This is a genomic window from Mesorhizobium sp. M0227, assembly GCF_040321855.1.
GTDB lineage: Bacteria > Pseudomonadota > Alphaproteobacteria > Rhizobiales > Rhizobiaceae > Mesorhizobium.
The window spans coordinates 56,582-113,022 of record NZ_JAMYSJ010000016.1 but is presented as its reverse complement, the minus strand read 5'-3'; the positions used below and the strand labels follow the sequence as shown (position 1 = coordinate 113,022).

At 62.4% G+C, this 56,441-nt stretch carries 53 protein-coding genes (1 of these 53 cut by a window edge); 26 read left to right on the top strand and 27 right to left on the bottom strand.

Annotated features, from left to right (window positions below; all coding sequences use genetic code 11):
* Window positions 1-176: 176 nt before the first annotated feature.
* The 3 genes from NKJ00_RS21495 (at window position 177) to NKJ00_RS21485 (ending at window position 3,418) form a co-directional block, all read left to right on the top strand.
* Window positions 177-1,100, top strand: a complete 924-nt coding sequence (locus NKJ00_RS21495) for a sulfite exporter TauE/SafE family protein (RefSeq protein ID WP_023811359.1) — start codon at window positions 177-179, stop codon at window positions 1,098-1,100.
* Complete coding sequence (locus tag NKJ00_RS21490) at window positions 1,100-1,891, top strand: TIGR02186 family protein (protein ID WP_027161734.1); 792 nt, start codon at window positions 1,100-1,102, stop codon at window positions 1,889-1,891. The genes NKJ00_RS21495 and NKJ00_RS21490 overlap by 1 nt, the downstream gene beginning before the upstream one ends.
* Before the next feature lie 270 nt (window positions 1,892-2,161).
* Window positions 2,162-3,418 (top strand): Hsp70 family protein, encoded by a 1,257-nt coding sequence (locus tag NKJ00_RS21485; protein WP_352610738.1) that lies wholly within the window; start codon window positions 2,162-2,164, stop codon window positions 3,416-3,418.
* Window positions 3,419-3,562: 144 nt separating this feature from the next.
* On the opposite strand, the gene NKJ00_RS21480 is transcribed toward NKJ00_RS21485, so the two are convergent.
* A complete protein-coding gene (locus tag NKJ00_RS21480) occupies window positions 3,563-4,465 on the bottom strand; it encodes a LysR substrate-binding domain-containing protein (RefSeq protein WP_128304351.1) in 903 nt (300 codons plus the stop codon).
* A gap of 278 nt (window positions 4,466-4,743) precedes the next feature.
* Here NKJ00_RS21480 and NKJ00_RS21475 point away from each other — a divergent pair, with 278 nt between their 5' ends.
* Genes NKJ00_RS21475 through NKJ00_RS21465 form a run of 3 tightly spaced genes read left to right on the top strand, consistent with a single transcriptional unit; the run spans window position 4,744 to window position 9,344 of the window.
* The gene (locus tag NKJ00_RS21475; RefSeq protein ID WP_164892953.1) at window positions 4,744-7,674 is read left to right on the top strand and encodes a molybdopterin oxidoreductase family protein; all 2,931 of its coding nucleotides are present in this window, start codon (window positions 4,744-4,746) and stop codon (window positions 7,672-7,674) included.
* Window positions 7,671-8,405 (top strand): 4Fe-4S dicluster domain-containing protein, encoded by a 735-nt coding sequence (locus NKJ00_RS21470; protein ID WP_352631067.1) that lies wholly within the window; start codon window positions 7,671-7,673, stop codon window positions 8,403-8,405. The genes NKJ00_RS21475 and NKJ00_RS21470 overlap by 4 nt, the downstream gene beginning before the upstream one ends.
* A gap of 3 nt (window positions 8,406-8,408) precedes the next feature.
* A complete protein-coding gene (locus NKJ00_RS21465) occupies window positions 8,409-9,344 on the top strand; it encodes a dimethyl sulfoxide reductase anchor subunit family protein (RefSeq protein WP_128304350.1) in 936 nt (311 codons plus the stop codon).
* Window positions 9,345-9,350: 6 nt separating this feature from the next.
* Here the strand turns inward: NKJ00_RS21465 and pdeM are convergent, their stop codons facing one another.
* The 5 genes from pdeM to NKJ00_RS21440 form a co-directional block, all read right to left on the bottom strand.
* Window positions 9,351-10,067, bottom strand: coding sequence for a ligase-associated DNA damage response endonuclease PdeM (pdeM, locus tag NKJ00_RS21460; protein ID WP_352554706.1), 717 nt, complete (start codon window positions 10,065-10,067; stop codon window positions 9,351-9,353).
* Window positions 10,064-12,613 (bottom strand): ligase-associated DNA damage response DEXH box helicase, encoded by a 2,550-nt coding sequence (locus NKJ00_RS21455; RefSeq protein WP_352631065.1) that lies wholly within the window; start codon window positions 12,611-12,613, stop codon window positions 10,064-10,066. The genes pdeM and NKJ00_RS21455 overlap by 4 nt, the downstream gene beginning before the upstream one ends.
* 67 nt (window positions 12,614-12,680) lie before the next feature.
* A complete protein-coding gene (locus NKJ00_RS21450; protein WP_352631063.1) occupies window positions 12,681-13,541 on the bottom strand; it encodes a C40 family peptidase in 861 nt (286 codons plus the stop codon).
* A 30-nt stretch (window positions 13,542-13,571) separates the two neighbouring features.
* On the bottom strand, window positions 13,572-13,922 hold the full coding sequence (locus NKJ00_RS21445) for a MarR family winged helix-turn-helix transcriptional regulator (protein WP_013533675.1): 351 nt from the start codon (window positions 13,920-13,922) through the stop codon (window positions 13,572-13,574).
* Window positions 13,923-13,994: 72 nt separating this feature from the next.
* Window positions 13,995-15,359, bottom strand: a complete 1,365-nt coding sequence (locus NKJ00_RS21440; RefSeq protein ID WP_352631061.1) for a leucyl aminopeptidase family protein — start codon at window positions 15,357-15,359, stop codon at window positions 13,995-13,997.
* Between the two features lie 116 nt (window positions 15,360-15,475).
* Here NKJ00_RS21440 and NKJ00_RS21435 point away from each other — a divergent pair, with 116 nt between their 5' ends.
* Window positions 15,476-16,297, top strand: coding sequence for a tetratricopeptide repeat protein (locus NKJ00_RS21435; RefSeq protein ID WP_352631082.1), 822 nt, complete (start codon window positions 15,476-15,478; stop codon window positions 16,295-16,297).
* 84 nt (window positions 16,298-16,381) lie between these two features.
* On the opposite strand, the gene NKJ00_RS21430 is transcribed toward NKJ00_RS21435, so the two are convergent.
* From NKJ00_RS21430 to NKJ00_RS21390, 9 genes are all read right to left on the bottom strand, one after another.
* On the bottom strand, window positions 16,382-17,404 hold the full coding sequence (locus NKJ00_RS21430; protein WP_023811371.1) for a type II secretion system F family protein: 1,023 nt from the start codon (window positions 17,402-17,404) through the stop codon (window positions 16,382-16,384).
* 9 nt (window positions 17,405-17,413) lie between these two features.
* Window positions 17,414-18,427 (bottom strand): type II secretion system F family protein, encoded by a 1,014-nt coding sequence (locus NKJ00_RS21425; RefSeq protein WP_128304345.1) that lies wholly within the window; start codon window positions 18,425-18,427, stop codon window positions 17,414-17,416.
* A gap of 29 nt (window positions 18,428-18,456) precedes the next feature.
* Window positions 18,457-19,959 carry a TadA family conjugal transfer-associated ATPase gene (locus NKJ00_RS21420; RefSeq protein ID WP_352439645.1) on the bottom strand — a complete coding sequence of 501 codons (1,503 nt, stop codon included), beginning with the start codon at window positions 19,957-19,959 and terminating at the stop codon, window positions 18,457-18,459.
* A 29-nt stretch (window positions 19,960-19,988) separates the two neighbouring features.
* Window positions 19,989-21,278 (bottom strand): CpaE/TadZ family protein, encoded by a 1,290-nt coding sequence (locus NKJ00_RS21415; RefSeq protein WP_352631059.1) that lies wholly within the window; start codon window positions 21,276-21,278, stop codon window positions 19,989-19,991.
* A gap of 38 nt (window positions 21,279-21,316) precedes the next feature.
* Window positions 21,317-22,054 carry a CpaD family pilus assembly protein gene (locus NKJ00_RS21410; protein WP_352439646.1) on the bottom strand — a complete coding sequence of 246 codons (738 nt, stop codon included), beginning with the start codon at window positions 22,052-22,054 and terminating at the stop codon, window positions 21,317-21,319.
* A 14-nt stretch (window positions 22,055-22,068) separates the two neighbouring features.
* Window positions 22,069-23,601: a type II and III secretion system protein family protein gene (locus NKJ00_RS21405; protein ID WP_128304342.1), complete on the bottom strand. Its 1,533-nt coding sequence runs from the start codon at window positions 23,599-23,601 to the stop codon at window positions 22,069-22,071.
* The gene (gene cpaB, locus NKJ00_RS21400) at window positions 23,598-24,410 is read right to left on the bottom strand and encodes a Flp pilus assembly protein CpaB (RefSeq protein WP_352610745.1); all 813 of its coding nucleotides are present in this window, start codon (window positions 24,408-24,410) and stop codon (window positions 23,598-23,600) included. Before cpaB ends, NKJ00_RS21405 begins: the two co-directional genes overlap by 4 nt.
* Before the next feature lie 214 nt (window positions 24,411-24,624).
* Window positions 24,625-25,143 carry an A24 family peptidase gene (locus NKJ00_RS21395; protein WP_127327694.1) on the bottom strand — a complete coding sequence of 173 codons (519 nt, stop codon included), beginning with the start codon at window positions 25,141-25,143 and terminating at the stop codon, window positions 24,625-24,627.
* Window positions 25,144-25,313: 170 nt separating this feature from the next.
* Window positions 25,314-25,490, bottom strand: a complete 177-nt coding sequence (locus tag NKJ00_RS21390; protein WP_127327695.1) for a Flp family type IVb pilin — start codon at window positions 25,488-25,490, stop codon at window positions 25,314-25,316.
* 323 nt (window positions 25,491-25,813) lie between these two features.
* Between NKJ00_RS21390 and NKJ00_RS21385 the strand changes: the two genes are divergently transcribed.
* The 3 genes from NKJ00_RS21385 (at window position 25,814) to NKJ00_RS21375 (ending at window position 27,610) form a co-directional block, all read left to right on the top strand.
* Entirely contained in the window at window positions 25,814-26,236 is a 423-nt protein-coding gene (locus NKJ00_RS21385) for a pilus assembly protein N-terminal domain-containing protein (protein WP_013533687.1), read from the top strand.
* A 137-nt stretch (window positions 26,237-26,373) separates the two neighbouring features.
* Window positions 26,374-26,955, top strand: a complete 582-nt coding sequence (locus NKJ00_RS21380; protein WP_127295250.1) for a TadE/TadG family type IV pilus assembly protein — start codon at window positions 26,374-26,376, stop codon at window positions 26,953-26,955.
* Window positions 26,956-26,992: 37 nt separating this feature from the next.
* The gene (locus NKJ00_RS21375) at window positions 26,993-27,610 is read left to right on the top strand and encodes a TadE/TadG family type IV pilus assembly protein (protein WP_023811381.1); all 618 of its coding nucleotides are present in this window, start codon (window positions 26,993-26,995) and stop codon (window positions 27,608-27,610) included.
* A 30-nt stretch (window positions 27,611-27,640) separates the two neighbouring features.
* On the opposite strand, the gene NKJ00_RS21370 is transcribed toward NKJ00_RS21375, so the two are convergent.
* A complete protein-coding gene (locus tag NKJ00_RS21370; protein ID WP_352610747.1) occupies window positions 27,641-28,570 on the bottom strand; it encodes a phosphate/phosphite/phosphonate ABC transporter substrate-binding protein in 930 nt (309 codons plus the stop codon).
* Window positions 28,571-28,744: 174 nt separating this feature from the next.
* Here NKJ00_RS21370 and NKJ00_RS21365 point away from each other — a divergent pair, with 174 nt between their 5' ends.
* The 9 genes from NKJ00_RS21365 (at window position 28,745) to NKJ00_RS21325 (ending at window position 38,659) form a co-directional block, all read left to right on the top strand.
* The gene (locus NKJ00_RS21365; RefSeq protein ID WP_352610749.1) at window positions 28,745-29,986 is read left to right on the top strand and encodes a phosphopentomutase; all 1,242 of its coding nucleotides are present in this window, start codon (window positions 28,745-28,747) and stop codon (window positions 29,984-29,986) included.
* Window positions 29,979-30,869 (top strand): bifunctional DNA-formamidopyrimidine glycosylase/DNA-(apurinic or apyrimidinic site) lyase, encoded by an 891-nt coding sequence (mutM, locus tag NKJ00_RS21360; protein WP_023811384.1) that lies wholly within the window; start codon window positions 29,979-29,981, stop codon window positions 30,867-30,869. Before NKJ00_RS21365 ends, mutM begins: the two co-directional genes overlap by 8 nt.
* A gap of 134 nt (window positions 30,870-31,003) precedes the next feature.
* Window positions 31,004-31,777 carry an enoyl-CoA hydratase gene (locus tag NKJ00_RS21355; protein ID WP_023811385.1) on the top strand — a complete coding sequence of 258 codons (774 nt, stop codon included), beginning with the start codon at window positions 31,004-31,006 and terminating at the stop codon, window positions 31,775-31,777.
* A gap of 182 nt (window positions 31,778-31,959) precedes the next feature.
* Window positions 31,960-32,226 carry a 30S ribosomal protein S20 gene (rpsT, locus tag NKJ00_RS21350; RefSeq protein ID WP_013533694.1) on the top strand — a complete coding sequence of 89 codons (267 nt, stop codon included), beginning with the start codon at window positions 31,960-31,962 and terminating at the stop codon, window positions 32,224-32,226.
* A 924-nt stretch (window positions 32,227-33,150) separates the two neighbouring features.
* Window positions 33,151-34,626: a chromosomal replication initiator protein DnaA gene (gene dnaA / locus NKJ00_RS21345; RefSeq protein WP_023811386.1), complete on the top strand. Its 1,476-nt coding sequence runs from the start codon at window positions 33,151-33,153 to the stop codon at window positions 34,624-34,626.
* Window positions 34,627-34,930: 304 nt separating this feature from the next.
* On the top strand, window positions 34,931-36,049 hold the full coding sequence (gene dnaN, locus NKJ00_RS21340) for a DNA polymerase III subunit beta (RefSeq protein WP_023811387.1): 1,119 nt from the start codon (window positions 34,931-34,933) through the stop codon (window positions 36,047-36,049).
* Between the two features lie 184 nt (window positions 36,050-36,233).
* Window positions 36,234-37,379 (top strand): DNA replication/repair protein RecF, encoded by a 1,146-nt coding sequence (recF, locus tag NKJ00_RS21335; RefSeq protein ID WP_023811388.1) that lies wholly within the window; start codon window positions 36,234-36,236, stop codon window positions 37,377-37,379.
* Between the two features lie 31 nt (window positions 37,380-37,410).
* Window positions 37,411-38,166 (top strand): molybdopterin-synthase adenylyltransferase MoeB, encoded by a 756-nt coding sequence (locus NKJ00_RS21330; RefSeq protein WP_023811389.1) that lies wholly within the window; start codon window positions 37,411-37,413, stop codon window positions 38,164-38,166.
* A gap of 4 nt (window positions 38,167-38,170) precedes the next feature.
* Window positions 38,171-38,659, top strand: a complete 489-nt coding sequence (locus NKJ00_RS21325; protein ID WP_023811390.1) for a GNAT family N-acetyltransferase — start codon at window positions 38,171-38,173, stop codon at window positions 38,657-38,659.
* Between the two features lie 33 nt (window positions 38,660-38,692).
* Here NKJ00_RS21325 and NKJ00_RS21320 read toward each other — a convergent pair whose 3' ends face one another.
* Window positions 38,693-39,694 (bottom strand): 2-hydroxyacid dehydrogenase, encoded by a 1,002-nt coding sequence (locus NKJ00_RS21320; protein ID WP_023811391.1) that lies wholly within the window; start codon window positions 39,692-39,694, stop codon window positions 38,693-38,695.
* Window positions 39,695-39,913: 219 nt separating this feature from the next.
* Here NKJ00_RS21320 and NKJ00_RS21315 point away from each other — a divergent pair, with 219 nt between their 5' ends.
* Entirely contained in the window at window positions 39,914-40,474 is a 561-nt protein-coding gene (locus NKJ00_RS21315; RefSeq protein ID WP_023811392.1) for an SH3 domain-containing protein, read from the top strand.
* Window positions 40,475-40,585: 111 nt separating this feature from the next.
* Here the strand turns inward: NKJ00_RS21315 and NKJ00_RS21310 are convergent, their stop codons facing one another.
* Complete coding sequence (locus NKJ00_RS21310; protein WP_352554688.1) at window positions 40,586-41,443, bottom strand: LysR family transcriptional regulator; 858 nt, start codon at window positions 41,441-41,443, stop codon at window positions 40,586-40,588.
* 116 nt (window positions 41,444-41,559) lie between these two features.
* Here NKJ00_RS21310 and NKJ00_RS21305 point away from each other — a divergent pair, with 116 nt between their 5' ends.
* Both NKJ00_RS21305 and NKJ00_RS21300 read left to right on the top strand, forming a co-directional pair.
* Complete coding sequence (locus NKJ00_RS21305; RefSeq protein WP_023811394.1) at window positions 41,560-42,099, top strand: carboxymuconolactone decarboxylase family protein; 540 nt, start codon at window positions 41,560-41,562, stop codon at window positions 42,097-42,099.
* Window positions 42,100-42,124: 25 nt separating this feature from the next.
* Window positions 42,125-42,541 carry a DUF302 domain-containing protein gene (locus NKJ00_RS21300; protein ID WP_164892952.1) on the top strand — a complete coding sequence of 139 codons (417 nt, stop codon included), beginning with the start codon at window positions 42,125-42,127 and terminating at the stop codon, window positions 42,539-42,541.
* Window positions 42,542-42,570: 29 nt separating this feature from the next.
* On the opposite strand, the gene NKJ00_RS21295 is transcribed toward NKJ00_RS21300, so the two are convergent.
* Both NKJ00_RS21295 and irrA read right to left on the bottom strand, forming a co-directional pair.
* The gene (locus NKJ00_RS21295) at window positions 42,571-42,699 is read right to left on the bottom strand and encodes a DUF4260 family protein (protein ID WP_245486205.1); all 129 of its coding nucleotides are present in this window, start codon (window positions 42,697-42,699) and stop codon (window positions 42,571-42,573) included.
* Window positions 42,700-42,758: 59 nt separating this feature from the next.
* Window positions 42,759-43,190, bottom strand: a complete 432-nt coding sequence (irrA, locus tag NKJ00_RS21290) for an iron response transcriptional regulator IrrA (protein WP_024503471.1) — start codon at window positions 43,188-43,190, stop codon at window positions 42,759-42,761.
* Between the two features lie 242 nt (window positions 43,191-43,432).
* On the opposite strand from irrA, the gene fabA reads away from it, so the two are divergent.
* From fabA to NKJ00_RS21270, 4 genes are all read left to right on the top strand, one after another.
* A complete protein-coding gene (gene fabA, locus NKJ00_RS21285) occupies window positions 43,433-43,948 on the top strand; it encodes a 3-hydroxyacyl-[acyl-carrier-protein] dehydratase FabA (protein WP_013527885.1) in 516 nt (171 codons plus the stop codon).
* 50 nt (window positions 43,949-43,998) lie between these two features.
* Window positions 43,999-45,219 carry a beta-ketoacyl-ACP synthase I gene (gene fabB, locus NKJ00_RS21280; protein WP_352631055.1) on the top strand — a complete coding sequence of 407 codons (1,221 nt, stop codon included), beginning with the start codon at window positions 43,999-44,001 and terminating at the stop codon, window positions 45,217-45,219.
* 13 nt (window positions 45,220-45,232) lie between these two features.
* Window positions 45,233-46,045, top strand: a complete 813-nt coding sequence (fabI, locus tag NKJ00_RS21275) for an enoyl-ACP reductase FabI (RefSeq protein ID WP_023811399.1) — start codon at window positions 45,233-45,235, stop codon at window positions 46,043-46,045.
* 205 nt (window positions 46,046-46,250) lie between these two features.
* Window positions 46,251-47,795 (top strand): putative bifunctional diguanylate cyclase/phosphodiesterase, encoded by a 1,545-nt coding sequence (locus tag NKJ00_RS21270; protein ID WP_352610750.1) that lies wholly within the window; start codon window positions 46,251-46,253, stop codon window positions 47,793-47,795.
* A 74-nt stretch (window positions 47,796-47,869) separates the two neighbouring features.
* Here the strand turns inward: NKJ00_RS21270 and NKJ00_RS21265 are convergent, their stop codons facing one another.
* From NKJ00_RS21265 to infB, 7 genes are all read right to left on the bottom strand, one after another.
* On the bottom strand, window positions 47,870-48,883 hold the full coding sequence (locus NKJ00_RS21265) for a class I SAM-dependent methyltransferase (protein WP_352610751.1): 1,014 nt from the start codon (window positions 48,881-48,883) through the stop codon (window positions 47,870-47,872).
* A gap of 105 nt (window positions 48,884-48,988) precedes the next feature.
* Window positions 48,989-51,136 (bottom strand): polyribonucleotide nucleotidyltransferase, encoded by a 2,148-nt coding sequence (gene pnp / locus NKJ00_RS21260; RefSeq protein ID WP_023811402.1) that lies wholly within the window; start codon window positions 51,134-51,136, stop codon window positions 48,989-48,991.
* Between the two features lie 276 nt (window positions 51,137-51,412).
* Entirely contained in the window at window positions 51,413-51,724 is a 312-nt protein-coding gene (rpsO, locus tag NKJ00_RS21255; protein WP_269470859.1) for a 30S ribosomal protein S15, read from the bottom strand.
* Window positions 51,725-51,864: 140 nt separating this feature from the next.
* The gene (gene corA / locus NKJ00_RS21250; protein ID WP_352631053.1) at window positions 51,865-52,959 is read right to left on the bottom strand and encodes a magnesium/cobalt transporter CorA; all 1,095 of its coding nucleotides are present in this window, start codon (window positions 52,957-52,959) and stop codon (window positions 51,865-51,867) included.
* 44 nt (window positions 52,960-53,003) lie between these two features.
* Complete coding sequence (gene truB / locus NKJ00_RS21245) at window positions 53,004-54,011, bottom strand: tRNA pseudouridine(55) synthase TruB (protein ID WP_023811404.1); 1,008 nt, start codon at window positions 54,009-54,011, stop codon at window positions 53,004-53,006.
* Window positions 54,011-54,451: a 30S ribosome-binding factor RbfA gene (rbfA, locus tag NKJ00_RS21240; RefSeq protein ID WP_352631051.1), complete on the bottom strand. Its 441-nt coding sequence runs from the start codon at window positions 54,449-54,451 to the stop codon at window positions 54,011-54,013. The genes truB and rbfA overlap by 1 nt, the downstream gene beginning before the upstream one ends.
* Before the next feature lie 126 nt (window positions 54,452-54,577).
* A protein-coding gene (gene infB / locus NKJ00_RS21235) for a translation initiation factor IF-2 (RefSeq protein WP_352631049.1) crosses the window boundary here: on the bottom strand, window positions 54,578-56,441 show its 3' portion. It continues 707 nt past the right edge of the window; 1,864 of the gene's 2,571 nt are visible here — the last part of the coding sequence; its start codon lies off the right edge, out of view — the gene reads right to left on this strand; it ends in the stop codon at window positions 54,578-54,580.

Genomic DNA, 56,441 nt, shown 5'->3' with positions numbered 1-56,441 from the left:
TCCACGACGCCTCTGCCACACATTCGCCTGTTAACTGATTGAGATGTTTTTTGTTTCGGCGGCGTAGCGCGGTTTGACTTCGCAGCACCTCCGGCGCAAGAACGAATTGGCTTGTCGGTCCAAGATGCCCGCAACGGTTGCATTCGCCGACAGGCAGAACTGATCGAGACTGACGGGTGGGCATCTATCTCCCGATCGCGGAAATTTCCGTCAATATCTTCGTCCTGCTGGCCATGGGCGCGGCGGTGGGTTTCCTGTCGGGCATGTTCGGTGTCGGCGGCGGCTTCCTCATCACGCCGCTGTTGATCTTCTACAACATACCCCCGGCGATCGCTGTCGCCACCGGCGCCAACCAGGTCATCGCCTCCTCCGTCTCCGGCGTCCTTTCGCACATGAAGCGGGGTACGCTCGATTTCAAGCTCGGCGGGGTGTTGCTGGCCGGCGGCATTGTCGGCTCCACCGGCGGCATCTACGTCTTCGCCTTCCTGCGCCGCCTCGGCCAGCTCGACCTGTTCATCTCGCTGCTCTACGTCGTGCTGCTCGGCACCGTCGGCGGGCTGATGTTGGTCGAAAGCGTCAATGCGCTGCGCGCCACGCGCAGCGGTGCGGCGCCGGTGCTGAAGAAATCCGGCCAGCACAACTGGATCCACCGCTTGCCGCTGAAGATGCGGTTCAGGGCGTCAAAACTGTTCGTCAGCGTCATCCCCGTACTTGGCCTTGGCGCCGGTATCGGCTTCCTGTCGTCGATCATGGGCGTCGGCGGCGGCTTCATCATGGTGCCGGCACTGATCTATCTGCTGAAAGTGCCGACCAACGTCGTCATCGGCACCTCGCTGTTCCAGATCATCTTCACCTCCGCCTATACGACGCTGGTCCACGCCACCACCAACCAGACGGTCGATGTCGTGCTGGCCTTCCTGCTGATGGCGGGCGGCGTCGCCGGTGCGCAGTACGGCGCCAAGGCCGGCCAGAGGCTGCGCGGCGAGCAGCTCAGGGCGTTGCTGGCGCTGCTCGTGCTGGCGGTGGCGATACGATTGGCGATCGATCTGTTCGTCACCCCGCCCAACCTCTATTCGCTGTCTGCCGCGGGCCTCAACTGATGAGGGCTCGCAACACATTCGCAACCGCCATTGTCCTGTCGCTGCTTGCGGCCGCCGTGCCGGCGAAGGCACAGGTCCCGCTGACCGAAGGCATCCAGATCGGGCTCTCCACCGACAACGTCTCGATCACCGCCGGCTTTTCCGGGGCCGACCTGACCATCTTCGGTTCGCTGGAAAACCCGGATCCACTCGTCGCGCGCCAAGGCCGTTACGACGTCATCGTCGTGCTCGAAGGTCCGCCCAAGCCGGTGGTGGTGCGCCGCAAGGACAGGGTGCTCGGCGTCTGGGTCAATCTGGACTCCGAGACCTTCGAAAACGTGCCCGTCTCCTATTCGGTGGCGACGACGCGGCCGCTGCAGGACATCACCGAACCCAACAGCTACAAGCAGCTGTCGCTCGGCGCCTCCAACCTCTATATGCAGCCCGCCGATGCCGGCGACAGCCCGGCGACGATCGAGGAGTTCACGGCGGCACTGCGGGAGCGCAAGTCGGCGACCGGCCTCTACAGCGAGAATGTCGGCGGCGTGCAATTTTTGTCGCAGAACCTTTTCCGCGCCACCGTCAGGCTGGCACCGAATGTGCCAGTTGGAACCCATAAAGCCCGCGCGTTCCTGTTCAAGAGCGGCCTGTTCATCAAGGAAAGCTCGGCCCAGCTCGAAATCCGCAAATCCGGTTTCGAGCAGTCGATCTTCCGTGTCGCGCACAATTATTCGTTCCTCTATGGCGTCTTCGCGATATCGCTGGCCATGCTGACTGGCTGGCTTGGAAGGCTGATCTTCCGGCGGGACTAATGCATGTCGCCCAAAAGTGGCCCCGGTTTTGGGAGAACGACATGCATCGAATCAAGACCTGAAGTGCGTCGCGTGAATCCGCTCAAACGCGACGCACTTCAGAACTTTCCCGAAAAGTGGTTTCCCTTTGCCGAGGCATGCGGTAGACCGCGCTCCCCGGCCAAATGGCACACACAAACAATTCGGTTCGGCAGAGCAGCCCGTCCCCGGACAGCGCGCGATTTCTCATGGCGCCTCTTGGCTCGCCGACGACAAATACAGGAACTTGTCATGCGACCAGCCTTCGGCGGCATCGACTTCGGGACTTCGAACTCCACCGTTGGCGTGGTCCGCAACGGGCAGCCGCGGCTCGTCGTGCTTGAGGACGGCCAGGTGACGCTACCCAGTGCCGTATTCTTCAACTTCGAGGACAACCGCACCTGCTTTGGCCGCCACGCCATCGCCAACTACACCGACAGCGTCGAAGGCCGGCTGATGCGTTCTCTGAAGAGCGTGCTCGGCAGTTCGCTGGCCCATGAAAAGACCCGCATCAAATCGCGGTCGATCGGCTTCATGGAGATCGTCGGCATGTTCCTCGGCCATCTCAAGAAGAGGCTGGAAGCAGATGCCGGCGATACGGTCGAGACCGTCGTGCTTGGCCGGCCGGTGCAATTCGTCGATGACGATGCCGAGGCCGACGCGAAGGCGCAAAGCGAACTCGAGAACGCCGCGTGTGCCCAGGGCTTCAAGCACATCGCTTTCCAGTTCGAGCCGATCGCGGCGGCGCTCGACTACGAGCAGAAGGTGACGCGCGAGGAACTGGCGCTGATCATCGATATGGGCGGCGGCACGTCGGACTTCTCGATCGTGCGCGTTTCACCGCAGCGCTCCCGGTCGCTCGACCGCAAGGACGACATCCTGGCCAGCCGGGGCGTCCACATCGGCGGCACGGATTTCGATCGGCAGCTGAGCATCGCCCATGTGATGCCGCAGCTCGGCTATTTGACGCCAACCAAGGACGGCAAGCGCAATCTGCCGGCAAGCTACTTCATCGATCTGGCGACATGGCAGCGCATCAATCTGGTCTACACCGCCAGGGCGATGACGCATCTGCGCCAGATCCGCTACGAGGCCGAGCGCGCCGACCTGGTCGGCCGTTTCATCCACATCGTCGAACACCGCTATGGACACGCGCTGGCGGCACTCGTCGAGAAGGCCAAGATACAGCTGACCGACAGATCGTCCGCAGATGTCGTGGTGAAGCTGCCGGGTGCGGAGTTCGCCGCCGAAATCACGCGCAACGGGCTGGATGCCACGATCGCCAGGGATATCGAGCGTGTCACAGCAACGGTGGCGCAGACCATCCGTGACGCTGAGGTGAAGCCATCCGACATCACCGCGGTGTTCCTGACTGGCGGATCGACCGCGATCCCGCTGGCCAGACGAGAAATCCTGTCGCTGGTGCCGCAGGCGTCCGTCATCGAAGGCGACATGTTCGGCTCGGTCGGACTTGGGCTGGCGCTAGATGCCCAACGGAAGTTCGGCTGATCAGGGTCCATTGATATTCAGGTGATGCCGGCCTGCAAATGGCTGGTACCTGCGCTTCCGGTGCTCACGTACTTTAAGTACGCTCCGCTCCGGTTCTCGGCGTCAGCCATTTTCGACTCGGCCTGACCTGAATCTCAACGGACCCTATCTTGGCGCGGACCCGTTCATCTCCGTACCCAGATGTGCCTTGAGCGCCATCTGGGCCAGGCTTGCCTGGCGATCGCGATGAGTGATCATGGCGAAGTCGCGTTTCGGCAGTTCGAGCGGCACCGATCTCAGACCGCCTTCGGCCACGGCGCGGGCCACGACAAGCTCCGAAATGATGGTGGCGCCGGCTCCTGCCTCGACCGCCTGGCGGATAGCCTCATTACTCGGCAGCACCAGGAATATCTGGAGGTCGGCGAGCGAAATCCCTTCGTGGCGCGCCAGATCCTCCAGCACCTCGCGCGTACCCGAACCACCCTCGCGGATGATCCAGCGCAGGCCCTTGATGTCAGGGCGGCCGGGCGCGACTTCGGGGATCTCCGGATGCGCGCTGGCAACCACCAGCATCAGCCTGTCGACGTCGACCTTGGCGCGGCGCAATATGTCGGACTCGGTGCGGCCTTCGACCAGGCCGAGATCCGCGGCGCCATCGAGGACATTGGCCTCGACCTGCCTGGTGTTGCCGATGGAGACGCTTAGCCTGACGGCCGGATAGGCTTCGTGGAAGGAAGCCAGCCGGCGCGGCAGCCAATAGCTGGCGATGGTCTGGCTGGCGGCGATCGAGAGGCTGCCGGTGACGGTCTGTGAGACATGCTCCAGCACATTGCGCGCGGCGGCGGCCCGCTCGAGCACGGCCTTGGCCTCCGGCAGGAACCGGTGGCCGGTCTGGGCAAGCTCGATGTTGCGGCCGACGCGGTTGAACAGATGGACGCCGTGCTGTTCTTCAAGCGCCCGGATGGCGGCCGATGCGGCCGACTGCGAAATGCCCAGCAGTTCCGCCGCCTTGGTCATATGGCCGCGCTCTGCGACGGCGACGAAAATCCGCAACTGGTCCAGGGTCATGTCTGCATTAAGAACCAATATCGATCGAATTTACAAGAACAACTGATTAGACGGATCGATAGCTTTATTCTAAGTTTTTGGGTGAAGTTAGAAAAAATTCGCCGAGAGATCGCAGAGAGCAGAATGGTCGGGCGGTTCAGATCCCTGCTTGCGCATTGGACCCGCGGCATAAGACGGCGGCTGGCCGGCGATCGCTACCACCCGGAAGAGCATTACATGCGCGGCCCCGGACCGAAGACGCGGGCCAAATCCATGGGCCGTACAGGCGCCACCGGATCATGATGCAGGGACCGCCGCGCGGCGCGAATTCGGCACCATCGCAACGCCCGCTTGCCGACACGCGAGCGCCTGACGAAGGCGACGGCGTCGACACCTCGCCTGATGTTTCCGACAGCATCGCCAAGACGACCTGCTACATGTGCGCCTGCCGCTGCGGCATCGATGTGCACATCAAGGATGGCAAGGTCCGCTACATCAACGGCAACAAGGACCACCCGGTCAATCGCGGCGTGATCTGCGGCAAGGGCAGCTCCGGCATCATGCAGCACTACAGTCCGGCAAGGCTGAAGAAGCCGCTGCTGCGCACCGGCCTGCGCGGCTCTGGCGAGTTCCGCGAGATCGAATGGGAAGAGGCGTTTTCGATCGCCACCGAACGGCTCTCGGCGATCCGCCGGACCGACCCCAAGAAACTGGCCTTCTTCACCGGCCGCGATCAGTCGCAGTCGCTGACCGGCTGGTGGGCGAGCCAGTTCGGCACGCCGAACTTTGCCGCCCATGGCGGCTTCTGCTCGGTCAACATGGCGGCCGGCGGTCTCTACACGATCGGCGGTTCGTTCTGGGAATTCGGTGAGCCCGACTGGGACAACACCCGGTATTTCATGCTGTTCGGCGTCGCCGAGGATCACGATTCCAACCCGATCAAGATCGGCCTCGGCAAACTCAAGGCGCGCGGCGCCAAGGTCGTCTCGATCAACCCGTGCCGCACCGGCTACAATGCCATCGCAGACGACTGGATCGGCATTCGGCCCGGCACCGATGGGCTGTTCGTATTCGCCCTCATCCACGAATTGCTCAAGGCGGGCCGCGTCGATCTCGATTATCTGCTGCGCTACACCAATGCCCATGTTCTCGTCGTGCAGGAGTCGGGTGCCGCCGATGACGGGCTGTTCGTGCGCGACGCCGACGGAAATCCCCTGGCGTGGGACAGGGTTGCGAAGACGCCTGTCGGCGCCACTGATGCCAGTGCGAAGCCGGCACTGACGGGCAGCTTCACGATCGGCGGGCGCCACTGCGTCCCGGTGTTTCAGCTCATCGCCGACCGCTACCTCGATGAGAGCTATGCGCCGGACGCGGTCGCCGAGCGTTGCGGCATTGCCGCCGATACGATCCGCAGGATCGCCGCCGAACTTGCGCATGTCGCCTTCGAACAGACGATCGAACTGCCGATCGCCTGGACCGACTGGGCCGGGCGCCGGCACGAGACCATCAAAGGGCGGCCTGTCTCGATGCACGCCATGCGCGGCATCTCGGCCCATTCGAACGGCTTTCACACCTGCCGCGCCATCCATCTCCTCCAAGTGTTGCTGGGCACGGTGGATGTTCCCGGCGGTTTCCGTTTCAAGCCGCCCTACCCCCGCTCCGCTCCGCCAGGACCGAAGCCGGCCGGCAAAACCGTCAAGCCGATGACGCCGCTTGACGGCATGCCACTCGGTTTCGTCTGCGGGCCGGACGATTTGCTTGTCGATGAGGCCGGCACACCGCTTCGTATCGACAAGGCTTATTCCTGGGACGCGCCGCTGGCCGCGCACGGCCTGATGCACACCGTCATCCGCAATGCCTGGGCCGGCGACCCGTACCCGATCGATACGCTGATGATGTATATGTCGAACATGGCGTGGAATTCCTCGATGAACACCGTTGAGACCATTGCCATGCTGACCGACAGCGACGAAGCGGGCAACTACAAGATTCCCTTCATCATCTATTCCGATGCCTATTATTCCGAGACCGTGCCGTTCGCCGACCTGGTGCTGCCGGATACCACCTATCTCGAGCGGCATGATTGCATCAGCCTGCTCGACCGGCCCATCAGCCATGCCGACGGACCGGGCGACGCCATCCGCTATCCCGTCGTCGAGCCGGACCGCGACGTCAGGCCGTTCCAGTCGGTGCTGATCGAACTCGGCGCCCGGCTCGGCATGCCCGGTTTCGTCGATGAGGACGGCACGGCCAAATACCGCGACTACGCCGACTACATCGTCAATCATGAGCGCACGCCCGGCATCGGCCCGCTCGCCGGCTGGCGCGGCAAGGATGGGACCTCGACCGGCAGGGGCGAGGCCAACCCGGATCAGTTGCAGCGCTACATCGACAATGGCGGCTTCTGGCATCACGATTTCGCCGACGACCAGCGCTACTATAAGATGGCCAACCGCTCCTATCTCGACTTCGCGGTGCAGATGGGCTTCATCCCCAAGGCGGAGCCAATCGTCTTCCAGCTCTATTGCGAGCCGATGCAGCGCTTCCGCCTCGCCGCGCGTGGGTATGGCCCCGTATTGCCGCCAAAGGGCGATCGCCAGCGCATCGAGACCTACATGGACCCGCTGCCCTTCTGGTACATGCCCTTCGAGGAAGCGGTCGTCGACCTCGAAAAATATCCGCTGCATGCGCTGACGCAGAGGCCCATGCACATGTACCATTCCTGGGGATCGCAGAATGCGTGGCTGCGGCAGATCACCAGCCAGAACCGGCTGTTCGTGCATCACCGGACGGCAGCCGGCCTTGGCCTTGTCGATGACGACTGGGTGTGGATCGAAAGCATCAACGGCAGGGTGAAGGGGCAGATCAAGCTGATCGACGGGGTCAACGAAAGCACGGTCTGGACCTGGAACGCCATCGGCAAGCGGCGCGGCAGCTGGGGGCTGAAGGACGACGCGGCCGAGAGCAACCGTGGCTTCCTGCTCAACCATATCATCGGCGACCAGACCTCGGCCGATGCACAGGGCAAACGCTATTCGAATTCCGATCCGGTCACAGGCCAGGCCGCATGGTTCGACCTGCGCGTGCGCATCGTCAAATGCGCTGTCGAGGAAGCCGGCTTCACCGAGCCGCAATTCGAGCGTTTCCGGCAGCCGCCGCATTTCGAACCCTCACCCGACATCCTTCGCTTCGGTGCCGAATTCCGCAGGGCAAGAGAGGCGACCGAATGACCTGTCTGCCAAGCCAAAGCGGCAAGAAGCTCGGCCTCGTCATCGATCTCGACACCTGCGTCGGCTGCCAGGCCTGCGTCACCGCCTGCAAGGAATGGAACACCGGCGGCCACATGGCACCGCTGACCGACATCGACCCCTATGGCGGCCATGTCGACGGCGTCTGGTTCAACCGCGTGCACGCTTACGAGCACACGACCGAGATGGGCGGGCGCACCGTCAATTTTCCGCGTTCCTGCCTGCATTGCGAGACACCGGCCTGCGTCACCGTCTGCCCGACCGGCGCCTCCTACAAGCGGGCCTCGGACGGCATCGTGCTGATCGACGAGGACAAGTGCATCGGCTGCAAATTGTGCAGCTGGGCCTGTCCCTATGGCGCGCGAGAATTCGATACGGACGTCGGGGTGATGAAGAAGTGCACGCTGTGCGTCGACCGCATCTACAATGACAATCTGGCCGAAGAGGACCGCGTACCGGCCTGCGTCGCCGCCTGCCCGACCAGCGCCCGGCATTTCGGCGATCTCGGCGATCCCCTATCGGCGGTTTCGCAACTGGTGGCGGAGCGTGGCGGCGTCGACCTGATGCCTGAGCTCGGCTATCGCCCGACCAACAAATACCTGCCGCCGCGCGCCCACACCACGCGCGCCGCATCGGTGGCAGCACCCGCACTCGAACTGGTGGGGGCCGAAGGCGGTTTCCTCGGCTGGGTCGACCGCATGCTTTCGAACTGACCCATGCATCCAGCCTTCTCCGTCGTCTTCTTCACCACCGCCACCGGGGCGGGCTACGGCCTGCTCGCGCTGCTGGGCGTGCTCGGAGGATTCCAGATCATCCCACCCGATTTCTGGCTGGGCTTCATCGGCATGGGGCTGGCGCTCGGCCTGATCGTAGCCGGACTGTTGTCCTCGACTGGCCACCTCGGCAGACCCGAACGCGCCTGGCGGGCGTTCTCGCAATGGCGCAGTTCATGGCTGTCGCGCGAAGGCGTCGCCTCGGTCATCACCTTCATTCCGGCGGGACTGTTTGGCATCGGTTGGGTATTTTTTGGCCGCACCAGTGGCTGGGTGGCCATTGCCGGATTGCTGGCGGCCTGCGGCGCGATCGTCACCGTCTGCACCACAGGCATGATCTATGCGTCGCTGAAGCCGATCGCCCAGTGGCACAGCCGCTACACTCTACCGGCCTACCTCATCTTCTCGGCGATGACCGGCAGCGTGCTGCTGAACGCGCTGCTGCAGGGATTTGCTCTCGGCTCGAAGATGCTTCTGGCGGCTTGCTTGCTGCTCACCTTGCTCGGCTGGGGCTGGAAGCTCGCGACCTGGCGCTACAACGACCGATTGGAGATCGCGACCACCGCCAACACCGCGACCGGGTTGGCCGGAGGCACGGTGCGGTCGCTGGAATGGCCGCATACCGAGGAAAACTACCTGCTCAAGGAAATGGGTTTCCGCATCGCGCGCAAGCACAGCGCGCGGCTGCGCCACATCACGCAGCTTCTGGCCTTCGTGTTGCCCTTGGGGCTGCTCGCCATTGTGTTCGCCCTGCCATGGCCGCTGGCAGCGTTGCTGACGGTACTTGCTGCTGCAATCCAGTTCGCCGGCATGCTGGTCGAACGTTGGCTGTTCTTCGCCGAGGCGAAGCACACGGTTACGCTCTACTATGGCAGGTAAGGTTGTTTAGCCCGGCCGCAGCATCGAGCCGGAAATGGCAAAGATGCGTTGGGCGCCCAGCATATAAGCCATCAGCGTGTCCAGCCGGAACAGCCCGGCATAGGCGCGGTCGAGCACGTTGAGCGAGCCGGTATAGGCGCCGAAGGCCGGCATGATCATGCGGCCGCCGTCGCCGGCAAAGCAGCGGCGCCGCACCGAGCGGCCCTGCTGGACTATACGGGCGCAGGGGTGCAGATGGCCCGCTATTTCGCCTTCGACACGCTGCTTCGACGGCTCATGCCGGAACAGCAGCGAGCCTATAGCAAGTTCACGCACCGTCTCGCCAGGCAAATCGGCTGGCGCTTCCGGATCATGATTGCCGGCAACCCAGAACCATTGCCGGCCTGATATCAGCGCTTCCAGCCGCTCGCGGAAGCTTGCATGCATACGCTGGGCGCCGCCGCCATCGTGAAAGCTGTCGCCTAGGCTGATGACGATCGACGGCTGGTAGTCTGATATCACCGCCTGAAGCCGCAACAAGGTCGCGCCGGTGTCGTAGGGCGGAATCAGCGTGCCGCGGCGTGCCAGCGACGAACCCTTTTCCAGATGCAGATCGGACACGGCCAGAAGCCGCAGATCCGGAAAATAGAGCACGCCGCGCGGGTCGCAGACAGCGCGCTCGCCGGCGATGCCGACGAGATCGGCCTCGGCGATCAGCGATGTGCGCGCCAGCGAAAAATTCATTCCACACTCATTCCCGGCCCCATGGCCTCCTCGACCAATGTCGCCGCATCCATCAAAAGCGTTTCATCGGCTTCGCCATGGACCGGCATCTTGCCGATCTCGAGCATGATCGGCACAGCGAGCGGCGATATCTGTTCGAGTGCCTTATGCACGATTCGACCCTGGATGCGCGAGAGCATGTCGGCAAGTCTGCTGACATCGAGCAGACCGGTCGCTGCGTCGGCGCGTGTTGCCTGCAGCAGAATGTGGTCCGGTTCATGGCTGCGCAGCACATCGTAGATCAGGTCGGTCGAGACCGTGACCTGGCGGCCGCTCTTTTCCTGGCCGGGGTGGCGTTTCTCGATCAATCCCGAAATCAGTGCACAATTGCGGAAAGTGCGCTTGAGAAGCCAGCTATCGGCCAGCCAGGCTTCGAGGTCATCGCCCAGCATATCCTGGTCGAAAAGCGCGCCAAGCGAAGGCTTCCTGGCTTTGAACATCGCGCCCATGTCGCCCAATGACCATATCGCCAGCGCATAATCGGTGGCGACAAAGCCGAGCGGCCTGGCTCCTGCCCTGTCGAGGCGGCGGGTGAGCAGCATGCCGAGCGTCTGGTGCGCCAGCCTGCCCTCGAACGGGTAAGCCACCAGATAGTGGCGGTTGCCGCGCGGAAAGGTCTCGATCAGCAGGTCATCGCGTTTGGGCAGCACCGATTTGTCGGCCTGGAATCGCAGCCAGTCGGCGACCTGCTCGGGCAGCTTCTTCCATCGCTGCGGGTCGTCCAGCATGATGCGGACCTGTTCGGCGAGATAAGTGGAAAGCGGGAACTTGCCGCCGCCATAGTAAGGCACCTTGGCATCGCTGCCGGGCGCGTTCGACACGAAGCATTCATTCTCGCGGATGCCTTCGAAGCGCAGCACCTTGCCGGCGAACATGAAGGTGTCGCCATGCGTCAACGTTTCGAGGAAGGCCTCCTCGATCTTGCCGAGAACCCGGCCGCCACGCGAAGCCGCGCCCTTGCTGCCTGCTTGCACATAGCGCACGTTAAGCGCCGGCACCTCGATGATGGTGCCGACATTCAACCTGTATTGCTGGGCAATACGAGGATTGGACACCCGCCAGAACCTATCCTTGTTCAGGCGTATGCGGGCGTAGCGTTCGTAATTCTTGAGCGCATAGCCGCCGGTGGCGACGAAGTCGATGACGCGGTCGAAAGTCGGCCGGTCGAGGCTGACATAGGGTGCTGCCGTTCGCACTTCCTCGAACAGATCATCGGCACGGAACGGCGCGCCGCAGGCGCAGCCGAGCACATGCTGGGCCAGTACATCGAGCCCGCCATCGATCAAGGGAGGCGTGTCCTGCGCGCCTAGATAGTTGGCATCGAGGGCGGCCCGGCATTCCAGCACCTCAAAGCGGTTGGCCGGGATGAGGATCGCCTTGGACGGCTCGTCCATGCGGTGATTGGCGCGGCCGATGCGCTGCGCCAGCCGGCTCGCCCCCTTCGGCGCGCCGACATGCACGACCAGATCGACATCGCCCCAGTCGATGCCGAGGTCGAGCGTCGAGGTGGCGACGATGGCACGCAGTGCGTTTTCCCCCATCGCCTTTTCGACGCGCCGGCGCTGGGCGACGTCGAGCGAACCGTGGTGCAGCGCGATCGGCAACGTATCCTCGTTGACCCGCCACAATTCCTGGAACAGCAGCTCCGCCTGGCTGCGCGTGTTGACGAACAGCAGGGTCGTCTTGTGGCGCTTGATCTCGCGATAGATTTCCGGCGTGGCGTAACGCGCCGAATGTCCCGCCCATGGCACTCGCTCTTCGGAATCGAGGATGGAAATCTCCGGTTTCGCGCCCCCGGTGACGACGATCAGTTCGGCCATGTCATGGCCTGTCGAACCCTTGGGCGGATTCTGGCTGACCAGCCAGCGCCGCAACTCGTCCGGTTCGGCCACAGTCGCCGACAGGCCGATCGTCTGCAGACCGGGGACAAAGCTGCGCAACCGCGCCAGACCGAGCGCCAGCAGATGCCCGCGTTTCGACGTCACCAGCGAGTGCAGTTCGTCGAGCACGACGTAGCGCAGATCCTCGAAGAAACGTTTTGCATCGCCTGCCGCTATCAGCAGCGCCAGTTGCTCGGGCGTGGTCAGCAGGATATCGGGCGGCACCAGCTTCTGGCGCTGGCGCTTGTGCGCCGGCGTATCTCCGGTGCGCGTCTCGATGGTGACGGGCAGGCCGATTTCCTCCACCGGCTTGCCGAGATTGCGCTCGATGTCAACGGCCAGTGCCTTCAGCGGTGAGATGTAGAGCGTGTGGATACCGCGGCGCGCCTGGCCCGGCTTTCTCTTGGGCCGGTTGGCCAGTTCGGTGAGCGAAGGCAGGAACCCGGCCAGCGTCTTGCCGGCACCGGTCGGCGCAATCAGCAGGACTGATTGCCCGGCCTGGGCTTTTGCCAGAAGTTCGATCTGATGGGCGCGCGGCGACCAGCCTTTCTCGCCAAACCATCTGATGAATGGTTCGGGCAGGGCCACGGCGGCATTCTGTTCGGCAAGGCGCGGCTGCTCTGTCACCCGCCAGAGGTAGCGCGACGGCGGCTAATCGCCAAGAAGAATCGGAACAAAAGGGGATCGTTCTTCCCTAAGGCCGCCGAAACCCTGTCGGGCTGCCATAGAGATAGCCGATGCGCGCGACGGCGTCTTTCAATCCCTCGTGCGACACCAGCATGGTGTGGCCATTGGCGTGGATCATCGTGTCGGCATCCGTCATGACGGCGACATGGCCCTTCCAGAACACCAGATCGCCGCGTCGCAAGCCTGAGAAATCAGGTCCCGGTTCGAGCGGCTCGCCAAGTGTCGCCGCCTGCATGTCCGAATCGCGCAGCACGTCGCTGCCGGCCATGCGCATCGCCAGTTGCACTAGGCCCGAACAGTCGATGCCGAACCCGGAAGTGCCACCCCAGAGATAGGGCGTGCCGAGAAACGCCTCGGCAACCGCGACATAGTCGGAGCCAGCTTCACTGAGCGGCCGCAGGTGACCTGCGATCAGCGCCTCGCCGGAAGGCAGGACCGCATAATGCGTACCGCGCGTCTCGGCGGCCTCCGTCACTGTCACCGTCGATCCCATCGACAATTGTCCGGCGATCGGAAAGCGCAGATCCGGCCCGGGGTAAAGGAAGGTGCGCGGCACGCAGACGATGTGAGTGGCCGCGTGATCCCGGCCCCCGAGCATCGTGTCGGCGACATAGCCGACATAGCCGTCGCGTTCGGCCTGGACCCAGGCCCAGCCTTCAGCGACATCGAAGACCAGGACATCGTCGCCGAACAGCGCTTGCGTGTTGACGCCGGCATCAGGCCGCGGCGCCTTGCGCATATCGGCCACTGACGCGATGACCCGCGCCGGCCGGCCGGCGACGAAGCGGTCGGCGGCGACCTCGCCCTTCAGCCTTGCATCGGCGAGATCGGAGCGAAAAGCGTGAAGGCGGGCATCCCTGGCGGTCAAATCGAGCACTCTGTTGAAAAGGTAATTCGCTCACATCGGCAGTTCGAGCGCCTTGGCGATGATACCATCGCCGAAGCGCTCGACAAAGAGCGCGCCCTCGACCGTGCGCCTGATCAGAACATTGCGCTTGTCGAGTTCGTCGCGATGGCGCGAGACGAGTTTCAAAGCGCCCATCGTGTCGAGCGCGCGGGTGATCACGGGCTTGGTGACATTGAGGCGCGCGGCGAGCCCGCGCACGGTGTGCGGCGGCGGATCGAGATAGATGGTGAACAGGATTGCCGTCTGGCGCATGGTCAGATCGGGCGCGTCGTCGCGCACCTGCGACAGCATCACCTGCTGCCACAGTCGCAAGGCCTGGCTCGGGCGCATCGCAATCGACATCGCGCCAGCATGACGGCAAATTGTTTCGGTTCCGTTTCAGTCAAAGCGATTGCCGTCTCTCGCCTGCAACCGTCAGCCGTAGCGTTTCGCGATGATCCGCTCCAGCGCGCGGATGCCTTGTGCCTCACCGCCGGCGGGGCCATGCGGACGGTCAGCCGGGTTCCAGGCGAAGATGTCGAAATGCGCCCAGCCCGCGGTTTTTTCGACGAAGCGCTTGAGGAACAGCGCCGCGGTGATCGAGCCGGCGAAACCATCCGGGGTGACATTGTTGATGTCGGCGATCTTCGACGACAATTTTGCATCGTATGGCTGCCACAGCGGCATGCGCCACAGCGGATCCTCGACCGCGACGGAAGCCGCCGCAAGATCGGATGCCAGCATTTCGTCGCCGGTGTAGAACGGCGGCAGATCGGGGCCGAGCGCGACACGGGCAGCCCCGGTCAGCGTCGCCATGTCGACCAGAAGCTGCGGCTCCTCCTCGTCGGCCAGCGCCAGCGCATCGGCCAGCACCAGCCGTCCCTCGGCATCCGTGTTGCCGATCTCGACAGTGATGCCCTTGCGGCTCACCAGCACGTCGCCAGGCCGGAAGGCGTTGCCGGCGATCGAATTTTCGACCGCGGGAATGAGCACGCGCAGCCGCACATTCAGCCCGGCAGCCATGATCATCGAGGCAAGGCCAAGGACATTGGCGGCACCGCCCATGTCCTTTTTCATCAGCAGCATGCCGGACGATGGCTTGATGTCGAGACCGCCCGTGTCGAAGCAGACGCCCTTGCCGACCAGCGTTACCTTCGGCGCCCCTTGCTGCCCCCACTGCATATCGATAAGGCGCGGCGCGCCGGCCGACGCACGGCCGACAGCATGGATCATCGGGAAATTCCGGTCGAGGAGATCGTCACCCTTGACCACCGAGACTTCGGCCTTGTGCCTGGCAGCCAGGGTCCGCACCGCCTCCTCCAAATCTTCCGGGCCCATATCGCTGGTCGGCGTGTTGACCAGATCGCGTGTCAGGAAGACGCCATCGGCAATGCGGCGAACGCGCCCGGCATCGACGCCTGCCGGCAGGCCGAAGCGCAGCGCCCTGCCTGACTTCTTGCCGTAACGGGTGAAGACATAGCCGCCGAGCACCAGTGCGGTGGCCGCGAGTTCGGGCTCGACCGGCGCCGAGGCGAAATGCCAGTCGCCTTCCGGCAAGGCCTTCGACAGTGCGCCGAGGGCGAGCGCGCCCTCGCCATCGCCGACGCCGAACAAGGCGCCGCCGAGCGCCCCGTTTTCGCCGGGCACGACCAGCGTCCTGCCTGCCTCGCCGGAAAAGCCGTTGGCCCTGGCCCAGGCGACAGCGGCCGGCGCAAGGCCGGCCGCGTCCAGACCGTCCCTGGCGATCAGATGGACCGGCAGCGCGCCCGGCAATGTCTTCCCGACGAGTTCGACAGGCATGCGATGTTCTCCGTGTGAGTCGCCATTCTTAACCGTCCGTTAGGGTTAACAGAATATTTCTGCGGGAGGGAAGACGGCCACGCAATGGCCGCGCATGAATGGAGGCTTAGGTGGCCATGCCGACCAACCGCAGGATCGATGCCAGGGGAAAACGGCTCATCATCACGGCCCTTGTGCTGGCGCTGGCGGCGGGCGTCGCCGGTTGCGGAACCGACAAGCTCTCCACCGGCTCTATCGCACGCACCGGCGGCAAACCGCTGGAAAGCATGTCGGCCGGGGAACTGCACAATGCCACCGGCGCACTCGGCCAATCCTACGCGAAGAACCCCAACGACAAGCGGATCGCGACGAATTATGCGGCGGCATTGCAGATGGATGGCGACGCCGATCAGTCGCTCGCCGTGATGCGCAAGCTCGCCATCGCTTTGCCCAAGGATCGTGACGTGCTTGCCTCCTATGGCAAGGCGCTGGCCGCCAATGGCCAGTTCGAGGCGGCGCTCGACGCCGTGCGCCGCGCTCAAACACCGGAATATCCCGACTGGAAGCTGGTGTCGGCCGAAGCGGCCATTCTCGACCAGACTGGCCAGAAGGACGATGCACGCCAGCTTTACCGCAAGGCGCTCGACCTCAAGCCGAACGAGCCTTCCGTGCTCTCCAATCTTGGCATGTCGTATGTGCTGGAAGGTGACCTGCGCACCGCCGAAACCTATATGCGCTCGGCCGCGCAGCAGCCGAATGCGGACAGCCGCGTCCGCCAGAACCTGGCACTGGTCGTCGGCCTGCAAGGCCGGTTCGACGAGGCCGAGAAGATCGCCTCGCAGGAGCTCTCGCCCGAACAGGCGCAGGCAAACGTCGCCTATCTCAGGCAGATGTTGGCCCAGCAGAATGCCTGGAGCCAGCTCAAGGACCAGGACAAGCCGAAATCCGCGACCAACTGAGACCACAATCCCGATGCCCAACGAAGAAGCCGCGCTGCATGCGCGGCTTCTTCGTTTGAGGGAATGCAGGAATTTACCTCGCCGCTACTGGGCGTTTGTTGCCGGCGCCGCATGATCGCCGAAGATACCGCGTTGGCTGACCTGAATGCCGGCGGGACCCAAAATGATGGCGAAGAGCACCGGCAGGAAAAACAGGATCATCGGCACGGTAAGTTTTGGCGGCAGGGCGGCCGCCTTCTTCTCGGCCGCATTCATGCGCATGTCGCGGCTTTCGGCGGCAAGCACGCGCAGTGCATGCGCCACCGGCGTGCCGTAACGCTCGGCCTGGACGAGCGCCTGCGACACCGACTTGACCGAATCCAGGCCGGTGCGGCTTGCCAGGTTCTCGTAGGCCTGCTTGCGCTCCGGCAGATAGGAAAGCTCGGCGTTGGTGAGGATGAATTCTTCTGCCAGCGCCACCGATTGCGCACCGATCTCGTCGGCGACCTTGCGCAGTGCCGCTTCCACCGACATGCCCGATTCGACGCAGATCAGCATCAGATCGAGCCCATCCGGCCATGCCATCTGGATCGACTGCTTGCGCTTGGTGGCGCGGTTGTTGACGTAGATGACCGGTGCGTAGAAGCCGCCGTAAGCAACGAGGACGCAGACGAACAGCCTGATGACCAGTGGCTTGTCGGGCAGCCCTCCGAGCACGAAGATGTAGATTGCGGCCAGCGCGAAACCGACAAAAGGAAGCACGAGACGGAAGAAAAGGAACCGCGTCAGCGGATTCTGTCCACGAAAACCGGCCACCTTGAGTTTCTGCAATGTGCTCTCATCGGCGAGCGCGCGTCTCAGATCCAGCCGGTCGACAATGTTGCGCATGCCTATCGACTGTTCCTCGCGCAAGCCCTTGCGACGGCGGTCGGCCTCGACCGCAAGCCGGGCGCGCTGTTGCGCACGCAGTTCGTCGCGTTCCAGCGCAACGGATTTCATGCGTGACTTGAGCTGGTTTCCGCCAAACGCCGGCAGCAAGGTGAGGACGGTCGCAAACACCGCTATCGCGACCAGCATCGCGATCAGGAAGCTCGGATCCGTCAGGGTCTTGATGACTTGCTCGGTCATGCCAGCATCCTAGACTTCGAAGTTCATCATCTTGCGCATCACCAGGATGCCGATCGACATCCAGACCGCAGAGCAACCAAGGATCAGGTTTCCGACGCTGGTGTTGAACAGCGGCATCAGGTAGGCCGGGCTCGACAGGTAGACGAGAAAGGCGACGATGAAGGGCAGCGCACCGATGATCGCGGCGGACGCCTTCGCTTCCATCGACAGCGCCGCGACCTTGGCTTTCATCTTCTTGCGATCGCGAAGCACGCGCGAAAGATTGCCCAGCGCCTCGGAGAGATTGCCGCCGGCCTGCGATTGAATCTGGATAACGATGCCGAAGAAGCTTGCCTCGGTGCAAGGCATGGTTTCGGGCATGCGCAAGGTCGCGTCGGGGATAGAGAGGCCCATCTGCTGTGAATCGACGATGCGGCGAAACTCGGTCTTCACGGGTTCGGGCGATTCGTTGGCGATCAGGCGCACGGCGTCGTTCAGCGGCAGGCCGGATTTGACCGCACGCACGATGATGTCGAGCGCATTTGGAAATTCGTTGAGGAATGCCTTGACCCGGCGGGCGCGACGAAACGTGACGAACCAGCGCGGCAGGCCCAGCCCCCCGGCCAGCAGCACGCCCGGCAAGGCGATCAGCGGGGCTCCGGCCACAAAGGCGACCATCGTCAAAACGATGCCGCATATTGCGGAATATATATAGAAACGCTCGATGGTGGTCTTGAGGTCGGCCTGACGAAGCTGGGCTTTCAGCGGCGGTTTCTTGACGCGGCTGTCCTTGGTTTTCTGCTTGGCGTCGAGTTCGTTGAGAGAATCCTGAACCGATTTGCGCCGCTTGGTGGCTTCCGCCACGCGGTCGCGCGAGGCCTTGACCACGGAGCGATCCGTCTCGGCGGTCCTGATCGTTTCGAGCCGCTTGCCGACCTGTTTCTCGTTGCTGATCCGGGTGAACAGAAATGCATAAGCGACGGCGCCGGCGCTGAAGCCGGCGAGCACGACAAACGCCAGTACTGTGCCGTCAATTCCAAACATTGGCCCGAACCCTTACACCCCAGCACACGTCAGTCAGCGCGTTTCTCCATCGCCTCGAGCGCAATGGCGAGACGCTGCTCCTCGCCGTAATAACGTGCGCGCTCCCAGAAATGCGGACGGCCTATGCCGGTCGATACGTGCTCACCCAACAGCCGGCCGTTGGCGTCCTCACCCTTGATGTTGTAGAGGACGATATCCTGCGTGATGATGACGTCGCCTTCCATCCCGATCACCTCGGTGATGTGGGTGATGCGGCGCGATCCGTCGCGCAGGCGCGCCGCCTGGATGATCACGTCGATGGAGCCGACGACGATTTCGCGCACTGTCTTCTGCGGCAGCGAATAACCGCCCATGGCAATCATGGATTCTATGCGGTTCAGGCATTCGCGCGGGCTGTTCGAGTGGATCGTGCCCATCGAGCCGTCATGGCCGGTGTTCATCGCCTGCAGAAGATCGAACACTTCGGGTCCGCGCACTTCGCCGACGATGATGCGCTCGGGACGCATGCGGAGGCAGTTCTTGACCAGGTCGCGCATCGTCACCTCACCCTCGCCCTCCAAATTGGGCGGGCGGGTTTCGAGGCGTACCACATGCGGCTGCTGCAATTGCAGCTCGGCCGAGTCTTCGCAGGTGATGACGCGCTCCTCGCGGTCGATATAGTTGGTCAGGCAATTGAGCAGCGTGGTCTTGCCCGAACCGGTGCCGCCCGAGATCACGATGTTGCAGCGAACACGACTGATGATCTTGAGAACTTCGGCGCCCTGCGGCGAGATGGCGCCGAACTTGACCAGTTGATCGAGCGTCAGCTTGTCCTTCTTGAATTTACGGATGGTGAGCGTGGCACCGTCGATGGAGAGCGGCGGCGCGATGACGTTGACGCGGGAGCCGTCGGGAAGGCGCGCGTCGCAGATCGGGCTGGATTCGTCGACGCGGCGGCCAACCTGGCTGACGATGCGCTGGCAGATGTTGAGGAGCTGCTGGTTGTCACGAAAGCGGATGCCGGTCTGTTCGACCTTGCCGTTGACTTCGATGTAGACGTTCCTGGAGCCGTTGACCATGATGTCTGCGATGTCGTCGCGGGCGAGCAGCGGCTCGAGCGGCCCATAACCGAGCACGTCGTTGCAGATGTCCTCGAGCAGCTCTTCCTGCTCGGCGATCGTCATTGCGAAGTTCTTGATCGCGATGATGTCGTTGACGATATCGCGGATTTCCTCGCGCGCGCTTTCAGGATCAAGCTTGGAAAGCTGCGACAGATCGATGGTGTCGATGAGCGCGGAGAAGACCTGGCTCTTGGTATCGTAATAAGTTTCGCTCTTTTCGCGCTGTGCCCGCTTCGGCTCAGGCGCCAATGGCGGTGCCTCGACCGCACGGCGCGCCGGCGGCGCGACAGGCGCGCTTGGCGCCGCCGCGGGCCGGGTCAGAACCGCCGTGTCCATGGAACCTGCAGCCGGCGGCGCAACAGGCGCCGGTGCTGGCTGGCGAAATTCCGGCGTGAACCGGTTGCCGTCGTCGCTGCCTCTTTTACCAAACATGATCGACTACCGATTCCACTGCTGAAGCGTCACTTCTTGTTGCGCGAGAGCTTGCCGAGCAGGCTGCCGAGCCCGGCCTTCTTCTTGATCTTGATTTCGCTGCGCCCGGTCAGCACATGCGCCATTTCGTTGATCATCGCGACAACCGGGTTCTTGGCATCCATTTCGCCAAGCATGCGTCCGTTGTTGGCGGCATTGCCGAACAGCAACGGATCAAAAGCAATGACCGACATCGGCGACAGGCCGAGCGGCTCGGCGAAATCGGACGGCGAAATCTCCGGGCGCTTCGGCACGCCTGCCTGGTTGATGATCAGCTTGGGCGGCGGATCATTGGGACGAAGCCGCTTGAGCATATCGACGAGGTTCTTGGTGTTGCGCAGATTGGCAAGTTCCGGTGTCGCAGTGATGACGATCTCGTCGGCCTTGACCAGGGTGTTCTTGGTCCAGCCCGTCCAGGCATGGGGGACGTCTAGCACCAGAAGCGGCACGCTGCGCTGGGCGGTGTCGATGAGCTGAACGAAGGCCTCGGGATCGAAATCATAGACCCGTTCGAGCGTCGAAGGTGCTGCCAGCAGCGACAGATGCTCGGCGCACTGGGTCAGCAGCCGGTCAAGATAGACTTCATCGATGCGCTCCGGCGAAAACACCGCTTCGGCGATGCCTTGCGCCGGATCCTGGTCGAAATTCATGTTGGCGGTGCCGAAAGCCAGATCGAGATCAGCGACGACCACTTCGGATTTGAACAGGGAGGACATCGCCCAAGCCACATTGTGGGCGATCGTCGAAGAGCCGACACCGCCCTTGGCGCCGACGAAGGCGATCGAGCGGCCGAGCGGCTCGGCTTCCGGATCGATAAAAATCGACGACACCACGCTGACGATGTCGGCCATCGAGACCGGCGCGATCACATATTCGGAAATGCCGTTGCGGATGAGCTCGCGGTAGAGACCGACATCATTGTAGTGACCGATCACCACCACCTTCGACGTCGGATCGCAATATTCCGAAAGCTGGGCGAGTTGTTCCAGCAATTGCTTGGGCTCGCTGCGCGATTCCAGCAGGATCAGGTTGGGCGTCGGCGCCGATTGGTAGAATTCAATGGCAGTGGGGACGCCGCCCATATGCACCTTGAGATGCGCCTTTGTCATACGGCGGTCCTCGCCGGCGCGCTCGACCGGGTTGGCGACACCCTCGGTCTCGCAGAATGCCTGGATCGAGATGCGCGGGATCGGCCGCAACGCCTGCATCGCGGCGATGTCCTGCTGCGAGGTATCGCTGCCGTCCATCGGGGCGTCATAGGCAAGGTTGCTCATCGTCATGCTCTTTCCCGTGGCCTGTTCTATCCGAGACTGGCGGCTTAGTAGTCTACTTCCGAATTGCCCAGGAACTCATCCGAAATGCCTCTTGCACGGTAGACATCGATCACCGCGCCGCGATTTTCAGCATCGATTGTGGACGGCTTGCGCGGGCCGAGCAGATCGGCCGGGTTGGCCATCTGGGCGGCAAGATTGTTCTGATAGGAGCAGCCGAAGTCGGCATAGTGCTTATTCTCCGACGTATCGACGAGGTCGGCTGGCCAGCGTCCGCATTTGTCGGTCTGCGCCCTCACCGCAACATAAGCGACGCGGACCGGCGAGGATATCTCGCTCGAGGCGGCCTGGTAAGAGGTGACGACAAGCCGGTTGCGCTTGACGCCGCTGGCGATCGCGAGCCGGGCGAAATCACGGGCCGCCGCGGTCGCGGCGACCTCATTGGCCGATCCGCTCGGGACCTGGATCGTCAGCGTCGGGGCGGCACTTCTGTCATAGCCATCGAGGAAGCCAAGAAGTGTATCGCGCTGAGAGCCGGTCATGCCGCGGTCACCGGCACCAACCGGGAGGTCGATCTTTTGATTCTTCTCGGCGATCACGATCGGATGGTTGGTGCGGTAATCGTCCGGAATGGCGCCGACCGTGATGCTGTCGCGCTGGGCGCAGCCGGCCAGCAGAGCCGCCACCGCAACCGCCAGGACAGGAACGGCTCCCCGGCAGACCCGCGAGCGGCCAAAGCGCATCGCTGCCGCGATGGTGCTTGCCTTCAATGCTGACTGAGACATGTCCGCTTCCCCGCTCACTTGTAGATGAAGCCGACAACGCCGTGGTAGCGGCCGTTTGGCTTGTCTGTCTGCATGGTGCCGTAGACGCGATTGACGCGGCCAAGGAACATGCCGGCGCCATCGCTGGCGGCGTTGAAATTGTCATCCGGCTTGGCAAGGTCGTTGCGGGCCACCGGCTTCACCAGATAGGGCGTTATGATGATGACGAGCTCGGTCTCGTTGCGGACGAAGTCCCTGCTGCGGAAGAGCGAGCCGAGCACCGGGATCTTGGCTAGGCCAGGCAGGCCCGAGATAGCCTGGCGAACGTCGTCGCGAACGAGACCCGCGATCATCATCGACCCGCCCGAAGGCAATTCGACAGTGGTATCGGCAAGCCTTTTGCGGATGGACAATATCGTCATACCGGGTTGAGTGCCCGAACCTTCGAGGGTCGGCGCACCATCCGTGGTCGGCTCCGATACGGAGGTTCTGACCTTGAGGCTTATGCGCCCCGCCGACAACACGACCGGCTGGAACTCGAGGCCAATGCCGTATTCGATCTTTTCAAATGAATATGTCGTCAGGCCGGTCTGATTGTCGGTCGAGACATTGCTCGAGCGACCGGTGGCCAGATTGTACTCGCCGCCGACCTTGAACGTTGCCTTCTCGCCCGACACGGCGGTGAGGGTCGGCTCGGCCAGCGTCTTCATCACGCCGCTTTGCTCCATGGCATTGATGTAGGCCTGGAGGCCGTTTCCGATCCCGTCTCCCAGCAACAAACCGGAACTAGCCGCAATCGGCTTGCCCAACCCGAAAGCAGGCGAACTTGCCGCGCTGTAAGAAATGCCGTTGGAGCTGCCGCTGCCGACCATGTTGACGCCGAGCTGCTTCATCACGGAGCGGCTGACTTCGGCGACCGTGACCTTCAGCGTAACCTGGTCGTCGCCAATGATCTGCAGCAGGTTGACGATCTTGCTGGTGCGGCGTTCCTGGTCCGGATTGTTGATGTCGACACCGCTTTGAGCTGAACCGCCGGCGGCGGTCTGCGAATACTGTCCCGTCGTCGCTTCACCACCCGAAACGAAGATCGTCGCCAGGTCGACCGCGCGCTTTGCGTCCAGCGGCGTGTCGACCGTTCCGGTCAGAACGACGTTGTCGTTCAGCAGTTCCACCTTGATGGCCGACGTCGGCAGGAAGCGCCTGATATAATCCTCAAGGCCGGCAACGTCGCGTTCGACGGCCAGGTCAAGACTGACGATCTGCTCGCCATTCGGACCGAAGACAAAGATGTTCGTCTCGCCGACCGCCTTGCCGAACAGATAGATGCGCCTTGCGGTGCGGGTCACCGCATCGGCCACCGCCGGGTTGGCGACGAGAATGTCGTAGGCATCGCTCGGCAGGTCGATGACCACCGACTTGTTGAGGCCGAGTTTGACGCGCTGGGTGGCCGTCGATGCCGTGACCTGCGCGTTCTTTGCCTCGACAACGCTGCCTTGCACATTCGTTCCGACGAGCAGCAGGCCGAATGCCGCGGCTACGATTGCCGGCAGTTTACCGCTTAGCCTCATTTCCTTGCCCCTACTTCGGAAACTTCGCCCGACTTGATCAGCCTCACCGTTCCCCTGCGGCCATTGCCGGAAACGAGATAGTCGGCCTCACCCAGATTCTTTTCCTGCGCGTCCGCGACTGCCCGTAGCGCCAGGGTCAGGCGATCCGCCATCTGTTGGGCGACGGTGATGATCTCCGCCTGCTTGGGCGTCAGTTCCAGCGTGGCGGTCTGACCCACCCTGGTCTTCTTGCCTTCCTCGTCCTCCTGAATGGTCTGATCGATGGCCAGGACGCGGATGTTCTTGAGGATGGTCTCGGTGTTGAAGCCGGCGGCGCCGCTGGCGGCATCGGCCCTGCGGGTCATGATGACGTCGACGAAATCGTTGGGAAGAATGAAGCCGCCGGCCGACGTATCGGCCGAGATGGCCGTGGCGACCGCCCGCATGCCGGAAGGCAGGATCGACGACATGAAGCTCTGCCCCTCGCCGATCAGCTTGGAGCGCCGCAGGGGTTCTCCGGCATACATTGCCACACGGGCAACGGAACTCTTCAGCTTGTCCAGCGCCTCGGGCTCGGCGGTGCGGGTGATGAAATTCGCGTTGACGCCGTCGGCGGGCCAGGATTGCCAGGCGATGTTGTTTTGGATCGGGCTGCCCATCGGAACGTCGCCTGAAAGCACAAGCACATCCTGGAGTGCCACTGCCGGGGCTTGGGGGCCGGAATCGACGACGACCTGGGGCGGCGGTGCCACCATGTTCTTCGCGACATAGCCAGCGCCACCCGCCGCGGCCACCGCCACGCTCAGAATTATCAATCGCGATGCTGGCATCTGTCCGAACCCTTGCCCTGGCAAACCACGTAGCCAAGCCGGACTTTGCAGCGGCAATCGTCAAAACAAGGTTAATGTAATGCTTACGATCGTGATTAATTTAAGGTTTACATAAATTAGCCGGAATGTGGTCTGAACGGCCAAAATGGCCGGGCCGGCCCTGTTGAGAACGGGGTTTCGGCAATGCTGACAGACAATAAAAATAAGATCGTGCTCAAGTCGCCAGCCTGGCAAGCGCCCATACCATCAAAGGCGAATCCGGATAGGTCAGCAACCCGCCAAGGCCGAGGGCGACGCCGTAGGGAACACCTTTTGCCTCGTCGGCGAAATGGCGCAGAAACGGATTTTGGCCGGTAACGGCCGCAAGCAGCGACTTCCGGTAGAGGATGATCGCCAGCGTCAGCAGGCCGCCGATGATTGTCGAGGCGACAAGATACTCCACGAGATTGATATTGAGGCCCATCCACATCGCGGTGGCGGCCAGAAGCTTGGCGTCGCCGCCGCCCATGCCGCCCATTGCAAACAGGCCGAACGTCACGGCCAGGACCAGGGCGCCGGCGGCGAAATGTCCGCCATAGACCGCCCAGTCCATACCCGTCAGCGGCGCGACCAGCGCGAAGACAACGACGAGCAGCACCGGCACGCGATTGGCGATCGTCATCGACAGCATGTCGGAAATCGCGGCAAACAGCATGCAGAACGGAAAGACGACGAAGATCAGGGCTTCAAGCATCGGCGCTGTGCCTATTGTTCAATTCCAATGCGGCCAGTCTAGACATGTTCGATTAACGATTGATGAGGCCCGCTGCTAAAACGTCTTGGTACCCTAAGGTCTCACAAACAAAGCAAGGGCCGCCAGTGAGGCGGCCCTTGCTGCAAGTTGATTGCTTCAGCGATAGCGAATCAGTTGCCAGCGCCGTTCAACGTGGATCCGATGTTGGTGAACTTGGCGTTGAGCGCAGTACCGAGCTGGCCCGCGCCAGTGATGATGGCGAGCGCAATGAGAGCGGCGATCAGACCATATTCGATAGCGGTCGCGCCGGATTCGTCCTTCACAAAACGTGCGATGAGATTAGACATTCGAGAGCTCCTACTCCACGTGTTACAGCACTTCCGTCAACTTCTGTGATGGTTGATCGGATGCTGCCAATCTAGGGAGAAGCTCTTTCGATCGGCTTAAGAAACAGCCTTACCGATTCCTTTCCCGGTTCGAACACATTGCGTGGTTAACCTGGGGCTAATATACCACTGAGCCTTCTCGCCCCGGGTTTGTGGACTTCCGGACAGTGCCCGGCGAGCGTCCTTGTCTGCCATCGCATCATTGGCGACACCGCATGCTTAACCGTTGGTTCACCAATCTCGTTCATGTTCCGTTGATCAGTCCGCCTGCGTGGAGCGCCTCAATGGCCCAGCCGAGATCGTCAATCCTGATTGCCGCGCTTCTTGCCGTCTCGAGCTTCGTCGCGCCCGCCATGGCCGGCGCCGGTATCGAGGTCACGATGAACCAGGCCAAGATCGTCAAACTGTCGCGTCCCGCCGACACCATCGTGGTCGGCAACCCGGCAATCGCCGACGCTTCGGTGCAGGACGCTTCAACGATCGTGCTCACCGGCAAAGGCTTCGGGGTCACCAATCTGGTCGTGCTCGATACGGACGGCAGCCCCATCGTCGACGAGCAGGTTACCGTGGTGCGGCAAGCCGCCTCGTCCGTGCGCATCTATCGGCGCGCCGAAATCCAGACGATGTCGTGCACACCCTATTGCGAAAGCTCGTACAAGAGCGAAGCGGAGAAGTCTTCGGAAGCGGAGATGAGCGTCAGCCGATAGGTGGCGTTGCCGACTGCCGTTCCGGTTATTGTCTGGTTAAGAGGCCTGCGCCGACTTTAACGATCATCCAAACCGGACCTCAATCGGTTTGCGCTAATGCTCCTTCCGAGACCGCATAGAGATCGGCAGGATCGGACATGAGCAAGGAATTCGGTCGCGCAGGCGACCACAAAGTGAGACGCCCAAGGTTTTTCGCCCGCTTCCTTCGTGACCGGCGCGGCGCCACGGCAATCGAATTCGCGATCCTTTCAGTCCCCTTCGCGCTGCTTGTCTTTGCCATTCTGGAAAGCTGCATCTCGTTTGCCGGCCAGGAGGTGATGGCCAACGTCACCGACGATGTCGCGCGCAAGCTGCGCACCGGCCAGTTGAGAGCGGCTGACGTTGCCGGAACCAATTTGCGGGACATGATCTGCACGAAACTGCAGATCATCGTCTCCCAGGATTGTCCCAATCAACTGCTGGTGGATCTTCGCCAATATACGTCGTTCGCCGATGCGGCCACGGCAGGCTTCAAGATCCAGAACGGCGACGTCGTACTGACGAAAGGCACCGCAACCCAATCGTTCTCAGTGACAGCGGGTGCGGCGGAGTCGAGGAACATGCTTCGGGTCTTCTACAAGTGGCCGATCATGACCGATCTGCTGGCGCAGTCGATGGGCGGCAACAAGACCCTGCATTTCGCATCGGTGACCTGGCAGAACGAGCCGTTCGACAACTGAGCGGAATGCACGAGCAGTATAAGAAAAGGGCAAGGGCATGATGCGTGCGGGGGCACATCTTATGATTACGGGAGTTTGGCGGAAAGCAAGCCGATTCTGGTCCGATCGCCGCGGCATCGCGGCGGTTGAATTCGCGTTGATCATGCCAATTCTGCTGATCATGTATTTCCTGACAATGGAAGCGTCGCAAGCCATCGAGACCAGCAAGAAGGTCAGTCGTATCGGCAGCATGGTGGCCGATCTCGTCACCCAGCAGACAAGCGTCCTCAAAGCGGATGTCGACGCCATCATGCAGATCGGCAGCGTCACCCTTCAGCCCTACAACCGCTCGCCCCCTAGCATCACCATCACGGCGATACAGGTTACGCCCGATGCGACGAGGGCACTGGTGGTTTGGTCACGCAAATTGGTCGCCGGCGTCGCCAGCCGTGGCGCCGGCGCCACCACCGAGACAACGATCCCGACGTCGCTCAGAGTCGCCAACACGTTTCTCATTCGCGTCGAAAGCAACCTCGGCTATACGCCGGCCATCGCGTGGAGCGCGAGCAGTCAACAGAAGCTTGGACTGACCTCGGCTTTCAGCAACATAACCATGGGCGAAACCTATTATCTGCGCCCCCGCAGAAGCGTGACGATCCCTTGCAGCGACTGTTGAACAGAACCAGCTAGGCCCTGCGCAGGGCCGCTACTGCTGCGGCTCACGGTCCGAAACGAAGCGCACGATAGCAGCGGCCATCTCGTAGTCTTTTGGCGCCACGCGAGCGAAGCCGCCGGAATGTCCCGATTCCAGGAGGGCGTAGATATCGGGCGTCGTCGACTTGAGGTTGGTGAGGAACACGGCAAGTCGACGCTTGGCTTCCGGGTCGAGATCGCTGCGGACCGCGTGCGGGCCGTATCTCAGCAGACCCGACGTCCACACGACACGAAGCGCCGTCACCGAGAGCCCTGCCGCCTCCAACCTGGCCTGCGTGCCCGACGGTTCTCGCGGGCCGTCGGCAGCGGCCGTCACCCAGCCAAACAGGCCATCAGCCTTGCCGTCGACCAGCATCGTCTCGGCCGCCGCGGCCGAATCGGCACGGGCCAGAAACGGTGCATCTTCCGCGATCTTGCGGCCTTCCGCGGCCAACGCCGCCAATGGCAGGAGAGAACCGCCGACGCTGTCCGAAGGCGCCATGGCGATACGATGGCGGTCCATCGCCGCAAGGTCGGGCAGCTTGCCGTCCCGCGTCAGCAGAACGGAGCGGATGCCGATCGCGCCGTCTGAATCGACCGGAGCGACAAGCGGTTCGATACATAAGCAGCGCTGCGAGGCCGTTGCATAGGCGGTGGCCGAATAGATCGCATATTCGATGCGGGAATCGGCCTGCGCCTCGATCAGCGCGGCATAATTGCGGGCAACGACAAACTCGACCTTCATGCCCAATGCTTTGGTGTAGGCGTCGGTCAACACAGCCAGCCCCGGAACGGCGTTGCCGGCACCTGGCTCGGCAACGATGCCTATGCGAAACGTGCCGATATCATCGCGCCAGTCGGCATGCGCCGGGTTGGACCAGAGCCCGACGAGCCCGCCCGGCCCCAGCAACAGAGCGGCATATGTCTTTAACGCAACCCTCATGACAGAACCGCCGTCTGTTTTCCCGGATCGATGCTCAGATCGTCATTCCCAAACCGCTGCGCACTTTTGGGCGATATGCACTGATTGTCACGCCTGCCCGTTGCCGTTTGGTTTCCGAATTGCCAATGAAGTCGCGGAACCCTATGTCTGGTCGGTCAAACTGGCAACAACTTGATGGCGCGCGCTTTCCTCTTCGTCCTGGATTCCTTCGGCATCGGCGGCGCGGCCGACGCCGACCGCTACGGTGACGCCGGCGCCAACACATTCGCGCACATCGCAGAGGCCTGTGCGGAGGGCCGTGCGGATCGCGAAGGGTCTCGTAGTGGACCGCTGTTTGTCCCTCATATGGCCTCACTCGGGCTTGGCAAGGCTGCCGAAACCGCGACGGGACTGGGATTTGCCAACAGCGGGGCGGATATGCTCCCAACTGCCTTTCACGGCGCCGCACAGGAGGTTTCGAGCGGCAAGGATACGCCATCCGGCCATTGGGAAATCGCCGGCCTGCCGGTGCGCCTCGACTGGGGCTATTTCCCGGATACGGTTCCGGCCTTTCCGGCCGAACTGACCGAGGCGATCATCCGTGAAGGCAAGGTGCCGGGCATTCTCGGCAATTGCCATGCGCCGGGCACCGAGATCATCGAGCGCTTCGGTGAGGAGCACATCCGGACCGGCAAGCCGATCTGCTACACGTCGGTCGACTCGGTCCTGCAAATCGCCGCGCATGAAGTCCATTTCGGCCTCGACCGGCTTTATGAATTCTGCCAGGTGGTGCGCAGGCTGGTTGACCCGCTGAGGATTGGACGGGTGATCGCGCGGCCGTTCGTCGGCGAAACCACCGCCACTTTCGAGCGGACATACAACCGTCATGACTACGCCGTGCCTCCGCCGGAACCGACCCTGCTCGACCGGCTGACGGCGCGTGGCAGCCGTGTCATCGCCGTCGGCAAGATCGGCGACATCTTCGCCCATCGCGGAATTTCGCAAGTGCGCAAGGCGGCAGGCAACATGGCGATGTTCGACGAGGCGCTGGGTGCGATCGATGATGCCGGCGACGGTGACCTCGTCTTCGCCAATTTCGTCGACTTCGACACCGAATTCGGTCACCGCCGCGATGTCGCAGGCTATGCTGCCGCGCTCGAGGCCTTCGACCTGCGGCTGCCGGAAGCATTTGCGAGGCTGCGGCAGGGCGATCTTCTCATCCTGACGGCCGACCACGGCAACGACCCGACCTGGGGCGGGACCGATCACACGCGCGAGCGCATTCCGGTGATCGGCACTGGACCGGGTCTCAAGGGCGGCGACATCGGACTGAGAACGACATTCGCCGACATTGGCGAGACCCTGGCCGAGCATTTCGGGCTGGCGCCCGGACGCTACGGCACTTCTTTCTATACGGCGATCGGCGGTCATGCCTGAATTGCCGGAAGTCGAAACCGTCCGGCGCGGACTTCAGCCGGTTCTGGAAGGCGCCACCATCGCCCGCGTCGAGGCGCGCCGACCGGATCTGCGCTTTCCATTTCCCGAGAAATTCGCGCAGCGGCTGACCGGCAAGACGATCACGGCACTCGGCCGCCGGGCCAAGTATCTGACGATGGACCTGGAAGGCGGGCCCGTGCTGATCTGCCATCTCGGCATGTCGGGCTCATTCCGCGTCGAGACGGCCGATGGCAGCGACATGCCCGGCATCTTCCGGCACGACCGCTCGAAAAGCTCCAATCACGACCACGTCGTCTTCCATGTCGAGTCTCCAACCGGTGCCCGGTCCCGCGTGATCTTCAATGATCCGCGCCGCTTCGGCTTCATGTTGTTTGCGGAGGGACTGCCGGACGTTCACCCGATGCTGGCTGGACTTGGCGTCGAGCCTACGGGCAACACATTGGACGGTGCGCTGCTCGCCTCATTGATGAAGGGGCGGCGATCACCACTGAAGGCAGCGCTTCTCGACCAGAGGCTGATCGCCGGGCTCGGCAACATCTATGTGTCGGAGGCGTTGTGGCGTGCCGGCCTGTCGCCGCTGCGCGAGGCGGGCACGATCGCCAGGCCCGGAAAGAAAGCCCAAGCCCAAAGCGAACACCTCGCGCAAGCCATTCGTTCGGTGATATCGGATGCGATCGCAGCCGGCGGCTCCTCACTGCGGGACTATATGCAGACCGATGGGTCGCTGGGCTATTTCCAGCACGCCTTCGCCGTCTACGACCGCGAAGGCGAGGCCTGCTCCAAGCCCGGCTGCGGCGGCCACATCGAACGGATCGTGCAGAGCGGCCGATCGACCTTTTATTGCCGGACATGTCAGCGGTGAGTTTGAGCAATTCCAGGAAAAGTGTGAAACGGTTTTCCGTCGAGAATTGCGTCGAGACAAGGAGATGGGAGCGGTTCTGCGTTTCCGTGAAACGATGAACCGCTCTAGACGAGCGTGAGCAAGGAGAAGCAGCCATGGCCTATGAGACGATCATCACCGAGACGCACGGCAAGGTTGGGCTGATCACGCTGAACAGGCCGCAGGCGCTCAACGCGCTGAATTCGCAGATTCTGACCGAAGTGGTGGCAGCCGTGAACGGGTTCAGCGCCGATCCAGATATCGGCGCCATGGTCATCACGGGTTCCGAAAAGGCTTTCGCCGCCGGCGCCGATATCAAGGAGATGCAGTCCATCTCCTACGCGGACGCCTACGCTCAAGACTTCTTCGTCGGCTGGGAGGAACTGACGCGGGCGCGAAAGCCTATTATCGCGGCGGTGGCGGGCTATGCACTCGGCGGCGGCTGCGAGCTGGCGATGATGTGCGATTTCATTATCGCCGCCGACACGGCCAAATTCGGCCAGCCCGAGATCACCCTCGGCGTCATTCCAGGCATGGGCGGGTCACAAAGGCTGACCCGCTTCGTCGGCAAGTCGAAAGCGATGGACATGTGCCTGACCGGGCGGATGATGGATGCCGCCGAGGCCGAGCGTTCTGGTCTGGTGTCGCGGGTCGTGCCTGCCGGCGAGCTTGTCGAGGAGGCGCTGAAGGCCGCAGCCAAGATCGCCGCTTTCTCACTACCATCGGTGATGATGGCGAAGGAGGCTGTCAACCGCGCCTTCGAGACGACGCTTGCCGAGGGATTGCGGTTCGAGCGCCGGCTGTTTCACTCGCTGTTTGCACTGGACGATCAGAAGGAAGGCATGGCGGCCTTTGCCGAGAAGCGGAAGCCGAATTTCACCAACCGCTGACGCCAATCCCTTGGCCGCGAAGAAGATGGCTGTTGGCCGCCAAAAAGAAGACCGGGCAGCGTTGACGCGCCGGAAAAGCTGAACTATAAGCCGCACCAACCGAGGCGGCCCCGTGGCTGCCCGTTTGTTTTTTGCGCCCTGCGGCATTCCGCATGCGCCGACCAGATCAGAAGAGAGGCATCATGGCCAATACATCCTCGGCCAAAAAGGCAACGCGCAAGATCGTCCGCCGCGCAGCGATCAACAAGAACCGCCGCTCGCGCGTCCGCACCTATATCCGCCAGGTCGAAGAGGCGCTTGCCTCCGGCGACAAGGCTGCCGCACAGGCTGCCTTCAAGATCGCGGAGCCGGAATTGATGCGCGCCGCGACCAAGGGCGTGATTCACAAGAACACGGCGTCCCGCAAGGTGTCGCGACTGGCTCAGCGGGTCAAGGTACTGTCGGCCTGACATTACTTGCCTAGACTGACGTTCTTCGAACCCGGCCGTTTGTGCCGGGTTTTTTCGTTTGCCGGCAAGCACTTAAAAAGAATGTCCGGAAACGGCGTCTTAGGCGGATTTCACAATTGGGAATAGTTTGCCGGCATATGCATGCCTGCTGTTGATCGGCATGCTTGAAAAGGGCCAGCTTAATGATTCTTAACTGTCAGAAATAGCTTATAATTTTCAGACACTTACTGATGGTGATCCACAGCTTGTCCACACCGGGCCGACCCGATCGGGGACAAGTCGCTGTCAAGCGAATTATTTCAGAATATTTCTCTCAGCGTCCGGTTTTTCATATTCGCCGGAAAAGGGTTTGAATCACAATGGCTTTGTTAAAATGTGCCGTCACGGCACGCCACTCGAACCCGCCTCCAGTAACCAGATTCCTTAAAAATCCGTTAGACGTGGCCTTGCCCTATCCACAGCGATTTCGGTAGTGTCGATCTATCGAAAGGGACGGGCTCTGGCTCTTAACCCAAGCCTGAATCGGCCAGCTTAAATTGGCGGGATTTGCAACGCGGATCAAGTCCGCGGACGGGTTTGGTTTGTCTTTTTCGATACGGTAGGGGACTGGCGTAACTTGACATGGCAGGTAGACGGCGCGCCGGCGCTCCTTTCGCCGGACGGTGTTGTATTGCCCTGACATACCCAACGCGGACTGGCTTCCATGGGCCGGCACCGGTTCCCGCAGATAATGGGCGACGTTCATCTGCCGGCGGCGGCAGCGGACATCGTAGCAAAGACTTAGGTCGCCGGAACCGGATGCAGGAGGCGCATCCCCGGTGGAAACAGGTACGGAAGAACAAGGAAAAGATCATGCAGAGCGGCATCGAAAGGGAGCTTACGGGCGACCTCCCATTTCCTGGAACTTTGATCGGAGCAAACGACATGGCGGTGTCCAGCGACGCGGAACAGAAATTCGACCGGGTCAAAGCCCAGTTGAAGGCGCGCCTGGGAACCGAAGTCTATTCGAGCTGGTTTGGCCGCATGAAGGTCGCCGAGGCTTCCAAGGGCATCGTCCGCATCTCGGTGCCTACTGCCTTCCTGCGCTCATGGATCAACGGCCACTATCTCGACCTCATCTCCGAGTTGTGGAAGCAGGAGGATCCCGATCTCCTCAAGATCGACATCGTCGTGCGCACGGCAACCCGTCAGGGACGCAGCCAGGCCGAGCCAGAGGTAACGCCAGCACGCAGCAAGGTGACACGGCAGACGCAGACGGCGCTTGCCGCCGGCACAGTCAGCCCCAGCCGGGTGGAGCGCGCACCGGCTCCGCGTCCGGGCACACCGATCGAGAGCGAATTCCGCCACAACGTTTTGGGATCACCGCTCGATCCGCGCTACACGTTCGGCTCCTTCATCGAGGGACCGTCGAACCGGGTGGCCTTCGCCGCCGCCAAGGCAGTGGCGGAATCGCAATCGAGCGCGGTGCGCTTCAATCCGCTTTTCCTTCACGCAACCGTCGGGCTCGGCAAGACACATTTGCTGCAGGCCATCGCCGCGGAATCGCTGAAGCAGAACCCCAAGTCGCGCGTCGTCTATCTCACGGCCGAGTATTTCATGTGGCGCTTTGCCACCGCGATCCGCGACAACAACGCGCTGACGCTCAAGGAACAGCTGCGCGACATCGACCTGCTCATCATCGACGACATGCAGTTTCTGCAGGGCAAGTCGATCCAGCACGAATTCTGCCACCTCATCAACATGCTGCTCGACAGCGCCAAGCAGGTCGTCGTCGCCGCCGACCGGCCGCCATCGGAACTGGAATCGCTCGAACCGCGGGTCCGTTCGCGCCTCAATGGCGGTGTCGCGCTTGAAATGTCGGCGCCCGATTTCGCCATGCGCCTCGGCATGCTCAAATTGCGCCTTGCCACGGCCAGGAGCGACGACGCGTCGCTCGACATTTCGGAGGAGATCCTCAATCACGTCGCCCGCACCGTGACCGGCAGCGGACGCGAGCTGGAAGGCGCCTTCAATCAGCTTTTGTTCCGTCAATCCTTCGAGCCGCAGATCACCATCGACCGGATCGACGAAATCCTCGGCCACATCTATCGCACCGGCGAGCCGAAGCGTGTCCGTATTGAGGACATCCAGCGCATCGTGGCGCGTCACTACAATGTGTCGAAGACCGAATTGCTGTCCAACCGGCGCACGCGCACCATCGTCAAGCCGCGGCAGGTCGCCATGTACCTGTCGAAGGTGATGACGCCGCGCTCGCTGCCTGAGATCGGACGGCGTTTCGGCGGCCGCGATCACACCACGGTGCTGCATGCCGTGCGCAAGATCGAGGACCTTTCCGGCAACGACAACACGCTGGCGCAGGAACTTGAGCTTCTGAGGCGGTTGATCAACGACCAGGCCTGATCCTCCGGGGATGGCAGAGCCGGAACAATACCGGAATTCAATGGCTTGCCAGTGCGGCGCTGGGCCTGGATCGGGCTCGTGGCGCCGCCTGGGAGCGATCTGGATTTCGGTTTTACGACACTGGCTAGCGGACTTCGGGCGCGTTATCCCCAGAAAGCCCGCCTAGCCGGCCTGAACCGGTGGCGCGGGCTTGCGTTTGCTGGTTTTTTCCTGTCAGTTTACGCAGATTCTGAGCCTGTTCAGACCTTTCGCGGGACGCCGCCCACTGGTGACCCGTCATTCATTCAAGCGAGCCTGTTTCGTCATGCGTGTTATCCTGGAACGGTCAAATCTCCTGAAGTCGCTCAACCACGTCCATCGTGTGGTCGAGCGGCGAAACACCATACCGATCCTGTCCAACGTGCTGCTCAGCGCCGAAGGCGCCAGCCTTGAAATGAAGGCGACCGATCTCGACCTCGAGGTGACCGAAGCGACGCCCGCTAAGGTGGAGCGCGGCGGGGCGACGACAGTCCCGGCACATCTGCTCTACGACATCGTGCGCAAGCTTGCCGATGGCGCCGAGGTGATGCTGAAGACGGACGAGGACGGCAACGCCATGACGGTGACGTCTGGCCGCTCGAGCTTCCGCCTTCAGTGTCTGCCGCAATCCGACTTCCCGGAGCTCTCGGCCGGATCCTTCTCGCATATCTTCCGTCTCGACTCGGTTGCCCTGAAAGGCCTGATCGAGAAGACCCAATTCGCCATCTCCACCGAGGAGACGCGCTATTACCTGAACGGCATCTACCTGCACACGCATGAGGTCGGCGGCAAGCTGAAGCTGCGCTCGGTGGCGACCGACGGCCACCGCCTGGCGCGCGCCGAGATCGATGCGCCAGCGGGTTCCGAAGGCATGCCGGGCATCATCATTCCGCGCAAGACGGTGAGCGAGCTGCAGAAGCTCGTCGACGATCCGGATGTCGCGGTCACCACCGAACTGTCGGACACCAAAATCCGCTTCACCATCGGCAGCGTGGTTTTGACCTCGAAGCTGATCGACGGCACCTTCCCCGACTATCAGCGGGTCATTCCGACCGGCAACGACAAGAAGCTCATCATCGACCGCCAGAGTTTTGCCGCCGCCGTCGATCGCGTCTCGACCATCTCTTCCGAACGCGGCCGCGCGGTGAAGCTGTCGATCAGCGAGGGTCAGGTGACGCTTGCGGTCAACAATCCCGATTCAGGCAGCGCCACCGAAGAGCTGTCCGCCGACTATTCATCCGATCCGATCGAGATCGGCTTCAACGCCAAGTACCTGCTCGACGTTGCCGCGCAACTGACCGGCACGGAAGCCAAGTTCATGCTGGCCGACGCCGGTTCGCCGACGCTGATCCACGACATGGCCGACGAGACCGCACTCTATGTGCTGATGCCGATGCGGGTGTAGCGGCACGGTGTCAGCACTTCGGTCCTGTTGTGGACCGGCGGCAAGCGCGATATTTACGGCAACTCCTAGAGCAATTCCAGGAAAAGTGTGAAGCGGTTTTCCGTACGGAGTTGCGTCAAAACAAAGAGATAGAGCGGTCCTGCGTTTCCGTGAAACGATGGAGCGCTCTATAGGCGGATAGCGGTTGCCGGGACAGAACCATATAAGTAAGCTAACACTTACTAATTTCCGCAACTATGCGGCGCTGACGATCGATCTGGCGCCAGGTGCCGTGGTTTTTTCCGGCGACAACGGCGCCGGCAAGACCAATCTCCTCGAAGCGATCTCCTTTTTGACACCGGGGCGTGGCTTGCGCCGCGCCCCTTACGCGGATGTCGCACGCGAGGGCGGCGACGGCGGCTTTGCATTGCATGCCCGGCTCGACGGACCTGACGGCCAAGTCGAGATCGGAACAGGCATTTCCGGCGGCGACACCGCCGGCGAAGGCGGCAGGCGGGTGCGCATCAACGGAGCTCCGGCGCGTTCGGCCGAGGACATGCTGGAATGGCTGCGCGTGGTGTGGCTGACGCCGGCCATGGACGCGTTGTTCACCGGGCCGGCCGCGGATCGCCGGCGCTTTCTCGACCGGCTGGTGCTGGCGATCGATCCCGGCCACGGGCAACGTGCGATCGATTACGAGAAGGCGATGCGTGGCCGTAACCGCTTGCTTACTGAAGGCTCTCGAGACGACCGCTGGTTCGACGCAATCGAGACGCAGATGGCCGAAACCGGTGTGGCGATCGCCGCCGCGCGAGCCGAGATGGTGCGCCTTCTGACCGCCATGATCGACAGGCTGCCCGACACGGGGCCATTTCCGCAGGCCGATATTGGCCTTTCGGGAGACCTGGAAGCCGAAATTGCGACCGCGCCGGCAGTCGATGTCGAGGAGCGCTTCCGCCGAACCCTTGTCGAGGGTCGTGACCGCGATCGCGCTGCCGGGCGCACGCTCGAGGGCCCGCATCGTTCGGACCTGATGGTTCGGCACCGCCCCAAGGCGATGCCGGCCGAGCTTTGCTCGACAGGCGAGCAAAAGGCGCTGCTGGTCGGCATCGTGCTGTCGCATGCAAGGCTGACCGGCGAAATGTCGGGCATGACGCCGATCCTGCTGCTCGACGAGATCGCCGCGCATCTCGACAGCCGGCGCCGCACGGCGCTGTTTTCCATCCTGGAGGAACTGAACTGCCAGGCGTTCATGACAGGAACCGATGCTGCGCTGTTTTCCAGTCTCCAGGGACGCGCGCAATTCCTGACTGTCGACCATGGGACGGTTGGGCCAACCGAAGACCACTGACAAGGTTTTTCAGTCCCTGTATGATCAGGCAATGACCACTGCCGCCCTGACCGCAGACGAGATCGAACGCTATGCCCGCCACATCGTGCTGCCGGAGATCGGCGGAGCCGGCCAGCAAAGGCTGAAACAGGCCCGGGTGCTGGTCATCGGCGCTGGCGGGCTGGGCGCGCCGGTGCTTGAATATCTCGCCGCCGCCGGCGTCGGCACACTAGGCGTGGTCGATGACGACACCGTTTCGCTGTCCAATCTGCAGCGCCAGGTCATTCACGGTACCGACACTGTCGGCCTGCTGAAAACCGATAGCGCCAAGGCGGCAATCGTTCGCATCAATCCCAACACAATTGTTGAAGCGCACGCAATCCGGCTGACCACGGACAATGCGCCCGCCCTCGTCGCCCGCTATGACATCGTCGTCGACGGTTCCGACAATTTCGAAACGCGCTATGCCGTGGCCGATGCCTGCGCGAGCGAAGGCAAGCCGCTGGTGCATGCCGCCGTCGGACGCTTCGATGGTTCGGTAACGGTGCTGAAGCCATTCGAAGACGGCAAGGACGGCAAACCCAATCCAGGCTATCGCGATCTGTTTCCCGAGGCGCCGCCGCCGGGCCTGGTGCCGTCCTGCGCCGAAGCCGGCGTGCTTGGCGCGCTGACCGGCGTCGTCGGCACGCTGCAGGCCATGGAGGCGATCAAGCTGATCACCGGCGTCGGCGAACCGCTGGTCGGCCGGCTGCTGCTCTATGACGGGCTGGCGGCGCGCTTCGACACCATCCGCTACAAGAGAAGCTGAATTCTTGGACCGGATCGAAGCTGCCTCCATCACGCGGATCCCGACCGATTTCGACCGCTGGGACGATGTGCTCGCATTGATCATGCGCGCTTTCGCCTCGATGGACGGCGTCATCGACCCGCCCTCCTCGGCCCACCTTTTGACCACCGACACTCTGCGGGACAAGGCGCGGTGGGAGACCGGCTTCGTGGCGCTCAAGGGCGATCGGATCGTCGGCTGCGTCTTTGCCCTTGAAAAGGTGACAGAGTTCTATGTCGGCAAGCTCGCGGTCGCGCCGGACTGCCAGGGACAAGGCATTGGCCGGCGGCTGATGCAGGCGGTCGAAGACCTTGCCCGCAGCCGCGGCAAGGCGGCAATCGAGCTTCAGACGCGGATCGAGCTGACCGGGAATCATGCGGCCTTTGCTCGCCTCGGCTTTCGCGAAACTGAACGGACGGCGCACGAGGGCTATGCCAGGCCGACCTCGATCACCATGCGCAAAGCTATCCCGTAAGGTTTATCTTACGGTTTGTGGGCCGCGACAGCGTCAGGTCCTGAGCGGCAGCACGCGGTCTGGTGGGCGGTGGCCGTCAACGAAGGCGCGGATATTGATGATGACCTTTTCACCCATGTCGATGCGGCCCTCGAGCGTCGCCGAGCCCATATGCGGCAAAAGCACGACCTTGTTCTTGGCGGCGAGCTTCAGCAGCTTGCTGTTCAAGGCCGGCTCATGCTCGTAGACATCGAGCCCGGCGCCGGCGATCTTGCCGTCCTGGATCAGCTTGACCAGCGCTTCCTCGTCGATGATGTCGCCACGTGCGGTGTTGACGACATAGGCAGTCGGCTGCAGCAGCGCCAGCCGCCGCGCCGAAAGCAGATGGAAGGTTGCCGGCGTCGAGGGACAGTTGACCGAGATGATATCCATGCGGGCCAGCATCTGGTCGAGGCTTTCCCAATAGGTCGCCTCCAACCCGTCTTCCACGGCCGGCAGCACGCGGTGGCGATTGTGATAATGGATCGACAGTCCGAAGGCCTTGGCCCGCCTGGCGACGGCGGTGCCGATGCGGCCCATGCCGACAATGCCGAGCCGCTTGCCCCAGATGCGCCGGCCCAGCATCCAGGTCGGCGACCAGCCGGCCCATTTCTTGTCACCGGTGAGCACATTGGCGCCTTCCGCCAGCCGCCGCGGCACCGCCAGCATCAGCGCCATGGTCATGTCGGCGGTGTCCTCGGTCAGGACATTCGGCGTGTTGGTGACGGTGATGCCCCTCTTGGCCGCGGCCGCGACATCGATCTTGTCGACGCCATTGCCAAAATTCGCGATCAGTTTGAGGTTGTCGCCGGCCTGGGCGATCAGTGCGGCGTCGATCTGGTCGGTTACCGTCGGCACCAGCACGTCGGCCTCCTTGACCGCCGCGACCAGTTCCGGCTGCGTCATCGGCCGGTCCTCGACATTCAGCCTTGCGTCGAACAACTCGCGCATGCGGGTCTCGACGGGGTCGGGCAGCTTTCGCGTGATGACGACGAGAGGCTTCTTTTTGCCTGCCATTGTTTCCCTCTCGAGTACTTGCCGCAATTCCGAACGCAAAACCGCTTCACACTTTTGCTGGAATTGCTTCTAACCCGATCTCGTTGAGACCTCTTTAACCAAGACCGGCGAAACTGAAAGCCGGTCGCGGTGCCGATTACTCCCTGTAACAAGCGGTGCCGCCGAAGACAAAGAAAAAGGGGCGCCGAGGCCGATGGGCAAGCGCCGAAAGGAATGAAAGTGTCTGGTTTCGCGTCGCTTCGCCTGACCCTCAGCGCAGCATTTCTCGGCGCTCTGCTTTATTCTCCGCTTGCGGGCGCGCAGAGTGCCGCAGCACCTGCCCAGGGCGTCGTCACGCTTGGTCCGAGCGGCCTGCCGCTGCCGCGCTTCGTCAGCCTGAAATCCGGCCGCGTCAACTCGCGCGTCGGTCCCGGGGCCAACTACTCGGTCGACTGGATGTATATGAAGGCCGGCCTGCCGATGGAGATCATCCAGGAATTCGACACATGGCGCCGCGTGCGCGATGCCGATGGTTCGGAAGGCTGGATCAACCAGTCGCTGCTTTCCGGCCGACGCACGGCAATCGTCGCACCATGGCAGCGCGGCAAGGGCGCCCAGATCGACCTTCTCAACAGTCCCGACAAGGACGCAAGAGTGGTCGCGATGATTGAACCTGGCGTCATGGGTACGATCAAATCCTGCGACGGCCAGTGGTGCGAAATGACGTTCGACGGCCACACCGGCTGGCTTGCCCAGTCGGTTGTCTGGGGCGCCTATCCCGGCGAACGGGTCAAGGACTGACAACTTCATCGCGAGGCTCGGAAGAACTCGGGATCAGAAATAGGCCGGCAATCACGGATACGGCAACAAGGTGCTTGCGCCTCCGCTTCATCAAACTCAATTGCAGCATTGTCATTCACGCCGCCGATCGCTCGCGTCCGCTGCGAAAGCGGCAGCGATTGCGCCTCTCAGCGGGTTGCTCAACCGTGTCAGGAGCGTAATCCGGCTGGCTGGCAAATCCGGCAATCCATGCGACCGGTTCAGTATCACGCAATCGGCCGGTACCTGGCTCTGCCCGATCGCCGCCACTCCCAGGCCCGCGCTGGCGGCCGATTGCAACGCGGTCACCGAACCGCCGGTGAAGGCGAGGCGCCAGGCGGTATTGCTGCCATCGAGCGCGCGTTCCGCTGCCAGTCGGACGGTGCAGGATCCGGGCAATGCCAACAGCGGCAACGCGGCAGACGACCGCCAGACGTCAGGCGACCTTGCACACCAGACAAGCTGGTCTCGGTAGAGCGGGATGCCCTGGCGCCGGCTGATATCCATGCGCACGACGGCAAAATCGGCCTTGCCTGCGTCGTAGCGGGCCTGCATCTCGGCTGAGAGACCCACCGACACTTCCAGCAGCAATTCCGGAAAGACTTGGCTCAGACGCCCAAACGCCGACTCCAGAAGCGCACCGGCGGCGTGATCGCCGATGGCCGCCCGGAGCGTGGTGGTTTGCGTGCCAGCATCGAATGTAGCCACGGCCCGGTCATGAGCCTCGAGGACCTGCCGCGCCGAAGCAAGGAACCGCGCGCCTTCGGGCGTCAGCGAAACCGCGCGCGGCGTCCGCGCCAGGAGACGCCGCTCCATCGCTTGCTCGAGCTTGCGGACCCGCAGGCTGATCGCCGACTGGGTGGTCCCGAGAAGATCGGCCGCGGTGGTGAAGCTCTCGCAGTCGGCAACAAGCACGAAGCTGCGAAGCTGTTCGATGGCAAGATGCTTCATTTCGTACTCATATCATAGAGACAGCTACTATGACATTTCCAAATGCTCCTCGTCGAGTCATATGGATTCCGACGAAGCACGGCGGTTGCCGGCTGACCCGGAAGGAGAATGATTAGATGTCTCGCCTATCGCCAATAAACGAAGATTCCGACACGGAAGCCGGCAAGCTTCTGGCGGAAACGCGACGCCAGCTCGGACGCGTCCCGAACCTCTATCGCGTCCTGGCCAACTCTCCGGTCGCTCTCAAAGGTTATCTGCAATTTCGCGAGTCGCTGCAGAGCGGCCGTCTCAGTTCGAAATTGCGCGAGCAGATCGCCCTGATAACTGCTGAGGTGAACCGCTGCGAATACTGCGTTTCGGCCCACGCATTTCGCGGATCCAAGATCGGCATCTCCGATACGGAATTGGAGCTAAATCGCAGGGGCGATTCAAGCGATGCCAGAGTGGCGGCCACGCTGGCGTTGGCTGCGGATGTGGCGCGTAGCCGCGGAGCCGTCACCGACCAGGCATTCGGCGCCGCCAGGGCCGCGGGGCTCGACGACGAGGAACTGGCAGAGGTGATCGCGCATGTCGCACTCAACTTCTATTCCAACATCCTCAATCACTTCGCCCAGCCAGAACTCGACTTTCCACGGACAGTGCTTCTCAATGACTGACCTCGTGACCCTCGATCCGAGTTCGATGGCGACCATTCCGCGTCACCAGATCGTCGTTTCCTCCAGCTATGGTTTCGATGAGACACTGCAACGGCTTCGCGACGCCATCGCTGCTGCCGAGCTATGGATCATCCATGAGATCGATCCGCAGGCCCTGCTCAGGAAAGGCGGGATCTCCACCATTCGGCTCCGTCAACTGCTTTGGTTCCACCCGCGATACATGGCGCGCCTGTTGCTGACCGATCCTGGCGCCGTGCCCGAAGCGCCGTTCAAGTTCGTGGTCAGCGAACAAGCAGCCGGCGTGACGGTCTGCGCCTTGAACCCGATTTTGGTGTTCTCGCCATATCCCCGGCTTTTTGGTCTCGCCCATGAACTGTTCGACGCGACGGAGCGAATGCTCGAGACGGTTTCCACGATGCCGGTGTCGGGAGGCGATATCTAGCGGAGCCATGAGCGGTCCGGCCGCCTGCATCAGGCGTGGTCATCTAGTCCCGATGCGGCCGAGATGGTGTCCGGAAAGCCGGTCGACAGCTTCAGGCCATAGCCCAGCGCACGGTCGATGGCGATGTGGGCGATCCAGATCAGCAACCGCCATCGCATTGCCCCACATGTGCCCGGCGAGCAGCAACAGCGCGGGCACGGTCAGGGGGCCTCGCCGGTCATTCGCGGCGTTTGGGGCGCAGCCTCACCACGATGTCGACATTGGCGATCTCCATCCCTTCCGGAGGCTCCGGCAGGTTGGCAACCGTCACCGGACCGCTGTCGATGTCGAATATGCGGTTTTCGCCTTCGATGTAGAAATGGTGGTGGTCGGAGGTGTTGGTGTCGAAATAGGTTTTCGCGCCCTCGACGGCGAGGATGCGCAAAAGTCCCGCCTGGGTAAACTGGTGAAGGGCATTGTAGACGGTGGCCAGCGACACCGGCACGCCGGCGGCAACCGCCTCCTCGTGCAGTTCCTCGGCCGACAGATGCCGGTCGCCCTTGGCGAAAAGCAGATCGGCCAGCGCAATGCGCTGACGCGTCGGCCTCAGGCCGGCTTCACGGACCCGCTTGTCCACAGCGACATTTTCCTTCCGGCCGTCCAGGTCCATCTTCTCGTCGAACCCCACAGTTCCGCCCCAAGACACGCCCAGAATGGCAAAAAAATGAACGTCTGCCGAAACCGGACCTCTCAGGACATATATTCTGTCGTCCGAATGCGATCAATAGCGCGCATTGACCCAGGCAGACGAGCAGGCTAAGCGCAAACGCCGGTTTCCGGCCTGAAACAGATTGTGTTAGGAAACCAACTACAAGGGCACCCGATAGCCCGGAACGATATGGGATGAGATTGATGGCGGGTAAATCCAGCTACGAGTACGACGAATTGCTGGCCTGCGCCCGCGGCGAACTGTTCGGACCGGGCAACGCCCAGCTTCCTTATCCGCCGATGCTGATGTTCGACCGCATCACCGAGATCAGCGAGACGGGCGGCGCCTTCGAGAAGGGTTTCATCCGCGCGGAGTTCGACATCAAGCCGGACCTGTGGTTCTTTGCCTGCCATTTCATCGGCAATCCGATCATGCCGGGGTGCCTCGGCCTCGACGCCATGTGGCAATTGACGGGCTTCTATCTTGGCTGGCTGGGCGAACCCGGCAAGGGGATGGCGCTGTCGACCGGTGAAGTGAAATTCAAGGGCATGGTCACGCCCTCGGTGAAGAAGGTCGAATATGGCATCGACTTCAAGCGCGTGATGCGGGGCCGGCTGGTGCTCGGCATCGCCGATGGCTGGCTGAAGGCGGATGGCGAACCCATATACGCGGCAACGGATTTGAAAGTCGGTCTGTCCAAGCAGTCGGCGGTTGGCTGACCGGCATCCCTGGCCAGCTCTCTGGCCAGCATCCTTGGAAGGAGTTGCGAATGAGACGTGTCGTAGTCACAGGCATCGGCGTTGTGTCGTCGATCGGCAACAATGCCAACGAGGTGCAGACCTCTCTGCATGACGCCAGATCCGGCATCAGCTTCTCGGATTCCTTCGCCGAACACGGCTTCCGTTGCCAGGTCTGGGGAGCGCCGACGCTCGATCCATCGGCCATGATCGACCGCCGTGCGATGCGCTTCCTGAGCCAGGGGGCTGCCTGGAACCATGTCGCCATGGATCAGGCCATCGCGGATGCGGGCCTCGGCGAGAGCGACATCACCAATGAACGCACCGGCATCGTCATGGGATCGGGCGGACCATCCACCCGCACCATCGTCGAAGCTGCCGAAACGACGCTGAAGAATGGCAGTCCCAAGCGCATCGGTCCGTTCGCGGTGCCGAAGGCAATGTCATCAACCGCATCGGCGACGCTTGCCACCTGGTTCAAGATCCACGGCGTCAACTACTCGATCTCGTCGGCCTGTTCGACCTCAGCGCACTGCATCGGCAATGGCTATGAATTGATCCAGTGGGGCAAGCAGGACATCATCTTTGCCGGCGGCCACGAGGATCTCGACTGGACGATGTCGGACCTGTTCGACGCCATGGGCGCGATGTCGTCGAAATTCAACGACAAGGCATCGACCGCTTCCCGCGCCTATGACGCCAATCGCGACGGCTTCGTCATCGCTGGCGGCGCCGGGGTGCTGGTGCTGGAAGAGCTTGAGCATGCCAAGGCGCGCGGCGCCAAGATCTATGCCGAGATCGTCGGCTATGGCGCGACGTCGGATGGCTACGACATGGTTGCTCCTTCAGGCGAGGGCGCGGTCCGCTGCATGCGCCAGGCGCTGGCCACGGTTTCCACACCGGTCGACTACATCAACACCCATGGCACCTCGACGCCGGTGGGAGATTCCAAGGAAATGGGAGCGATCCGCGAGGTGTTCGGCCCAGAGATGCCGTATATCACCTCGACGAAGTCGCTGACCGGCCATTCGCTGGGCGCGGCCGGCGTGCAGGAATCCATCTATTCGATCCTGATGATGCAGGGCGGCTTCATCGGCGAAAGCGCCCATATCGAGACCCTCGACCCCGAATTCGAGGGCATGCCGATCGTGCGAAAGCGCATCGACGACGCCAGGATCGATACTGTCTTGTCCAATTCGTTCGGCTTCGGCGGCACCAACGCCACGCTCGTTTTCCAGCGCTATTCCGCATAAGGATTTGCCGGCCATGGACGGATTGATGAAGGGCAAGCGCGGGCTTGTCATGGGTGTCGCCAACGATCATTCGATCGCTTGGGGAATTGCCCGGAAATTGTCCGAACATGGGGCGGAACTCGCCTTCACCTATCAGGGCGATGCCTTCGGACGCCGGGTCAAGCCGCTGGCCGACAAGCTCGGCGCCTCGCTGGTGGTGCCGTGCGACGTCGAGGACAGCGCTTCGGTCGCCGCCACATTCGAGACCCTGGGCAAGGAATGGGGCGGGCTGGATTTCATCGTCCACGCCATCGGCTTTTCCGACAAGAACGAGTTGAAAGGCCTCTACGCCGACACCAGCCGGGACAATTTCGTCCGTACCATGGTGATCTCTTGCTACTCCTTCACCGAGGTCGCCCGCCATGCAGCCACCTTGATGCAGGACGGCGGATCGATGATCACGCTGACCTATGCGGGCTCCGTCCGCGTCATGCCGAACTACAATGTCATGGGCGTCGCCAAGGCAGGGCTGGAGGCGAGTGTCCGCTACCTCGCCAACGATTACGGTCCGCGCGGCATCAGGGTGAACGGCATATCGGCTGGACCCGTGCGCACGCTCGCCGGCGCCGGTATTTCCGATGCGCGCCATATGTTCTCCTACCAGCAGCGAAACTCGCCGCTGCGCCGCACGGTGACCATCGACGAGGTCGGCGGCTCGGCACTTTATCTGTTGTCGGATCTGTCTTCCGGGGTTACCGGCGAGATCCACTATGTCGATTCCGGCTATCACATCGTTTCCATGCCGACACTCGACGAATTGAAGCAGACCGACGGCGGACGAGACTAACGCCTGTCGCCCAAAGGTGCGCGGCGGTTTTGGAATGGCGACATTGAAGACACGAAGCTTAAAGCGCGCCAACTGAATCCGTTTCAGCGCTAGGCGTATTGATCCGCTCAAGAAATACTTTCGGTCCAGTAAAATTGGATTCATTCGCGGAAACTCATTTTAAGGAGATATCCGCTAGAAAGCCCCGTACTCAGGGGAACTTTCAATGCTCGCCGTCAGCAACCCGAAGCGAACACCGGTGTTCCGACTGCTCACCATAGCGAGTTCGGGTCTCGGCAGTTTCGTCCTCGGGCTCTGGGGCTTGAAGCTCGGCCTCGGCGATGGTTTTGTCGGCATCTCCGCGGACATGATGGTCTCGGTGATGGCCGCTCTTTGCGCACTGGCGGCATCGGTCGCCGCGATGTCCTTCTTCGCCGGCGTCGATGAATCGGCGGATTTCGTCTTCACGGAAACCCATTTCGACAAGCTGACCGGCCTGGTGGCACGCCCGGCGATGGTCGGCAAGATTGCCGAGGCGGCATGCGCGACCAGCCGGACCGGCGAGCCGATGTTCCTCATCGATATCGACATCGACCGGTTCAAGCAGATCAATGACGCCATCGGCTACAGCCAGGGCGACGAGTTGATCCGCGCCTTCACCAAGCGCTTGAAGACGTGCGTGCCGCCGCGCGCGCTGATCGGACGCATCGGCGCCGGTGAATTCGCGATCCTGCTGCCCGACAATCAGGTGTCCGGATCGCTGGAAAGCACCGTCGAGAGGCTCATCGACGAGATGATGGAGCCCTATGATCTCGGTACGCACCTGCAATCGGTCAGCCTGTCGGTCGGCATCGTGGCGATGCCAAAGGACGGCGTCGATCCGGTCCTCATCCTGCGCCGCTCCAATCTGGCGCTGCAGAACGCGCGCGCCAGCGGCGTCGGCAACTGGTCGGTCTTCCATGCCGAAATGGGCAGGGTCGCCGACCATCGCCAATGGATCGAATCCGAACTGCATATAGCCTTCGAGCGTGGTGACTTCGACCTTCATTACCAGCCGCAGCTCGATCTCCCGACCGGCCGCATCGTCGGGTATGAAGCGCTTATCCGCTGGCGGCATCCGGAACGCGGCATGATCCCGCCGATGGAGTTCATTCCGATCGCCGAGGAAACCGGCATGATCGGCCCGATCGGCGAATGGGTGCTGCGCAAAGCCTGCAGCGACGCACAGCATCTGCCCGATGATTGCTTCGTCGCCGTCAACATCTCGCCCGTCCAGTTCATGACCAAGGACTTCGTCGGCATCGTGCGCGACACTATGACGAGCACCGGCATCAAGCCGTCGCGGCTGGAGCTGGAAGTGACCGAGACGGCGATGATGCAGGACCGCGACCGCGCCGCCGCCATCCTGAAGGAGCTTGCGGATATGGGCATCTCGGTCGCCGTCGACGATTTCGGTACCGGCTATTCCAATTTGAGCTACTTGATCGATTTCTCATTCGGCAAGCTGAAGATCGACCGGTCCTTCGTCAGCCGCCTCGACACCGACTCCAGCTCCGGCGCGGTCGTCTCGACGATCGTCGGGCTTTCGCGCGCGCTCGGGGTCAGCATCATTGCCGAAGGCGTCGAGACCGAAAGCCAGGCGACGCTGCTCAGGGCAGCCGGCTGCGAGGTGGTGCAAGGCTATCTTTACGGCAGGCCCGCCCCCCTCAAGATCAGGATCGGCGACGCGCATGTCACCGATGAGGTCCGGCGCGTCGCCAATCTGCATTGAGTGCGACGCGATGTCTGTTTTCGTCTGAGCATGACCTTTTCCGAAAACCGGTATCCACTTTTCGGGATCATGCTTCAACGACGAGCGACAAGCACCTTGAACATGCCGTCGCGAGCGAGTTCGGCATGGCTCGAAAAAGCGGCCGCCAGGATCGGCTCATAGGGAAGCTGGCGGTTGGCGACCATGAACAGCCGCCCACCTGGTTTCAAGGCCTTGGCCGCCGCGCGGATCATGCCGGCGCCGATCTCCGGCTCGGCCGCCCGGCTGCGGTGAAAGGGCGGGTTCATGGCGATCGCGTCGTAACGCTTCTCGACCGGTTCCTTCAGCAGATCGATCCAGAAGAAGTTTCTGGCGATCGACTGGGTGACCCCTGTCAGATTGAGCTTTGCGGCTTCGAGCGAGGCGAAATCGGCCTCATAGAGGTCGAGCGCCTGAACGCCGGGGGAGCAGGCGGCGATCTCGGCAGCCAGATACCCCCAGCCGGCGCAGAAATCGGCAACGCTGCCCCGCAGATCATTGGGCAGGTTCTCGACCAGCAATTTGGAGCCGGTATCGATCCGGTCGAAGGAAAACATGCCGGGCGCGGTGCGGAACCGGTTTTCAACCAGCAGAGCGGGATTGGCGGCGCGCAGTTCTTCCGCGACGGCGAGATCCGCGGGACGGCGTAACCAGAAGGCGATGCCGTGATATTTCGGCAGATGGCCCTCAAGGGGGACAAGTTCGTCAACGCGCTTGCGCAGGCTGGCAATGCCGTCATCCTTGCCGCCGGCAATGACGACCAAGGCGCCAGGCGCCACGCGCTCAAGCGCATCGGCGATGCGCACCTCGTTCAGGCCGCGATGCCGGCCGGCCAGCACAAGTGCCATATCGAAGCCGCCGCCTTCCGGTTGCGCGGTGACGCCGGAGGCCTGCAACGCACGAAAATCCGGCCGGAAGCCTTGCACGAGGTGAAGCGTCGCCTCGAAGCCTTCAGGCAGGCGAAATCCTGGCTCAGCGCCGAGAAACAGCACGCGCTCGCCCTTTACCGGCAAAGCAACAGCCTCGGCCTCAAAGGGATGGAAAAGCGTCTTCAACGGCTCGGCGGACATTGTTCGATCTCGACCTGTCTAGACGATCTGAAAGTGAAAACGGAGCTAAAATGAAAACGGGCGCGACATAAGCCGCGCCCGTTTCGATTCATGGTCTCAGACCAATCAGGCGGCGTTTTCTTCGCCTTCGGTCTTCTTGTCGCGGGCGAGTTCTTTGCCGGTGGCCTGGTCGACGACCTTCATCGACAGGCGGACCTTGCCGCGCTCGTCGAAGCCCATCAGCTTGACCCAGACCTTATCGCCTTCCTTGACCACGTCCGAGGTCTTGGCGACCCGGTCGTTGGCAAGCTGCGAGATGTGGACGAGGCCATCACGCGGACCGAAGAAGTTGACGAAAGCGCCGAAGTCCGCGGTCTTGACGACCGTACCTTCGTAAATCTCGCCGACTTCCGGCTCGGCGACGATGGTGTGGATCCACTTCTTCGCCGCCTCGATCTCCTTGGCGTTGGACGAAGCGATCTTGACCGTGCCGTCGTCCTCGATGTTGATCTTGGCGCCGGTCTTTTCGACGATCTCGCGGATGACCTTGCCGCCCGAGCCGATCACGTCACGGATCTTGTCGGTCGGGATGTGCATCACTTCGATGCGCGGTGCGAACTCACCCAGTTCCGAACGCGCGCCGGTCAGAGCATGCGCCATCTCGCCGAGGATGTGCTGGCGGCCATCCTTGGCCTGGTCCAGCGCGATCTTCATGATCTCCTCGGTGATGCCTTCGATCTTGATATCCATCTGCAGCGAGGTGATGCCGCTGGCGGTGCCGGCGACCTTGAAGTCCATATCGCCGAGGTGATCTTCGTCACCGAGGATGTCGGAGAGAACGGCGAAACGCTCGCCTTCCTTGATCAGGCCCATGGCGATACCGGCGACGGGCTTGGCCAGCGGCACGCCGGCATCCATCAGCGCCAGCGAGGTGCCGCAGACAGTGGCCATCGACGACGAACCGTTGGACTCGGTGATCTCCGAGACGACGCGCAGCGTGTAGGGGAACTGGTCAGCGCTCGGCAGCATCGGGCGAATGGCGCGCCAGGCGAGCTTGCCATGGCCGATTTCGCGACGACCCGGCGAACCCATGCGGCCGGTCTCACCGACGGAATAGGGAGGGAAGTTGTAGTGAAGGAGGAACTTCTCCTTGTACATGCCGGTCAGCGAATCGACATACTGCTCGTCCTCGCCGGTGCCGAGCGTGGCAACGACCAGCGCCTGGGTCTCGCCGCGGGTGAACAGCGCCGAACCATGGGTGCGCGGCAGAACGCCGACTTCGGAGACGATCTTGCGAACCGTGCTCAGGTCACGACCGTCGATGCGCGAACCGGTGTCCAGGATGTTCCAGCGCACGACCTTGGCCTGGAGTTCCTTGAACACGCTGCCGATCTGCTCGGAAGTGTATTTGGCGTCTTCACCTTCGGCCGGGGCAAACGCTGCCTTGACCTTCGCCTTGACGGCGTCGACGGCGGCGTAACGCTTCTGCTTGTCGACGTTCTTGTAGGCATTGCTGAGTTCGTCGCCGACGATCTTCAGCATCTCGGCTTCAAGCGCGGAATAGTCCGGCGCGGTGAAGTCGCGCGGCTCCTTGGCGGCAACTTCGGCCAGCTTGATGATGGCGTCGATAACCGGCTGGAAGCCCTTGTGGCCGAACATGACCGCGCCGAGCATCAGCTCTTCGCCGAGTTCCTTGGCTTCGGACTCGACCATCAGCACGGCATCTGTGGTGCCGGCGACGATCAGATCGAGCTTCGATTCCTGCATCTCGTCGACATGCGGGTTGAGCACATATTCGCCGTTGATATAGCCGACGCGAGCGCCGCCGATCGGGCCCATGAAGGGAACGCCGGAGAGCGTCAGGGCGGCCGAAGTGGCAACGATCGACAGGATGTCCGGATCGTTCTCGAGATCGTGCTGGACGACGGTGACGACGATCTGGGTGTCGTTCTTGTAGCCGGAGGCGAAGAGCGGGCGGATCGGGCGGTCGATGAGGCGGGAAACCAGCGTTTCCTTCTCGCTCGGACGGCCTTCACGCTTGAAATAGCCACCCGGGATCTTGCCGGCGGCGTAGGTCTTTTCCTGGTAGTTGACGGTCAGTGGGAAGAAATCGAGGCCGGGCTTCGGCTCCTTCATCGAAACGACGGTGGCGAGAACCTTGGTCTCGCCGTAGGTGGCGAGCACCGCGCCGTCAGCCTGGCGTGCGATCTTGCCGGTTTCGAGGATGAGCGGACGGCCGCCCCATTCGATTTCCACTTTGTGGTGATTGAACATGTCTTGTCCTTAATATGAGGAAAGGGCCGCGCCGTTTCACGGTGCGCGGATGCCCTTTCCCTGGCTTCCTTTCTCGGGCAGCCACGGGCAAGACAACGGGAAGCTCGGGTGATTTCGGCGCGGTGCGCGCGCGAGCGTCCTGCAATCCTGCCCCATGACCGTCCATGGGCGGTTTCGAGTGCCCTCTGCACGATCGAAACCGGGTCTGGCCAGTCGATGCGACTGGCAGAATGCGCGACCGGCGGGCTCTCCTTCGAAAGCCCGCCGGTCAATTCGTCAACGGCGCAGACCGAGCTTCTCGATCAGCGTCTGGTAGCGCGCGTCGTCCTTGCGCTTGAGATAATCAAGCAGGCTGCGGCGCTGGGAGACGAGAGCAAGCAGACCACGGCGGGAATGGTTATCCTTCTTGTGGTCCTTGAAATGGTCGGTCAGGTTCTTGATGCGCTCGGAAAGGATGGCCACCTGGACTTCCGGAGACCCGGTATCGCCCTTGGCGGTTGCGAATTCACCCATCAATTCCTGTTTGCGCTCGGCAGTAATCGACATCGTGTTTTTCCTTATCTGTTTGAGGAAACGGGTCGCCCTCAGCCGGGATGTCGTCCAGCAGGGGCCGGTGCAAGCAAAACGTCATAGCGCTATGCTGCGGCGCATATAGTGCAATTCCCCGGAAAACACCAGCCCAATTCACAAGCCGGCTTTTCAGGCCAAAATGGCAGGTTTTAGCCTTGTCAAAGCCATTTCTTCCATTTGAAGAAGGCGATCAGCCCGAACGCGACAAGCGCCATGAACAGCAGCGACAAGGGATAGCCATAATAGGCCTTCAGTTCCGGCATGTTCCAGGGCGAAGACTCCGGATCGAAATTCATGCCCCAGATGCCGACCAGGAAGGTGAGCGGCATGAAGATGACCGAGACGATGGTGAGATAGCTGATGACGTCGTTGGTGCGCGCCTGGCTCAGCGACAGGTGCATCTCGATCAGGCCGGTCAGCATGTCGCGCTGGGTTTCGACCAGCTCGATCAACCGTAGCGCATGGTCGAGCGTGTCGTTGAGGAAGATCTTGGTCTCGGCCTTCACATAGGGCACATCGTTGCGGATCAGCGTCGCCAGCGCATCGCGCATCGGCCACAGCACGCCTTTCAGCACGTTGGCGTCGCGCCGCAATTCATGCAGCTGCCGCATCTGATGCTTGTGCGGCGAATGCAGCATCTCGTCCTCGATGCTGTCGACCATGTCGCCGGCGGCCTCGATCGGCGGAAAGTAGCTGTCGACGATGGCGTCGATCAGCGCATAGGCGAGGTAATCGGCACCGCGCGCGCGCAACCGGTTGGGCGCTGAGCTTTCGATGCGCTTGCGCACGGGATCGAACGGATCGCCTTCACGCTCCTGGAAGGTGACGACGAAATTATTGCCGAAGAAGACGGCGATCTGCTCATAGCGGTGCGAGGCGACGTCGTCGATCATCCTGACGACGACGAAGGCATGATCCTCGAAAAAGTCGACCTTCGGCCGCTGGCCGGTGTTGACGACGTCCTCCAGCGCCAGCGGATGCAGGCTGAAAATGCGGCCGATCTCCTCGATCAGCGGGATGTTGGCGAGGCCGGTACAATCGAGCCAGATAACCGGCCACTTGTCGCAATGGGTGTTGAGGTCGTCGATGCTGGCATTTTCGATAGTCTTGAATTTTTCGGGCGAGATCAGCGTCAGCCTGAGTTCGCTGCGCCGCGCCGAGGGATCGGCGATCAGCGTGCCGGGCGACGCACCGACCGGCGGCCGCCGCGTTTTCACTGGTGCCCGCGTCTTCACGGTCTCAGCCTTTGCCATATGCCCCTCGTGCGAGTCCTCGCCTCGACATTAGACGACAGGAGTCACCCGGCAAAGACCCGCTTGGGCTTGAACATGCCTTGCTCGATGGCACCGATGGCGACCAGCTTGCCGCGCGCCGTGGCGCAGGCTTCCTCGGCTACCACCGGTGCATCACGGCCGCGGATGATGACTGGATTGCCGAGGCGGACCTTGGTCGCCGCATCGTCGCTGATGGCGATCTGCGGCAGGCAGTCAAGGGCGGCCGATGTATCGACCAGAAGCGCATCGATGGCGTCGAAGTCGATTGGTACTTCCACCTTGTCGACAGCCTCTGTCGTGTCAGCGGCTTCCGTTGCGTCCGTGACGTCCGTCGTGCTGTCTTCGTCCTGGACACCGAAACGGGCGGCTTCCAGTTCGGCAATGGTGACGAAATCCTCCGCCGTGAACGGCTCGACCTCCACCCGGCGCAATTCGGAAATGTGGCCGAAACAGCCCATGTCGCGGCCCATGTCGCGGGCCAGCGCGCGCACATAGGTGCCCTTGCCGCATTCGACCTCGAAAACAGTATGGTCGGCGCCATGCTCGACAACGTCCAGACGGCCGATCTCGATCTCGCGCGCGGGTATGTCGACTGTCGCGCCGTCGCGGGCCAGATCATAGGCACGCTCGCCCGCGATCTTGATGGCCGAGAATTGCGGCGGCGTCTGCATGATGACGCCAGTGTATTTCGGCAGCAGGGCGAGCACTTGGGCTTGCGACGGGCGCAGGTCGGACTCTTTCGTCACCGGACCTTCGAGGTCATCGGTGGAGCGCTCCTGCCCCCAGGCAACGGTGAAGCGGTAGATCTTTGCGCCGTCCTGCACGTAGGGAACGGTCTTGGTGGCCTCGCCAAGCGCGATCGGCAGCATACCGGACGCCAGCGGGTCGAGCGTGCCGGCATGGCCGGCCTTTTCGGCCTGGAACAGCCATTTGATCTTGGAGACGGCTTCGGTCGAGCCCATGCCGACCGGCTTGTCCAGGATCAGCCAGCCCGAGATCGGCCGGCCCTTCTTCTTGCCGCGGCGCGCCACTATTCGGTGTCCTTGTTGTCGTCTTTGCCCTGGTGCGGGTTTTCCTGGTCCTCAGGACCCAGATCGCGCGCCACTTCCGGCGATTTCAACAGGTCGTTGATCCTGGCAAAGTTGTCGAAGGAGGTGTCGAGCTTGAAGCGGAACTCCGGCATGAACTTCATCTGCCGCAGCGCGCCGGAGACACGGCCACGGACGAATTTCGCATGCTTGTTCAGCGCCTCGACCACCGCATCGGTATCCTTGGCGCCGAGCGGCGAGACGAAAGCGGTAGCGACCTTCAAATCGGGCGACATGCGCACTTCCGAAACCGACACCACAGTGCTCTCGATCAGCGGATCGATGATCTCGCCGCGCTGCAGGGTTTCGGATAGCGCATGGCGCACCTGTTCGGCGACGCGCAGCATGCGCTGGGATGGGCTGGATGTGGTTGGACGGGGCATTTTTCTCTATCCTGAAAGCGTGAGGCGCGGGATGGGACCGTGCCGCATGTCTCATATGGGTCGTTCTCAATAGACCTCGGGCGGCGGCCTCTCGGCCACCGCCCGGTATGGACAAGTCACTCGAACTCAGAGTGTCCGGGTCACCATCTCGACGCGGAAGCACTCGATGACGTCGCCGACGCGCATGTCCTCGTAGTTCTGGAAGGCCATGCCGCACTCCTGGCCGCCGGGGACTTCCGAAACTTCGTCCTTGAAGCGCTTCAGCGTCTTCAGCGTCCCTTCGTGGATGACGACGTTGTCGCGGATCAGGCGCACCCCCGCACCGCGTTCGACCTTGCCTTCGGTGACACGGCAGCCGGCGATCTTGCCGACCTTGGTGATGTCGAAGATCTCGAGGATCTGCGCGTTGCCAATGAAGGTCTCGCGACGCTCCGGCGACAGCAGGCCCGACAGAGCCGCCTTCACGTCATCCACGAGGTTGTAGATGATCGAGTAGTAGCGGATCTCGATGCCAGCCGCCGCTGCGGCGGCACGTGCCTGGACGTTGGCGCGGACGTTGAAGCCGATGATCGCGGCACCCGAAGTCTCCGCCAGCGACACATCGCTTTCGGTGATGGCGCCGGCACCGGCATGGACGATGCGCGCACGCACCTCGTCGGTGCCGAGCTTGTCGAGCGCGGCGTTGATCGCCTCGATCGAGCCCTGCACGTCGCCCTTGATGACCAGCGGGAATTCCTTCAGCCCGCTTGTCTGCAATTGCGACATCATCTGCTCGAGCGAACCGCGCTGGCCGGCATGCTTGGCAACCGCCTTCTCGCGCGCCAGACGCTGGCGGTATTCGGTGATCTCGCGGGCACGGGCCTCGTTGTTGACCACGGCGAAGCGGTCGCCGGCCTGCGGGGTGCCCTGCAAGCCAAGCACTTCCACCGGCATCGCCGGCGACGCTTCCTTGATCTGCGTGCCACGATCGTTGACCAGCGCACGCACCCGGCCCCATTCGTTGCCGGCAACCAGGATGTCGCCCGGCATCAGCGTGCCGGTCTGCACCAGCACGGTGGCGACGGGGCCACGGCCCTTGTCGAGCTGGGCTTCGATGACGACGCCTTCGGCGGTACGATCCGGATTGGCCTTCAGGTCAAGAATTTCGGCCTGCAGCAGGATCGCCTCGAGCAGTTTGTCGAGATTGGTGCCCTTGGTCGCCGACACTTCGACGTCCAGAACTTCACCCCCCATGGATTCGACGAAAACCTCGTGGCGCAGCAGCTCCGAGCGCACTTTCTGCGGATCGGCATCATGCTTGTCGATCTTGTTGATCGCCACGATGATCGGAACGCCGGCCGCCTTGGCATGGCTGATCGATTCGATCGTCTGCGGCATGACGCTGTCGTCGGCCGCAACCACCAGGATGGCAATGTCGGTCGCCTGGGCGCCACGAGCACGCATCGCTGTGAAGGCGGCGTGGCCGGGCGTGTCGATGAAGGTGATCTTGTGACCGTTCTTCTCGACCTGGTAGGCGCCGATGTGCTGGGTGATGCCGCCGGCTTCGCCGGAGACGACATTGGCGTTGCGGATCGCGTCGAGCAGCGAGGTCTTGCCGTGATCGACGTGACCCATGATCGTCACGACCGGCGGACGCGAAACCAGGTCCTCGGCACTGTCGGCGATGTTGAACAGGCCTTCCTCGATGTCGGACTCGGCGACGCGGCGGACCGTGTGGCCGAATTCGGTGGCAACCAGCTCGGCCGTGTCGGCGTCGATGACGTCGCCCGGCTTCAGGATCTGGCCCTGCTTCATGAAGAACTTGACCAGGTCGACCGCGCGCTCGGACATGCGTTGCGCCAGTTCCTGGATGGTGATGGTCTCTGGCAGGATCACTTCGCGCATGACTTTCTCGCGCGGCTCATTGTGCATCGCGCGCTTGAATTTTTCCTGGCGGCGACGCATCGACGACAGCGACCGGGCTCGCGCGTCTTCGTCGGACAATGCTGAA

What these genes read in the sequence shown, in the direction of transcription:
- NKJ00_RS21490 (WP_027161734.1), top strand. Translation starts at nt 1,100, where the DNA reads ATGAGGGCTCGCAACACATTCGCAACCGCCATTGTCCTGTCGCTGCTT.
- NKJ00_RS21485 (WP_352610738.1), top strand. Translation starts at nt 2,162, where the DNA reads ATGCGACCAGCCTTCGGCGGCATCGACTTCGGGACTTCGAACTCCACC.
- NKJ00_RS21480 (WP_128304351.1), bottom strand. Translation starts at nt 4,465, where the DNA reads ATGACCCTGGACCAGTTGCGGATTTTCGTCGCCGTCGCAGAGCGCGGC.
- NKJ00_RS21475 (WP_164892953.1), top strand. Translation starts at nt 4,744, where the DNA reads ATGATGCAGGGACCGCCGCGCGGCGCGAATTCGGCACCATCGCAACGC.
- NKJ00_RS21470 (WP_352631067.1), top strand. Translation starts at nt 7,671, where the DNA reads ATGACCTGTCTGCCAAGCCAAAGCGGCAAGAAGCTCGGCCTCGTCATC.
- NKJ00_RS21465 (WP_128304350.1), top strand. Translation starts at nt 8,409, where the DNA reads ATGCATCCAGCCTTCTCCGTCGTCTTCTTCACCACCGCCACCGGGGCG.
- pdeM (WP_352554706.1), bottom strand. Translation starts at nt 10,067, where the DNA reads ATGAATTTTTCGCTGGCGCGCACATCGCTGATCGCCGAGGCCGATCTC.
- NKJ00_RS21445 (WP_013533675.1), bottom strand. Translation starts at nt 13,922, where the DNA reads ATGTCGATTGCGATGCGCCCGAGCCAGGCCTTGCGACTGTGGCAGCAG.
- NKJ00_RS21440 (WP_352631061.1), bottom strand. Translation starts at nt 15,359, where the DNA reads ATGCCTGTCGAACTCGTCGGGAAGACATTGCCGGGCGCGCTGCCGGTC.
- NKJ00_RS21435 (WP_352631082.1), top strand. Translation starts at nt 15,476, where the DNA reads ATGCCGACCAACCGCAGGATCGATGCCAGGGGAAAACGGCTCATCATC.
- NKJ00_RS21430 (WP_023811371.1), bottom strand. Translation starts at nt 17,404, where the DNA reads ATGACCGAGCAAGTCATCAAGACCCTGACGGATCCGAGCTTCCTGATC.
- NKJ00_RS21425 (WP_128304345.1), bottom strand. Translation starts at nt 18,427, where the DNA reads ATGTTTGGAATTGACGGCACAGTACTGGCGTTTGTCGTGCTCGCCGGC.
- NKJ00_RS21420 (WP_352439645.1), bottom strand. Translation starts at nt 19,959, where the DNA reads ATGTTTGGTAAAAGAGGCAGCGACGACGGCAACCGGTTCACGCCGGAA.
- NKJ00_RS21415 (WP_352631059.1), bottom strand. Translation starts at nt 21,278, where the DNA reads ATGACGATGAGCAACCTTGCCTATGACGCCCCGATGGACGGCAGCGAT.
- NKJ00_RS21410 (WP_352439646.1), bottom strand. Translation starts at nt 22,054, where the DNA reads ATGTCTCAGTCAGCATTGAAGGCAAGCACCATCGCGGCAGCGATGCGC.
- NKJ00_RS21405 (WP_128304342.1), bottom strand. Translation starts at nt 23,601, where the DNA reads ATGAGGCTAAGCGGTAAACTGCCGGCAATCGTAGCCGCGGCATTCGGC.
- cpaB (WP_352610745.1), bottom strand. Translation starts at nt 24,410, where the DNA reads ATGCCAGCATCGCGATTGATAATTCTGAGCGTGGCGGTGGCCGCGGCG.
- NKJ00_RS21395 (WP_127327694.1), bottom strand. Translation starts at nt 25,143, where the DNA reads ATGCTTGAAGCCCTGATCTTCGTCGTCTTTCCGTTCTGCATGCTGTTT.
- NKJ00_RS21390 (WP_127327695.1), bottom strand. Translation starts at nt 25,490, where the DNA reads ATGTCTAATCTCATCGCACGTTTTGTGAAGGACGAATCCGGCGCGACC.
- NKJ00_RS21385 (WP_013533687.1), top strand. Translation starts at nt 25,814, where the DNA reads ATGGCCCAGCCGAGATCGTCAATCCTGATTGCCGCGCTTCTTGCCGTC.
- NKJ00_RS21380 (WP_127295250.1), top strand. Translation starts at nt 26,374, where the DNA reads ATGAGCAAGGAATTCGGTCGCGCAGGCGACCACAAAGTGAGACGCCCA.
- NKJ00_RS21375 (WP_023811381.1), top strand. Translation starts at nt 26,993, where the DNA reads ATGATGCGTGCGGGGGCACATCTTATGATTACGGGAGTTTGGCGGAAA.
- NKJ00_RS21370 (WP_352610747.1), bottom strand. Translation starts at nt 28,570, where the DNA reads ATGAGGGTTGCGTTAAAGACATATGCCGCTCTGTTGCTGGGGCCGGGC.
- NKJ00_RS21365 (WP_352610749.1), top strand. Translation starts at nt 28,745, where the DNA reads ATGGCGCGCGCTTTCCTCTTCGTCCTGGATTCCTTCGGCATCGGCGGC.
- mutM (WP_023811384.1), top strand. Translation starts at nt 29,979, where the DNA reads ATGCCTGAATTGCCGGAAGTCGAAACCGTCCGGCGCGGACTTCAGCCG.
- NKJ00_RS21355 (WP_023811385.1), top strand. Translation starts at nt 31,004, where the DNA reads ATGGCCTATGAGACGATCATCACCGAGACGCACGGCAAGGTTGGGCTG.
- rpsT (WP_013533694.1), top strand. Translation starts at nt 31,960, where the DNA reads ATGGCCAATACATCCTCGGCCAAAAAGGCAACGCGCAAGATCGTCCGC.
- dnaA (WP_023811386.1), top strand. Translation starts at nt 33,151, where the DNA reads ATGGCGGTGTCCAGCGACGCGGAACAGAAATTCGACCGGGTCAAAGCC.
- dnaN (WP_023811387.1), top strand. Translation starts at nt 34,931, where the DNA reads ATGCGTGTTATCCTGGAACGGTCAAATCTCCTGAAGTCGCTCAACCAC.
- NKJ00_RS21330 (WP_023811389.1), top strand. Translation starts at nt 37,411, where the DNA reads ATGACCACTGCCGCCCTGACCGCAGACGAGATCGAACGCTATGCCCGC.
- NKJ00_RS21320 (WP_023811391.1), bottom strand. Translation starts at nt 39,694, where the DNA reads ATGGCAGGCAAAAAGAAGCCTCTCGTCGTCATCACGCGAAAGCTGCCC.
- NKJ00_RS21310 (WP_352554688.1), bottom strand. Translation starts at nt 41,443, where the DNA reads ATGAAGCATCTTGCCATCGAACAGCTTCGCAGCTTCGTGCTTGTTGCC.
- NKJ00_RS21305 (WP_023811394.1), top strand. Translation starts at nt 41,560, where the DNA reads ATGTCTCGCCTATCGCCAATAAACGAAGATTCCGACACGGAAGCCGGC.
- NKJ00_RS21300 (WP_164892952.1), top strand. Translation starts at nt 42,125, where the DNA reads ATGGCGACCATTCCGCGTCACCAGATCGTCGTTTCCTCCAGCTATGGT.
- NKJ00_RS21295 (WP_245486205.1), bottom strand. Translation starts at nt 42,699, where the DNA reads ATGCGATGGCGGTTGCTGATCTGGATCGCCCACATCGCCATCGACCGT.
- irrA (WP_024503471.1), bottom strand. Translation starts at nt 43,190, where the DNA reads ATGGACCTGGACGGCCGGAAGGAAAATGTCGCTGTGGACAAGCGGGTC.
- fabA (WP_013527885.1), top strand. Translation starts at nt 43,433, where the DNA reads ATGGCGGGTAAATCCAGCTACGAGTACGACGAATTGCTGGCCTGCGCC.
- fabB (WP_352631055.1), top strand. Translation starts at nt 43,999, where the DNA reads ATGAGACGTGTCGTAGTCACAGGCATCGGCGTTGTGTCGTCGATCGGC.
- fabI (WP_023811399.1), top strand. Translation starts at nt 45,233, where the DNA reads ATGGACGGATTGATGAAGGGCAAGCGCGGGCTTGTCATGGGTGTCGCC.
- NKJ00_RS21270 (WP_352610750.1), top strand. Translation starts at nt 46,251, where the DNA reads ATGCTCGCCGTCAGCAACCCGAAGCGAACACCGGTGTTCCGACTGCTC.
- NKJ00_RS21265 (WP_352610751.1), bottom strand. Translation starts at nt 48,883, where the DNA reads ATGTCCGCCGAGCCGTTGAAGACGCTTTTCCATCCCTTTGAGGCCGAG.
- pnp (WP_023811402.1), bottom strand. Translation starts at nt 51,136, where the DNA reads ATGTTCAATCACCACAAAGTGGAAATCGAATGGGGCGGCCGTCCGCTC.
- corA (WP_352631053.1), bottom strand. Translation starts at nt 52,959, where the DNA reads ATGGCAAAGGCTGAGACCGTGAAGACGCGGGCACCAGTGAAAACGCGG.
- rbfA (WP_352631051.1), bottom strand. Translation starts at nt 54,451, where the DNA reads ATGCCCCGTCCAACCACATCCAGCCCATCCCAGCGCATGCTGCGCGTC.